Here is a 49,145-nt window from a genome sequence, read left to right on the forward strand (position 1 = left end):
GAGGGTTGGTGATTTGTCCGAGCGAACATCCGAAAGCAGAGCGGCGCCGTCGCCGGCTCCTGTTCCCGCGACGATCGAACTGGTCGACGCGCAGGCAATCGCGTCCACCCCGAGTTGGGCCATCATTGGAATCTTCTTCATCCTCCTGTTCGGCGGCTTGTATCTGACGGCAAGCTTCGTGCTGCCGGTCATCATTGCCCTGCTGTTCGCGTTGGTGATGAGCCCGGTGGTGCGATTCCTGCGTCGCCGGTTGAAAATCTGGGAGCCGATCTCTGCGTTCGTCCTCGTGATCGGCACGACGATGACGCTGATTTCAGGCTTCTACATGCTCAGCGATCCCATCGCGAAGATCGTCAACGACGCGCCTCGTTACGCCGCGGCCGTGGATGCGGAGATGCGGACTGTCAAGAACCGGCTCGAACGCCTCCGCTCGGCTCAGGAGAATGTGGAGAAAACCGCGAAAAGCGCCGCCGGAGGGGCGACGGACAATGAGGTTGTCGTCAAGAACCCCGGCCTCGTCGACAATGCCACGACCGCAGTGCCGCAGATGCTGGCTTCTGTCGGCTTCACTCTGGTGTTTTTGTTTTTCCTCCTCGCTTCGGGCGACCTGTTTTACCAGAAACTCATACGGTCGATGCCGACGCTGGCAGACAAGAAGCGCGCGCTTCACATCGCGCACGACATCGAGCGCGAACTCTCGCGTTATCTGTTCACCATCACGATGATCAACGCCGGTCTGGGCATCGCGGTCGGGACGCTGTTGTGGTGGGTCGACATGCCGACTCCCGTCGTCTTCGGCGCTCTGGCGATGCTGCTTAACTTCATTCCCTATATCGGTGCGTTGATTGGCATGGCGATTGTCGGGGTGATTGCGCTCGCCGATTTCGGCAACTTGGCCCAAGCTCTGGTTCCAGTGCTGCTGTACCTTGCCTGCACGACAATTGAAGGCCAACTCGTGACGCCAACGATCGTCGGCCGACGGTTGGAGATGAATGCTGCCGCCGTCTTTCTCTCGGTGGCGTTCTGGGGTTGGATCTGGGGCGTGGTCGGCATGTTCCTCGCAGTCCCGGTCATGGTCGCTATCAAGGTCTTCGCCAGCTATGTCGAACCGCTCGCGCCGCTCGGCGATTTTCTATCGGCCGAAACAAAACGAACGCCGGACGAAGACGACTGATAACGGCGCGCGGTGACAGAGACCTGTTCGAGGATGCCGAACGGGGGTGTCCGGCCAGGCGCGGCGCGCGGGGCTCGGTAGAACGCCCCCTAGCAGACCCGGTTCAAAGCCCCACCGCAGGTCAGGCGCTCGGCGCGCCTTGCGGCGTTGCGAATTCGCCCGATGCGCCGTATCGCGCCTCGCCGGGTATCGGCGTGAAGGTGCCGGGAGTGGCCGGTCGAGTTGTTACCTACCACCGCAGATAGGTATGATGCCGCGCTCGTTGCTGCCCTTCACAGATGCCCAATAAAAAACCGGCGGCCCAGAGGGCCGCCGGTCGGTGTGCCGGATATGAATCCGTCTGACTAGCGCTTGGCGGTCGTTGCGACCGGTTTCACCAGCGCGGTGATGCGCCGGAGCGTGACACGCCGGTTCTCAGCGTTCGCCGCTTGCGTCTTGACCTTCAGGTTCTGCTCGCCATAGCCCTGCGTGATCAGGTTTTCCGGCGGTACGTCGAAGTACTGCGACAGCGCCGAGGCGACAGCCTCCGCCCGGCGATCGGACAGCGCCAGATTGGCGATTTCGCTGCCCACCGCGTCGGTATGCCCCTCGACCAGGAAGGTCTCCGCCGGATTCTCCTTGATGACCCGGACGATCGCGTCGGCCAGCGCCTGCAAATTGTCGACTTCGCTTTGTTCGATCGCGGCGGAGTCGAACGCAAATTTGATCGTATTGAGATCGATACGGCGCACCTTGTCGCGAATGCGCTCGGAGCGTCTGACCTCATCGATCGAGTAAATCCGCTCGACGGTCTCGACCGGCGGTGCGACGATCGTGCGATAGTACAGTTCCTCGTCCGGTTCCGTCACGTCGACGATGTATTGGTCTTCTGGAATTGTCAGAACGACCGGAGCGAGATCCGCCGCCGGATCATAGTAATAGTCCGGGCGTTCGGCACCGTCCTGGTAAGGATCGTAGAACAGAACGACCTCGCGTCCGTCCGGCAGAATCCGGGAGCGCTGGATCACGTCGCCATACCGGTTGGTGATCGTCACGACCTGGATGCCGTTCGGTCGGACCACCGTCTGGCGGGTCCGCCCACTGGAAAGACGCTCATAGTAGCGCTCCTCGGCGTCGACCGCGATACGGTCGTCGTCATTGCCGCGGATGAAGTAGGCGGCGGCGCCACCGACCAGCGCGCCAGCGACGCCGGCGCCCACGATCGACAGGATGTCCCGATCGCCGACACGCTCGACGACTTCGGCGCCGGGCGGAAGTTCCGGCTGCCCAACCACAGTCGTGTTGTTGACAGTCGTATTGTTCACGGTCGCGTTGTTGGTCGTGCTGTTGTCGTTGATGGTGGTCTGCGACGAGCCGTCCGCCGGTGCCGAAATCCGCTCTCCCTGCTCCGCAGTGATCGAGGGCACTTCGACAGGCTGGCTCAATTGCTGCACTTGTGCGTCGCTTGCGCTGATCTGGCCGGCGGGGACAGGGGCTTCCTGTATCTCGGCCGACACGGGCTTGGGATCTTCGACCGGAGCTGCCGCGGGCGCTGCGGCTGGCTCTGTCGCGGCGGGTGCTGGTTCGGCCGGAGCCTCGGCAGCGGGTGCGGGTTCAACCGGCGCGGGTTCAGCAGGTGCTGCCTCCGCAGGAGCCGCTTCGGCGGGCATAGGCTCGGCGGGAGCCTCGGCAGCGGGTTCCTCGACCGGGGCTGGTTCAGCAGGGGCTGCCTCCGCAGGAGCCGCTTCGGCGGGCATAGGCTCGGCGGGAGCCTCGGCAGCGGGTTCCTCGACCGGGGCTGGTTCAGCAGGGGCTTCCTCCGCAGGAGCCGCTTCGGCGGGCGTAGGCTCGGCGGGAGCCTCGGCAGCGGGTTCCTCGACCGGGGCTGGTTCAGCAGGGGCTTCCTCGGCAGGAGCCGCTTCGGCGGGCGTAGGCTCGGCGGGAGCCTCGGCAGCGGGTTCCTCGACCGGGGCTGGTTCAGCAGGGGCTTCCTCGACAGGAGCCGGTTCGGCGGGGGCTGGTTCGGCCGGGGCCTCGGCCGCGGGTGCCTCGGCCGGGGCGGGTTCAGCAGGGACCACCTCGGCAGGGTCTGTCTCGCCGGCAGGCGCCGGTTCACAGGCCGCCGGATCGGGTGCCACGGCCGTCGGATCGCAGGCGGTCGGGTCGGCTTGGGCGACGCGGAACGCGGCCGCGTCCTGCGCGTAGGCCGCAATCGGTCCGCTGATTGCGGTCGAAGCGGCAAGCGCGGCCACGCCAAACAGCCTGCCGGTTCTCTTGAAATTCGGCATATCTTTTACCTTTGTTGAAATAAGTCCCTTGCAGACCCGGATGACGCCTCGGCACTCCCATGCACCTTTAATCGGCATCCCGACCAGTTGTCGGCGTCCACTCCGATCGCCGCTAGCTAGGAAAGCGTCGAAGTTTGTCCAGACGCACGCACAACGCCTGAGATCGCTCGGGGTTTCGTTAAATCGTCTCGCTGTCTTCAGAATCGGCCGGGGGGCTCCAATCATAGAGCCAAGAGAGGTCGTCCCGAAGACTGTCCGGCGATCGCAATGAGAGTGCGGCGTCGCGCGCCAGATTGAGCGGCCAGGGCAGATGATAGACGCGCTGGTGGAAGGCGACGCGACGGCGGACTTTGGCGATGCGGGGCCTCCGCTCGGCTTCGTAGTGGGCCAACGCGGCGCTCCGGCTGGGTGCCCGCGCCAGGGCGTCGGCGAGCACCGCTGCATCCTCGATGGCCATGCCGGCGCCCTGCGCAGCATACGGTAGCATGGCATGAGCCGCGTCACCGATCAGAATGAGCCGATCGTCGAGATGGCGCCAAGGCCGGTCCGGCGGCACCACGTTCAAAGGCCAGCCGGTCATGTCGCCGGCCGCCGCGATCATCGATGTAAGTTGCCGATCCCATGAGCGGAAGCGGTAGGCAAGCCCCGCCGGATCGGCGAGCGTCGTTCGCTTCATTGGCTCGATGAGGACGAGGTTCGTCTCGCGCCCGCCGGAAATCGGATAGGCGACGGCGTGACGCCGGGGGCCGAGCCACGCCGTGATGCCAGGCGGCGGGCCGCCGTCGTTGTCGCGGCTCACGTAGCCGCGCCAGGCGATCGCGCCGCTAGGTGTGGCCGCCGCAAGCCCCAGCCGGCGCGCGATGGACGAGCGCACGCCATCGGCGCCGACCACCAGGCTGGCCTGAAGTCTGTGCCGACCCTCGCCGCTGATGAACCAGAGATCGAGGCCGCCACGCGCCGGGGTCAGCGCCTGGAGCGTAGCCCCAAGGTGAAGCGTGATCGCGGGGGAACGGTCGACGGCGCGCAGGAGAACTGCCTGCAGGTCGGCGCGGTGGATCGATACATAGGGCATGCCGTCGCTGGCGACGACCGGGACCGAGGCGATCGGCCGACCGGTGAACGCCCGGCGCAAGATTACCTCACGAGCGCGCGTGCCATGGACCAGCAAGTCCTTCATGAGTCCGAGCCGGCCGAGAACTCTCAACGCGTTCGGGGAAAGCTGGAGACCGGCGCCGACTTCCTGCATCTGCGGCGCGCGTTCGAAGATTTCTACCGCGAAACCACGATCCGCCAGCGCCAGCGCTGCTGTCAGTCCGCCGATTCCCGCTCCGATGATCGTGATCGGTCGCGCCCGGTCGGCCGCGGACACGGACCTAAGCGGCCTTTTCTCCGAAGCCGCAACCGGCCGGGCTGGTTTCCGTGGCTTTCAACGCCGTGTTCAGCCGATAGAGGGTCGAGCAGTAGCCGCAGACGATTTCGCTCTCGTCGCCCATGTCGAGATAGACATGGGGGTGATCGTGCGGCGGATTGGCGCCGCAGCACATGAACTCCGTCACCCCGACCTCGATCGTGTCGTAGCCTGCGTCGTTCTGAAAATGGGGAATCACGTGTCCAGCCATCGCGGCTCACTCTCGGCTATGGTTCGCAACGTCGCGGACCATAGTGTCGGTGGAACGGAATGAACAGGGGTGGCGATGACGCCACTTGGTGCTTATCCAAACGTTTGCGGACTTCACGCCGCCAACGGGATACGAATGCGAGGCTGCGCCCATCATGGATCATTTCATCAGCGACGGGCTTGAACTCGCATTTCTCGATGCGGGCGAGCGCGATGCTCCAAGCGTCCTGCTCCTGCACGGCTTCGCGTCATCAACCCGGGTCAACTGGGTGGATACCGGCTGGGTCAGGACGCTGACCGACGCTGGCTACCGGGCCGTCGCCTTCGATCATCGCGGTCATGGCCAAAGCGCCAAGCCGACGGATGAGGCGGCTTACACGCCCCAGAAAATGGCCGACGACGCGGTGGCGCTGCTCGACCATCTGGAGATTCGGGAGACCACGGTTTTCGGCTATTCCATGGGCGCGCGGGTCGCGGCCTTTGGAGCGCTTGCCGCGTCCGATCGCTTTGCGCGCGTCGTCTTCGGCGGCCTCGGTTCTGGCCTCGTCGACGGCGTCGGCGATTGGGACCCGATCGCCGCGGCGCTACGCGCCCCTTCACTGGAGGACGTCAAAGATCCGCGCGGTCGCATGTTCAGGGCTTTTGCCGATCGGACGAACAGCGACAGGGAGGCGCTGGCCGCCTGCATCTCGACGTCCCGAAAGGAATTGACGGAGGCCGAGGTCGGCCAAATTACTCAGCCCGTGCTGATCGGCGTCGGCACGACGGACGACATCGCCGGCTCGCCGCACCGGTTGGCGGCGCTGATGCCGAATGCTCGCGTGCTCGCTATCGAGGGCCGCGACCATATGCAGTCCGTCGGCGATCGTCGGTTCAAGGCCGAGGTGCTGCGGTTTCTGAGCGACGACGCCTGACGCCCTATCCAGACCGCTTCAGCGGTGCCCGGCGTTGCGGCCGGGATGTGCCGCACCAAAGGTGTCACATACGCGCTGACGATCATCTCCATGGGGCCTACGAGCGTCTGCGGCTTTTCCTCGGGCGGCAACGCGCCTATCTGTACTCGGATGCGGGAACTATCGAGGTTTCCCCAAGCGCCGTTTCGGGAGAGCGCCATGAGCAAGAGCAGCCCGCAGGTCCAGGACAAGATCCAGGCCGTCGATCCGATCTGGGCAAAAGTGCGGACGGAAGCAATTGAGGTCGCGGAGCGCGAACCGGTTCTGTCCTGCTTCATCTACGCCACCATTCTCAACCAGCGCAGCCTTGAGGCGGCGCTGATCCACCGCGTGTCACAACGGCTGGATCATCCGGACGTGCCGGCGATCGTGATCGCGCAAGCCTACGCCGACATGCTGGAATCCGACGTGGAGTTCAGCGCGACGTTGCGAACCGACATCCAAGCGGTGTTCGACCGTGACCCGGCCTGCGAGCGCTACATCGAGCCGCTGCTCTACTTCAAAGGGTTCCATGCGATTCAGACGCATCGGCTCGCGCACTGGCTCTGGAACGAGGGCCGGCGCGATTTCGCCCTCTATCTTCAGGCGCGTTCATCCGCAGTGTTCCAGACGGACATTCATCCGGCGTCCCGGATGGGCAGAGGGATTTTTCTCGATCACGCCACCGGCCTCGTCATCGGCTTCACAGCGGTCGTCGGCGACAACGTCTCGATTCTCCAGAACGTCACCCTCGGCGGCACCGGCAAGGAGTTCGGCGATCGCCATCCGAAGATCGGCTACGGGGTCCTGATTGGCGCGGGGGCGAAGGTCCTCGGCAACATCACGATCGGCAAATGCTCGAAGATCGCGTCCGGCTCGGTCGTCCTCAAGCCTGTTCCACCGCACACGACCGTGGCCGGCGTTCCGGCGCGGGTGATCGGCACGACCGACGATTGCGACGAGCCGGGCCGGGCCATGGATCAGAGCTTCGATCGCACAGATTGATTGCGTCGGCGCATTGAATTTGCGAGCGGAGGCCTAGCTACAGCCGTTCGAAATTGGTCCAGGAGAACGATGTGAAGCCCGACGAAATACGCAAGCTCGAAGCTTATCTGAGACAAAGTTTCAAAGGAGCCGACCTCCAGGTTCGTGCGCTTGCGCGCAGTGCCGATTCGGCTGAGGTCTATCTCAACAGTGAATTCGTCGGGCTGCTCGCGAAGGATACTGAGGAGGGTGAACTGTCGTATCACTTCACCATGACGATCCTCGACATCGATCTGGAATAGGACGACGGCGCCCAGCTAGGCCGGTCGGCTCGTCCCTCACTGGCGGGGGGCGCGGCGTATTGGTGATCGGGGATAGAGGAGCCGGCCCGTCCCCCAAGGGCCGGCTCCGTGACCGTTCAGGCATGGACGGGGAAAGCCTGAGCAGCCTAGCTGAACCTCGCCTGGCGGCGGCGAGGTGGGGTGCGTGACGGGATTTCGGCGGGCAGGGCGCGCCGGGATTTGGATACCGACAAACCGGCCGGAGCACCTTCCCGCGCGAAGCCTCATGCTCCAGGACAGCGCGGACGCCGATTTCAGCGGACGCTGCCGACCAGAATGTTGCGATCGTCGGCGATGGCGAGCCATTTGCCGGCATCGCGTTCCGACTGACGCTTCAAATATTCGTAATCCGTATCGCTCCAAGCAAGAACGCGATCGTCGAGATTATCGAGAACGTAATCGCCTTGATCGGTGCGGACCGTCAAAACCGCATGGCCTTCGCCGTTTGACTGACGCAGGACGGTGATCAGCAGTGCTGAGGCGGGGACTCCCTCGCGCTGGAGCATGTATTGCTTCAGCAGCACGTAGTCCTCGCAGTCACCTTGAACCGTCGGATACGACCAGACTTCCGGGACGCCATACATGTCCTGGTCCGTGCGCGGGAAAATGGAAGAATTGACGGCGTTGTTGACCTCGACGAGCTTGGTCCACATCGCCCGGGTCAGGCTTACCACGCCGACCGAGGCGTTCGGCTGACAGGTGCCCGGATAGCGCTTGCAGAATTCATAATGCCCGATCGGCTGCGACGTGATCCCCGTGGTGATCATGGCCGAGGATTGGGCGGAGGCCGACGTAGCGGAAAATACCACCGTCAGAAATCCGAGACCGACCACCATCTTGCTGAAGAATTTTGACATTTTCTTTCTCCCCGTTCGTTCAGGGAGAATGTCACATCCGTTTTACTTCTACACAAAATGTAGTAGTGTAAATTATATCAAATTTTATCGGATTCCTATCGATTCTATACTTTAGGTAACATAAAACTTTTCAAGAGAATTTTCGTCCGACCAGTGGGATTTCGTCAACCATAAACGATGTGTCGGCCGACCGAGGCGCTGGCCAGATCCGCATAGATTGACGCAGGTCGGGAAGGAGGGGCAGGGCAGCCGCGCCATAGTCAGCCTGCGCCCGAGACGCCGGATCGACTGGCGCCGAGGGCCCAGCCAGGCCAGCTTGTGGCGGCGCGCGTCGGAGCGCGCCCTGGCACCTGCGGCATCAGTTCAATCTCGTGATTGCCGACGGCCCAGGGCTGGTCGAGCGACCTCAGGCGATATGGGCGCCTTGGGCGGCCGTGTAGATCGTGTAGATCGATTGGCTCGCCGTCATGAACAGCCGGTTGCGCTGTTCCCCGACAAAGGTGAGGTTGGCGCAGCCTTCCGGCGTTTTGATCTGGCCGATCTTGGTGCCATCGGGTGCATATACCTGCACGCCGTCCTGCCCTTCTCCGGCAAAGCCTGTCGCCGCCCAGACATTGCCATCGACATCTGCGCGCAGACCGTCGTGGAACCCGCTTTCCAGCGTCGCGAACTCGCGCCGGTTCGTCAGCTTGCGACCGTTCTCCTCGACGTCCCAGGCAATGATGCGGGCCGGCTCGGGATGGTGGGTGGCGGCCGAATCCGCGACGTAGAGGATGCGGTAGTCCGGCGAAAAGCAAAGTCCATTCGGCTTGAAAATCTCGTCCGTCAGCTTGGTCAGCACGCCGCTGGTCGCATCGATGTGATAGATGCTGGTCGGCAGTTCCAGCTCGCGGACATTGCCTTCGTAATACCAATGGCTGCCATAGCCCGGATCGGTGAAGATGACGCCGCCGTCATCCGGGTGGACCACCGCGTCGTTCGGGGCGTTCAGCGGTTTGCCCTCGAAGGTTTCGGCCAGCACGGTCGGCGAACCTTCCCGCCCATAGCGCACGACCCGGGCTGTCGAGTGCTCACAGCTAATCTGTCGTCCCTCGAAGTCGAAGGTGTTGCCGTTGGAAAAGTTCGAGACGTGGCGCAGCGGCGTCACCGTCTCGGTTACCGCGTCCCAGCGCATCTGGCGGTTGTTGGGAATGTCGCTGAACACGGCGTAGCGGCCGACGCCGTTCCAGGCGGGTCCCTCGGCCCAAAGAGCGCCGGTCCATTGCCTCTGCAACGGCGTGTTGCCAATCATGTACTGGGAAAAGCGCGGGTCGAGTACGACCCAGGCATCATCGGGATAACGAGACGGCTGCGGAGGCAGCGAGATCTCTTGCGTCTCCGCGAGTCCAGGCATCGCCAGCACGGCGCCCAGCGCGGCGCTGCCCGACAGAAATGCACGTCGGTCCATGTTCATGTCGTCCTCCCCACCGGCCGATCCTGAGAACGCGCCGGATTGCGTTGCTCATCATTCTCCAACTGGGCATGTGCGGCAGGAAGCTTAACGCTGTTGACGACGGTTTGCTATCTCGGCGCCTTTACGGCCGCCGGGCTTGCACCGAGCGGTGAATGCATCGGATCAGAAAGTGTATCCGGCATCGAGAATTCGGGTGCATAATGAAAGCGTTGGAATGCCGTAGGTGCATGTCGATGCATGGGGGGCATATGACCTTCGTTGCCACTGGGGCAAGAATGGTCCGCTCGCAAGAGGGGCGCAGCCCTATCGTGGTGGCGAGGAACTTACATTCGGGCAGTCGGACATGGCAATATCGCCTGGGCGACGCATTCTTCAGCACCAAGGGTTCCGGACAGATACCGTCAGGCTGTCAGAGCATGCTGCGTTCGATCGTTTCGCGCGACTGCATCGCGGCGAATTCGATCGCGAATCCCTCTTCGAGGTGGCGGACGACCCGTCCTTTCGTCGTGCCCAGCGTGATCCGCGAGCCAATGGCGGGCCGAACGCTGCTCGTCACGGCCGCGCCGGACAGTGACAAGTCGATGATCCGGGTCTGGTAGCGACGGCCGTCTTCGAGGACCACGTCCACGAACGGGTTTTGCGGCTCGACCCGCTCATGGCGGCGATCTTCCGGTAGATCGAGTTCATGACGGTTGGCGAACCAGGTCAACTGGGCGGCCAGCTTCTCGCGCTTGCGTTCGCTGCTGTTGAGCATGAGCACAAAGCCGCCGTCAAAAACGCGAACCACCGTGCCCTCCAATCGACCGATATGATCGATGTAGACGATGATCCGCTCGTCCTTGGACGGGTGCACGGCGGTGGTGATCGCGACGTCCCCAGGGGACATGTTCTCGGCGCGGCAAGGATATTCGGTTCGGTCTTCCCGCATGAAGCGGCCGAGGAGATTGACGTCGACACGATTGAAGCGACGCCGCTCATCCGTTCCCGTCTGCCGTGCTTGAGCCTGAGCCTGCATAATCTCTCAACCGTCGTTTCGCCACGGTCGCGCACAACCGCGCTTACCGGGACTTTTTACAGCCCGAAGCTTAACGATCGGTGCAGGAATCTTCATGCTGCGATGCAGTGATGCCGTGTTAACTCTCGATTGCAAATCTGTTTGTCGAATTGCGCTGGAAGGCTTACGAATGACGCAGGACGGATTTCGATCCGGTCTGGCAGCACCCACCTGCGCTTCCCTGGTTTTCCAGTTCAGATTCACGCAGACCTTTGGCCGCCCCATGTTATGGGGCGGTTTTTTCTATTGGTGTCAGTCTGCGTCCCGCGCCCCATGTTCGGCGGGCCGATGCGTCACCCTCGCGGTCGTCGGCTAGCAGTGGAAGAGGACCGAAACGACGATGGAGCACGAAGCGTGACCCCGCACCATTCCGGCCAATCGGGCGACGAGACCCTCGATCGAAGGCCGCATCCCCCGGCCTTCAACGTTCCGGCAATCATTCTGATCCTCATCGCGGTTCTTGCGACCGTCCATGCGATCAGGGTTTTCGTCCTGGGTCCCGTCGCCGCGTCCGATGTGCTGCTCGACTTCGCGTTCATTCCCGGATGCTACGGCGATCTTGACGAAATCTGCGGGTTGCGTTCCGCCGGCGCCGATATCTGGTCGCCACTCTCCTATGCTTTTTTGCATGGGGATTGGACGCATCTCGGGGTCAACGCGGTGTGGCTGCTGGCTTTCGGGACACCGGTCGCGCGGCGGCTCGGGACCGTTCGTTTCGTTGCCTTCTCGGGGGTTGGCGCGCTCGCGGGCGTGGCTGCTTTCGCGATCTTGAACCCGACCCTTGTCGCTCCAGTCATCGGCGCTTCGGGAATTGTATCGGCGTTGATGGGAGGAGCCTGCCGTTTTGCCTTCGGGGGGCGGGGGCGGACGCGGTTCAACCCGGCGCGGGCCGACATGCCGGTCGTGCCGATCACCGATGCGTTGGCCAACCGAACCGTCCTTGTTTTCATCGGGGTCTTTTTCGCGACCAACCTGCTGATCGGCAGTGGAGTGGGCGGTGCGCTCGGCGGTGGCGCGATCGCCTGGGAAGCCCATCTGGGCGGATTTGCGTTCGGGTTCCTGGCATTTCGCCTGTTCGATCCCCTTTCGCGCGTCCGCTTGCCCTGACACGCGCGCCTTGCCCCTTGCGGTTCGCGCGACTCTGGCTCACCTTTCCAAACGATCACGAAGGGGAGGCTGAAGACATGTCCGTGCGCCAGATACTGGAAGAGAAGGGGCGGGAGGTCGTGACACTCCGTCCAGAGGCGACACTGGAAGAGGCTGTCCAAGTACTCGCGGGCAAGAAGATTGGTGCCATCGTCCTCGTCGACGCTCAGGGAGCGGTTGCCGGCATCGTATCGGAGCGCGATATCGTTCGCCTTATCGGAACGTCTGGCGTCGCCAGCATTTCTCAGAGCGTGCGCGACGTCATGACGATGGCGGTGACCACATGTACGGAATCGACCTCGATCAACGAGGCGATGGAATTGATGACCCACGGCCGCTTCCGCCACTTGCCCGTCTGCGAGGAGGATAAGCTGGTCGGGATCATTTCGATCGGCGACGTCGTCAAACGCCGCATCGAGGAAGTGGAACGCGAGGCCAACGAGATGCGCGAATATATCGCCGCCGGCTGAACGAAAGCGAAAATGGGCGGTGGGGCAATGCGTCGGCCTCATGCCAGCCCGGACACAAATCGGTCGTCGCCTACCGTCCGCCCGCTTCGAGGGCGACGTCGGTCATTCGTTCGATCTCGCCGATCCGGCTCTTCGTCGCTTCGTATCCGAGCGCGATGGCCTCCTCGGCCCGGAAGAACTCCGAAAGGCCGATGTCGCGCACGCGCGGTTGTAGAGAAAGATCGGGAGGATCGCCGGCAAGACGAGCGCGGGAGATTCGGTCCTGGATGATGTTGAACGCATCGACCATGGAGCGCGCGATGCTGAGTTTCTCTCTCCGGGGAGAGGCGCCTTCCAACCTTGGCGTTACGATATCGGTCAGCCCCAGTCCCTGCGGCGATGCGCTTCCGTCATCCGCAACATCATCCGCGACGGCCCGCATGCGAACGATCGCCGCGCGTCCGAACAGGTCGTAGTGCAGGTTCACGGCGACGACGAATTTTTCCTCGTTGACGCGGCACACATTCACCGGAACCGGGTTGACGAGGGCGCCGTCGAGTAGTCGCCGGTTGCCGCAGGAGACGGGCTCGAAAACACCGGGAAGAGCATAGGACGCCCGCATCGCCAGGATCAGGGAGCCGGAATCGATCCACACCTCGTGACCATTTTGCGCCTCGGTGGCGACGCAGACGAGGCGACGGTCCAAATCCTCGATCTGGATCCCTTCCAGCGATTCCGACAGGCGACGGCTGAGCCGCATCCCGCCAATCAGTCCACCCGCGCCGAAGCGCAGATCGAGAAACCGCATCATTCCCCGTCGCGTCAGCGACAGGGCAAACGTTTCCAGATCGTCGAGTTTTCCAGCCAGGTAGCAGCCGCCCACGAGGGCACCGATCGACGTGCCGGCGATCATGGAGATGCGAATGCCGGATTCGTCGAGCGCTCTGAGGACGCCGATATGCGCCCATCCGCGGGCCGCTCCGCCGCCGAGGGCCAGCGCGATGCCTGGGGAGCGCCGCGTCGCGGTCTCTTGAGGTGCGTAGCTGGCTAGGGGAGGTTCCGCCCCCCAACCGAAGACCCTATCAAGCATCTTGCGTCGCCCCCGATTGTTCTCCGTTTATCTAATGTGAGGCTACGGCAAAGGTCTGATCATCCGATTAAGAGGCGACGGGACCATCTCCCGTCTCGCGAACCGCAAGGCTCTGCCCATCGTCCGCGACGACACGATAGAAACAGGTCGAGCGGCTGGTGTGGCAAGTGTCGTTCGGCTTGGCGACCGCGACTTTCAGCCAGACGGCGTCCTGGTCGCAGTCGACGCGGACTTCGCGAACGCTCTGTAGGGCGCCGGACGTTTCGCCCTTTTTCCAGAGCGCGTTGCGCGAACGCGACCAGTAATGTGCCAATCCTGTCGACAGGGTCGCTTCAAGCGCCCGTTCGTTCATATGGGCGACCATCAAGAGCTCGCCGGAGGCGTGATCGGTGACGACGGCGGTGACGAGGCCGGCCGCGTCGAATCGCGGCCGAAGCCGGGTTCCTTCCTCTTGTTCACTCGCGTCGGCTGATGGACGATCAAACACCGGCTTGTCCGACATCGCCATTCTCACACCCGGTGGCCGGTCAGCGAGAAGAACCGCCCCTTCAACTCGCCATCGTCGGCAAAGACGCCCTGGAACGACGTTGTCACGGTCAGCGAGCCCTTGGACCGGATACCGCGCATCGACATGCACATATGTTCGGCTTCGATCATCACCGCGATGCCCTTGGGCCGAAGCATACTGACGATAGCCGTGGCGATCTGCGCGGTCATCGATTCCTGCGTCTGCAGGCGGCGACCATAGATATCGACGACGCGCGCGATCTTCGACAGGCCGAGAACGCGACCGTCCGGGACATAGGCGACATGCGCCTTGCCGATGATCGGCACCATGTGGTGCTCACAGTGCGAATGAAAGTCCACGTCGCGAACCAGAACCATGTCGTCGTAGCCGGAAATTTCCTCGAAGGTGCGGCCGAGAACGTCGCCGGCTTCCTGTCGGTAGCCTCCGAACAGCTCCTCATAGGATTTCACGACGCGGGCCGGGGTTTCGCGCAGGCCCTCACGGGTCGGATCTTCGCCGACCCAGCGCAACAACGTCTCCACCGCCGCCTCCGCTTCCGCTCGGCTCGGCCGCTCGGTGTGCCTCTCGTCGGCAACGTCGGGAAATTTCTTGACGACAGCGTCCATCTTGCTTCGCTCCGTGCCAGTCGGAATTCGTGCGGCAATCCATAGGGAATGTTGGTCGGGAGCCTGCGCCGGAGCGTCATTACGGCTCGAAATCGATATCCTGTCCACACCTACCCCAATTCCGGCGCCATCGGGCCATGACAATGCGTCCGAGGACGGCGACTTTCGAACCGGCGCCCGAGCAACTATATAGTTTCGGAAAAAGCGAAATGACAGGGCAAACGGCCGAAGCCGACGGATGGTGTTGCAGTGATCGACGACGTGTACAATTCCCGCATTCTCGAGTTGGCCGGCAACATTCCCCGGATCGGGCGTCTCGACAGCGCGGATGCGAGCGCGACCGCGCACTCCAAGCTTTGCGGCTCGACGGTGACGGTCGATCTGAAGCTCGCCGACGGGGTCGTGTCGGATTTCGCCCATGAGGTGAAGGCCTGCGCGCTCGGACAGGCCTCGTCGTCGGTGATGGCCAGCCATATCGTCGGGGCTACACCTGACGAATTGCGTGCGGTCCGCGAGACGATGCGCCGGATGCTGAAGGAGAACGGAGCACCGCCGTCTGGCCGCTTCGAGGATCTGAAATATCTGGAGCCCGTCCGCGACTACAAAGCCCGGCATGCCTCCACCATGCTGACCTTCGACGCGGTGGTCGACGCGCTCGACCAGATCGCCCGCAAGGACGAGAGCGCGGCGGCATGAACGTCGAACCGGGCTTCTATCCCGTCGGTGCAACGCGTTGGTCTGGTGATGTGCAAACCTGAACCAAAAACCGATCACACGGCGCCCAAGGGTTTGCCCGACCGCGCTCGACCCTTGAGCCGTAATTACGATGGGCCTTGGCAGCGGACGCCGGGCCGCTTGGTCGGAATGGCGCTCGTCCGCTTCTACCAGATCGTCTTTTCGCCGTTCGTGGGTGGCCATTGCCGGCACATCCCGACCTGCTCGGAATACGCCTATGAGGCGGTGGCCCGGCACGGGCTTCTGCGGGGCGGGTTCCTGAGCGCGCGGCGGGTTGCCCGCTGCGGCCCGTTCGGAACCGCCGGCCTCGACCCGGTGCCGACGGAAAAAACGAAATAGGCCCCATCGTCGCTGGGAGCGCATCGGCATCGAACCCTACCGACGTAGAGGGCGGCGCGTTCCAACCGGTTCAGAAGTCCCGCGGGATTCTTAGCAACTGTCCCGGAAAGATCAGGTTCGGATCGGCGACAAACTGTTGATTGGCCGCTTGGATGACCGGGTATTTCGAGGCATCCTCGTAGTACCGGTTCGCCAGGGCCGAGAGCGTCTCGCCGCTGATCACCATGTGCTCCCAATACCCGACATATCCCGGAAGGATCTTCGGACCGTAGAGAACCGGCACGGTCACGGTCGGCGGGTTGGGGCCGCCAGCGCTGTCGTCGGTGACGGTGACGAAGAGCCGGCTCAGCGTGAAGGCGGCATCGGACGGGATGTCGACGGCCGCCTGGAACTGCCTGATGGATAGCGAACCCGCGGTGGCAGCGGCTGTCACCTCGTCATGTCCGTCGCTGACCCTGATCGTCAGATGGCTTTCAAACCCGACCGCGTTGCCCGCGATGAGGATGCGGCTTCCCACAAGATCGAAGGCCTTCGGCTGCAGAATTTCGATGTTCATGACTGCGGCTCCCTTGCATAGGCACGCGCCCGTCAAATATATCGGCCGCGACCATCGCGTGCAAATCACGATCAAGCACTGCGATTTCGCGCCGGATCACCGGCAAATCGAACCACCCGCGTTCGTTGGCGGGACTGGATGAGAGAGTACGCACCATGGCTGAGGCCGTTTCCCTGATCTTTCCCGATGGCTCCGCGCGCGAATTCGACGCCGCGACGCGCGGTATCGACGTTGCCGTCGGCATTTCCAAATCGCTTGCCAAGAAAGCCGTCGCCTATGCGCTCGACGGTGAAGTGCGCGATCTGGCCGATCCGCTCGGGCGCGGCGGTGCGCTCGAGATCGTCACCCGCGACGACCCGCGCGCGCTCGAACTCATTCGGCACGACGCCGCCCACGTCATGGCCGAAGCGGTTCAGGAGTTGTGGCCGGACACCCAGGTGACGATCGGCCCGGTGATCGAGAACGGCTTCTATTACGATTTCGCCCGCGATACGCCCTTCACCACCGACGACCTGACGACCATCGAGAAGAAGATGGCCGAGATTATTCGCCGCAACGCGCGCTTCACCAAGGAAGTCTGGCCGCGTGACAAGGCGCGTCAGGTGTTCGCCGACAAGGGGGAGGCCTACAAGGTCGAACTGCTGGACGCGATCCCCGAGGACCAGGACGTCAAGATATACAGCCAGGGCGACTGGTTCGATCTCTGCCGCGGGCCGCACATGGCTTCGACCGGCCAGGTCGGCGACGCCTTCAAGCTGATGAAGGTCGCGGGCGCCTATTGGCGCGGGGACTCGAACAATCCGATGCTGACCCGCATCTACGGCACGGCCTGGGCCAATCAGGAGCAGCTGAAAGCCTATCTCCACATGCTGGAGGAGGCGGAAAAGCGCGACCACCGCCGGCTCGGCCGGGAGATGGACCTGTTTCATTTCCAGGAGGAGGGACCGGGGGTCGTCTTCTGGCACGCGCATGGCTGGCGGATGTTCCAGAACCTCGTCCGCTACATGCGCCGCCGCCTCGAAGGCACCTATGACGAGGTCAACGCGCCGCAGATCCTCGACAAGGCGCTGTGGGAAACCTCAGGCCATTGGGGCTGGTACAAGGAGAATATGTTCGTCACGGAAACCGAGGACGAACGCGTCTTCGCGATCAAGCCGATGAATTGCCCCGGTCATGTGCAAATCTTCAAGCACGGTCTGAAAAGCTACCGCGATCTGCCCATTCGCTATGCGGAATTCGGTAACGTCCACCGCTATGAGCCGTCCGGGGCGCTGCATGGTCTCATGCGCGTGCGCGGTTTCACCCAGGACGACGCCCACGTCTTCTGCACCGAGGATCAGCTCGAGTCGGAATGCCTGCGGATCAACGATCTGATCCTGTCGACCTATGCCGATTTCGGCTTCGACGAGATCACGGTGAAACTGTCGACCCGGCCCGAAAAGCGCGTTGGATCGGACGCCAACTGGGACCACGCCGAAAAGATCATGGCCGATGTGCTCGAGCAGATCGCGGCGCAGTCGGGCGGCAAGATCAAGACCGCGATCAATCCGGGCGAGGGGGCGTTTTACGGGCCGAAATTTGAATATGTCCTGCGCGATGCCATCGGGCGCGACTGGCAATGCGGCACCACCCAGGTCGACTTCACCCTGCCGGAACGTTTCGGCGCGTTCTATATCGACAAGGATTCCAACAAGAAGACCCCGGTCATGATTCACCGGGCGATCTGCGGCTCGATGGAGCGCTTCCTCGGAATCCTGCTCGAGAACTATGCCGGGCATCTGCCGCTGTGGTTCGCGCCGCTGCAGGTGGTGGTGGCGACGATTACGTCGGACGCCGACGACTACGCTGAGGAAGTCGCGGCCGAATTGAAGCGAGCAGGCCTCAAGGTCGAAGCCGACCTCAGAAACGAGAAGATCAACTACAAGGTCCGCGAGCACTCGGTCGCCAAGGTCCCGGTGATTCTCGTCTGCGGCAAACGCGAGGCCGAGGAGCGGACGGTCAATCTGCGCCGGATCGGCTCACGCGATCAGACGTCGATGAGCCTCGCGGACGCGGTCGCATCGCTCAGCAAAGAAGCGGTTCCGCCGGACCTTCGCCGGAAGGCGGACGACGCGGCCTGATAACTGTGTTAGCCCGGAGTTCTTCTCGCTGTGGAGCTTCGGGCGTTACGGTTTGCCGATCCTCTGCCGGGGATTATCGGACCGCCGGCCGAAGGTTCGGGGCCGCATAATCCGCTCACGGACACGCAGTTTCGGCGCCATCGCGCGCCGAACTCCATTCGACATCATGGAAGTCGAAGTCGGGACGCAGCGGCGGCTTAACGATCTCGAAGAACGGCGAGAGATCGAAATCGCGCGGCACGAACAGCGAGTGGTGCCGGATGTGCATGATCTCGGCCTCGTTCCCCCAACGGCTCCGTCTGGGGTCATGGGTCTCGATGCGTGGCAGGATCGGGTAGCCGACATGCTGAAATGCCTGGGCGATCAGCGTCGAGCAGATCGCCCGCGTCGGGTCGCCCGAACCCAGCGATATCATCCGGCGGCGAAACCGGCGGGGGACGGGCAGGGGAACCAGATAGCGGATCAGATCGAAGATATTCTGGAGGTCGTAGCCGTTGCCCACGCGCTCTGCCGCGAATCGGATGATGCGCGCCTGGTCACGGGGGTTGAGGCCGCTCGGCCGGCATATCCGGATGTGAACATCCTTGTATTTCTCGATCGCCGCGATGATGACGCCTTGTTCGAGGTCGGCTTCGATGATTGCGTGTCGAAGATCGCGATGCTGTCCGACGTAGAGGGCGGAGTGCGACCAGGTCGACTGGGTCAGGTATTTGATGGGTGAGGAAATGCGCGTGTTGCCCTCGATCAGAATGACGTCGCAGGGGCGCAACGCATGGAGCAAGGCATCGAACGGGAACGGCGTGGCCCCGGCACAGTCTGTGACGGGCGCCTGAAGGAATGCCGCGATCAGACGTCCAATTCGGTCCAACATTCTTGCGCCCTTGTCGGACGACCGTCCGAACAGTTTCATTCTGACCACGCTAGCGCGAAATCAGGAAATGCCGGAATCGGTTTTCGGCTCGCGTTCCGTGCTCTGACTGGAATCGATCCGACGGCGCGTGTGTGCCGTCATGAAAGTCTTCGCCGAAATCGCGAGCATTGTTACTCCCCAAACAAGCGCACCGGCGCAGTCGGGCAGCCGACGACCGGTCCCGGACGAACAATCCGACGCCGCCAGCGGCGTCGCGATACGGCCGTGCATGCCAGGTCTCCGACCATAGGCATCGACGCGCTATTCCGTATTGGCGCTTCGGACGATAAGGAAAAGCCGGAAGCGGTGAGGAAGGGAGCGCCGGCAGGAGCGTTGCCTGATCCCGATTGCGATCGACCAGGCGCCGATGGTCTATCGCGGACGGATCGACCAAGTGCCAGCGAGGGAAAGCGCGGGGGCGGATGGCCCCGCATCGGTCTTCGCCGACCATGATTGTGCCGTTATGGGTGCGCGTTTCGTGCTCGAAGCCATCAGGAGAGACTCATGAGAATAATCCGCAAACTGGCAGTCGCCGCCGCACTGTTGACTGCCATCTCGGGGGGCGCGGTCGCCCAGGAGTCGATCAAGATCGGCGATATCAATCACTACAAGCGGATGGCGGCTTTCGCGGAGCCCTACAGGAAGGGCATCGAACTGGCGCTGAAGGAGATCAACCAGGCGGGGGGCGTTCTCGACAAGCCGCTGGAATTCATCTTCCGCGACGACCAGGGCAAGCCGGGCGAGGCCGTGAAGATCGCCGAGGAACTGATGACCCGCGAGGGCGCGGTGATGCTCACCGGGACGATCCTGTCGAATGTCGGCCTCGCCATCTCCTCGCTCGCGGCCGAGAGGGGCTATCTGTATCTGGCCGCCGAACCGCTGGCGGACGCCCTGGTCTGGAGCTCGGGCAATCCCTACACGTTCCGCCTGCGGACCTCGACCTTCGTTCAGGCCGCCATGCTGGCCGAACAGGCCGCGAAGACCGACGCGGTCCGCTATGCCACGATCGCGCCGAACTATGCCTACGGCACCGACGCGGTCGAGGCGTTCAAGACCAATCTCAAGCGGCTGAAGCCGGAGGTCGAATTCGTCACCGAACAGTGGCCGGCGCTGTTCAAGATCGACGCCGGCGCCGAGGTTCAGGCGCTGGAGGCCGCCAAGCCCGACGCGATCTACAATGTCACCTTCGGGTCCGATCTTGCCAAATTCGTCCGCGAGGGCGGCACGCGAGGTCTGTTCGAAGGCCGCAAGGTCTACGGGCTGCTGACCGGCGAGCCGGAATATCTGGAGCCGCTGGGCGATGAAGCGCCGGTCGGCTGGGTCGTGACCGGATATCCCTGGTACGCGCTCAACGAGGGACCGGGAAAGACATTCGTGGATGCCTATACGGCTGAAACCGGCGAGAGCCCGAAGAACGGCAGCCTCGTCGGCTACATGACCGCCCAGAGCATTGCGGCGCTGATCGAAAAGGCGGGCTCCACCGAGACCGATGCCCTGCTTGAAGCGTTCAAAGGGCTGACGGTCGAGACGCCCGACGGCGAAATCACCTATCGCGACATCGACAATCAGTCGACGATGGGCGCCTTTATCGGCACCACCGCGGTCGAGGACGGCAAAGGGGTGATGGTCGATTGGACCTATGTCGATCCGACGCCCTACATGCCGAGCGACCAAGAGATCAAAGCCATGCGCCCGGCTGACTGATATCCGGCCTTGTCGCCGGCGGAGGTTTCGGGCTCGTCCCGGGGCCCCGCCGGCATTTTGATCCGCCCGCATCACTTGCGACAGAACGGACGCCATGGGACTTTTTGTGGCACAGCTCCTCACCGGGCTTGCAAACGCGGCGGCGCTGTTCCTGGTCGCTTCCGGATTGTCGCTCATCTTCGGCGTGACGCGGATCGTCAATTTCGCCCACGGCTCGTTCTACATGCTGGGGGCCTATATCGGCCTTTCGCTTATGGATATCCTTCCGGGGCATTTCGGCTTCTGGGGGTCGATCGTCCTGGCGGGAATAGCTGTCGGCCTCGTCGGCGTGGTTGTCGAAATCCTGGTGCTTCGCCCGATTTACCGGGCGCCGGAGCTGTTTCAACTGGTCGCCACCTTCGGGGTGATCCTGGTCATTCAGGATCTGGTGCTGATCATCTGGGGGCCGGAAGACCGCCTGGGGCCGCGCGCGCCAGGACTGAAATCCGTGGTGCGCATCATGGGCGAGCCGGTGCCGCAATATGACCTGGCCCTGATTGCGATCACACCCTTCGTGCTGTTCGGCCTGTGGTGGCTGATCAACCGGACACGCGTCGGCATCCTCATGCGGGCGGCGACGCAGGATCGCGAGATGGTCGGCGCGCTCGGCGTCAACCAAGCCTGGCTGTTCACCGGCGTCTTCTTTCTCGGCTCGGCGCTCGCCGGGCTGGGTGGAGCGATCCAGCTGCCCAAGGGCGGCGCCGACCTTTTGATGGATTTCAATATCCTCGCCGCCATCTTCGTGGTGGTGGTGATCGGTGGCATGGGATCGCTGCCGGGGGCATTTCTCGCCGCCGTACTCATTTCGGTCCTGAACGTCTTCGGCGTCCTGTACCTGCCGCAAAGCACGCTGGTGCTGATGTTCGTCGTCATGGCGGTGGTGCTGATGGTGCGCCCCTATGGTCTCCTGGGACGCGAGGAGGTGGCTGGCGAGCAAGGGCAAGCGGGCGAACCGGAACAACCGATGCGCCCCGCCGGACCGCGGGGCCGGCTGTTCGTCGCGGTGCTTCTCGTGGCTCTCCTGCTCCTTCCCGTGTTTGGATCGAACTTCACCAAGGTGCTGGTGACCGATATCCTCATCGTCTGCCTGTTCGCCGCATCGCTGCAATTCATCCTCAGCTGGGGCGGGCTGGTCAGCTTCGGTCACGCGGTGTTCTTCGGCGGCGGCGCCTACGCGGCGGCGCTCGTGGTCGTCTACGCCGACGCGCCGATGGAAATCGCCTTTGTGATGGCGCCGCTGGGGGCCGGGCTGCTGGCGATCGTCATCGGGTGGTTCTGCATCCGCCTCAGCGGGGTCTATTTCGCCATGCTGACGCTGGCCTTCAGCCAGCTCGTGTGGTCGCTAGTCTTTCAGTGGGGCGCGGTCACCGGTGGTGACGACGGGCTGGTCAACATCTGGCCGGCCGCGTGGCTCTCCGACACCACGGCCTATTACTATTTCACGCTTCTGTTCGGCGTCGGCGGGATCATCTTCCTCCGTCATATGACCCATTCGCCCTTCGGCTACGCGTTGCGCGCCTGCCGCGACAGCGCGCGCCAGGCCGCGGCGACGGGTATCAACGTCAAGACGGTGCAGTGGGTCGCCTTCGCGATTGCCGGCGCACTGGCGGGCCTTGCCGGCGGCCTGTTCGTCTTCTCCAAGGGGTCGATCTTTCCGAACGAATTGGAGATCGCCAAGAGCTTCGACGCCTTGATCGTCGTCTTCCTCGGTGGGGTCAAAACCCTTTCCGGCGGCGTCGTCGGCGCCGCCTCGCTGGAAGCGGTGAAGGACTGGCTGACCCGGCTCGAATATTGGCGGCTGATCCTCGGCCTTTTGATCATCGCCGTGGTGATCGTGGCGCCCGACGGCATCGTCGGATCGCTGCGGAAGCTGGGCGAGCGCCTCGGTTTGACCCGTGACAGGCAGGGCGTTTCGTGAGCCCGGTCCTAAAAGTCGAGCATCTGGCCAAATCCTTTGACGGCGTCGACGCCGTCAAGGGTGTCAGCTTCAACGTGATGCCGGGTGAACTGAAGGCGCTGATCGGACCGAACGGCGCCGGTAAATCCACCTGCTTCAACATGCTGATGGGCCAGCTGAAGCCCAGCGGCGGCAAGGTGTTTCTGCACGGCAAGCCGATCACCGGCCTGCCGCCCCGGCGGATCTGGCGCATGGGGGTCGGGCGGACTTTCCAGATCACCGGCACATATCAGAGCATGACGGTTGCCGAGAACGTGCAGATGGCACTGATCAGCCATCATCGGCGGCTGTTCGCGGTGGTTCCCTACGCCTACCGCCTCTACCGCGACGAAGCGCTCGCGCTGCTTGAGCTTGTCGGGATGGCCGACCAGGCCGATCGTGCCTGCTCGATCCTCGCCTATGGCGACCTGAAGCGCTTGGAACTGGCCATCGCGCTCAGCCACCGGCCGGGCCTCCTGTTGATGGACGAGCCGACCGCTGGGATGGCTCCACGGGAGCGGGTGGCGCTGATGCAGCTGACCGCCGATATCGTTGAGAAGCGCGGCATCAGCGTGCTGTTCACCGAGCACGACATGGACGTCGTCTTCACCCATGCCCACCACATCATGGTGCTCAACAGAGGCGAACTGATCGCCGAGGGCACCGCGGCCGAAATCCGCGCCGACGAGCGGGTTCAGCAAGTCTATCTGGGGGGCGGAACACTGTTTTCGCGGGATGGTCGCGATGCTTGAGATTAGCGCGATCAACAGCTTCTACGGCAGGGCGCATATTCTGCACGATCTCAGTCTTTCGGTGAACGCCGGCGAGGTCGTGGCCTTGCTTGGCCGCAACGGGGCCGGCAAGACGACGACGATGAAATCCGTCATGCAGCTTGTCCGCGCCCGCTCCGGCCGGGTGCGGCTGGAGGGCGAGGACATCACCGGGTGGCCGGCGTACAAGGTCGCCCGCCACGGGGTCGGCTATGTGCCGGAGGAGCGGCGGATCTTCACCGATCTCACAATCCTGGAAAACCTCGAAGTCGGCCGGCAATCGGCTCGCTACGCGGCCCCGAAATGGACTGTCGAGATGCTGTTCCAGCTTTTTCCCAACCTTGGCGAGCGCCGCAACAACCGTGGCAAGACCCTGTCGGGCGGCGAACGACAAATGCTGAGCATCGCGCGCACTTTGATGGGAAATCCGCGCCTGCTGCTGCTCGACGAGCCATCCGAGGGCCTCGCGCCGCTGATCATGGAACAGATGGCCGAAACCATCCTACGCTTCAAGGCGGAGGGCCTGACGGTACTGCTCTCGGAGCAGAATCTGCATTTCGCCAGGATCGTCGCCGACCGCGCGCTCATCATCGAAAGCGGCGAGAAGAAATTCGACGGCTCGTTTGCCGAGCTGGAAGATCACCCCGAAATCCGCGATGCGCATCTTTCGGTGTAGAGAGCCGGCGCCGCCGTCGAATCGACTGGAGCGGCGCTGTCGGCGCGCCGAGCGGAACCGCTTTTCCGGGTCTGCTGCGGCGACCCGCCACAGACCCGCTGCTTAGCGGGTGACGAGTTCCGGTCCCATCAGGCTGTAGGGCAGCCAGGTCGACAAAATCGGCACATACGTCACCAGAATCAGGAACAGGAAGAGCACCCCGACGAAGGGTAGCGCCGCCTTGACCACCTGAACCAGGCTCATCCCGGTGATGCCCGAGGTGACGAACAGGTTGAGCCCGATCGGCGGCGTGATCATGCCAATCTCCATGTTGACCACCATGACGATGCCGAGATGGACCGGATCGACGCCGAGCTCCATCGCGATCGGGAACACCACTGGGGCGACGATCAGAAGTAGCCCGGACGGTTCCATGAACTGGCCGCCGAGGAGCAGCAGGATATTGACCGCGATCAGGAAGGTGAACCAGTTGAAGCCGGCGTCGAGCATCAGGCTGGTGATCGCCTGGGGAATGCGTTCCGCCGTCAGCACATGGGCAAAGAGCAGCGCGTTGACGATGATGAACATCAGCATGATCGTCGTGCGCGCCGCGTCGACGGTGACCTTGCGCGTGTCTTCGTTGAAGAACGCCCTGAAGAAGGAACGCCCCGTCATTCCCAGGTTGCGGCCCCAGATCGGCAGGCTGGCGGCCAGGTGCTTCGGCACGCCCGCCAGTCCCGCGCTTTCGCCGCGCCAGAGCGTGTAGGCGACGAGGATCGCCAAAGACAACACAAGACCGACGGTCGCCCGCTCGCCGAAGCCGAAGCTCGCGCCGCCGGGACCGGACGTCGCGAAGAAGGAGAGGATCATCCAGACAGAGAAGAAGGAGACGGCATAGACGAGGGCGGAGAAGCCGACGCGGGCGCGGGACAAGTCGGTCTCGCGCAGCCAGGGCTCGTCCTTGAGTGGTCCCATGTCGCGATAGATGAACAAGGCGACGAAGAACGCGTAGACCGCCGCCACCGCGGCCGCTTCCGTCGGCGTGAACACGCCGCCATAGATGCCGCCGAGGATGATGATGATCAGGAACAGGCCCCAGCCGGCGTCCTTGCCGTGGCGTGCGATCTCATGGAAGCCGCGCCAGGGCTCGGCCGGCAGGTTCTTGATCCGCGCCATGATATAGATCGCGATCATCAGCATCAGCCCGGCGACGATGCCAGGAACGACGCCGGCGAGGAACATGCGCCCGACGGACACGTCGGTGGCGGCCGAATAAACGACCATGACGATGGACGGTGGTATCAGGATGCCGAGGGTTCCGGCGTTGGCGATGATGCCAGCCGCGAACTCCTTGCTGTAGCCGACCTTGCGCATGCCGGCGNCCATGACGATGGACGGTGGTATCAGGATGCCGAGGGTTCCGGCGTTGGCGATGATGCCAGCCGCGAACTCCTTGCTGTAGCCGACCTTGCGCATGCCGGCGATGGCGATGGTGCCGATCGCGACCACGGTGGCCGGCGACGAGCCGGAGAGGGCGGCGAACAGCATGCAGGCCAGAACCGAGGCCATGGCGAGGCCGCCGCGAAAATGGCCGACTGTGGCGATGGCGAAGTTAATGAGCCGCTTGGCGACGCCTCCGGTCGACATGAAGGCGGAGGCGAGCACGAAGAACGGGATCGCCAGCAGCGTGTAGTTCTGCGAGGCGGTGAACAATTGCAGCGCCACCGACGACATGGAGTCGCTAGAGAAAAAGGCGATGGTGATGACCGAGGAGAGGCCGAGCGAAATGGCCACCGGCGCGCCGAGGAACAGCAGCCCCAGAACCAGAATGAAGAGGATGAGCGTTTCCATCGCGGTCAGTCTTTCAGGAGATCTTTGTTTTCCGCGACGAGGTCTTCCGCCTCGTGGCCGGCGATGACGAGTTCGCGCTGGCCGGTCCAGATCTGGACGATCGCCTGCAGCGAGCGGTAGGCCAGAAGGGCCAGGCCGATCGGCAGCATCAGATAGGCAATCCAGCGTTGGACGCGTTCCTGGACGCCGAAGGTTTCCTGCACCCATTCAGGATAGCGCACGTCGTCGAGCCCAAGCCCGAGATTGAAGAACTTGGTCCAATAGAAGATGGCGCCGCCGGAGGAGTTCGCGCCGAAGATCGACAGCCAATCGGCCGACAGCAGAATGATGGCGTAAAGGGCGGTGCAAAGCGCACCGAACAGGGCGGCGATCCGGAACACTGGCTTGGGGAACAGCCGGATCGCTGCGTCGACACCCAGATGCAGCCCCTGCTTCAGCCCGTAGCCCATGCCGAACAGGATCATCCAGGCAAACAGGATGCGGGTCAGTTCGAGCGCGCCGGACCAGCCGCTGTTGAAGCCGTAGCGCGCGATGACCTGCGAGAAGGAGACAAGCGTGATGGTCGCCAGAAGGATCGCGAGGATATTCTCCTCAAGCCGGGTCACTGCCTCGGCGTGCCGTCGTTCGACGAGATACAAGCCTACGATCAGGGCCAGTATTGCCAGGTAGGGCCACAGGCCGGCCATCGCACATTCCCCCCAGCACGACAGCGCCCGTTGCGAGCAGCCCGTGCACTAACGTTACTCGAGATAACGAAATAGGCCGGGCGCACCGCAGGCACGCCCGGCCGTTTGACGGTTAGTTCGTCGAGCCCGTGGCGACGGCGGCGTCGATGACGTCCTGACCGATGTCGTCGGTGAACTTGTCCCAGACCGGCTTCATCGTGGAGACCCACTCCTCGCGTTGCTCGGCGCTCAGCTCGCGCACTTCGCCGCCGGCGTCGATGATGTTCTGCCGGTTCTTGGCTTCGGTCTCGGCGACGTTCCCGTTCGCCTCGGCGGTGACTTCGTCGACGATCTTCATGAACTGGTCGCGGAACTCAGGCTCAAGACCGTCTAGCCATTCGGTCGAGGTGACCAACAGATAAGCGAGGACCTGATGGTTGGTCTCGGTGATACCGTCCTGCACCTCGAAGAACTTCTGCGTGTAGATGTTCGACCAGGTGTTTTCCTGGCCGTCCACGACCCCCGTCTGCAGCGCGCCATAGACCTCCTTGAAGGCGAGCTTCTGCGCCGAACCGCCCATCGCCTCGATCATCGCTTCGGCGACGTCCGAGGTCTGGATGCGGAACTTCAGTCCGGACGCGTCGCTCGGTACGAGCAGCGGCTTGTTGGCCGAAAACTGCTTCAGGCCGGACAGCCAATATCCGAGGCCCGTATATCCCTTGTCCTCCATGACGGTCAGCAGATTCTTGCCGGTCTCGCCGTCGTTGAAGGCCTCGACGGTCTTGAGGTTCGAAAACAGGAACGGCAGGTCGTAGAGGCGATATTTCAGCGTGTAGGCCTCGAACTTCGACAGCGACGGCGCGGCGAGCTGCACGTCGCCGAGCAGCAGCGCCTCGAGCACCTTGTCGTCGTCGAACAGTGTGGAGTTCGGGAACACCTCCATGCAGGCCTTGCCATCCATCTCCTGGTTCACGCGTTCGGCGAGAAGCGTCGCGGCGTCACCCTTGGGATGGCCCGTCGCGGCAACCACGTGGGCGAATTTGATGACCATTTCGCCATCGTCGCAGCCGGCGGCGGCCGAAGCGCTCGATGCGCCGGCGATGAGAGCGGCGGCGGAAATGGTGCCAAGAAGCAGATTTTTCATTGGTAGTCCTCCACTGCGGACGCAAACGGCGTCCGTTCAAAACGAGCGACGATGCCGACCATTCGGCACCGTCGATTTGGTCACGCGGGAACGATGCGGTGCCGAGGCTGGACCCATGCGGCAAGTGCGACCGAAACAGGCGCTCCTGAACTTTCCACCGTGGCTTCGGCTCGCCGACACGCTCCCGAGATTGCGCCGCGTCGACCTTAACAAGTACTGCGCATGCCTGTCGAACGGATAGGCGTGTGATTGCGTGCCCTTATACTAACGTAGGGTAGAGGATCAGAAGAACGCCTGGATTCCGGTCTGAGCCTTGCCCAGGATCAGCGCGTGAACGTCATGCGTGCCCTCGTAGGTGTTGACCGTCTCCAGATTCTGGGCGTGACGCATGACGTGGTACTCGCCCATGATGCCGTTGCCGCCATGCATGTCGCGGGCGACGCGGGCGATGTCGAGTGCCTTGCCGCAATTGTTGCGCTTGACCAGCGAGATCATCTCCGGGGCCATCTTGCCCTCGTCGAACAGGCGGCCGACGCGAAGCGAGGCCTGCAGCCCCAGCGCGATCTCGGTCTGCATGTCGGCGAGCTTCTTCTGGACGAGCTGGGTCGCGGCCAGAGGCCGGTCGAACTGGATGCGTTCCAGCGTGTAGGCGAGTGCCCGCTTCCAGCAATCCTCGGCGGCGCCCATCGCCCCCCAGGAAATGCCGTACCGCGCGCGGTTGAGGCAGCCGAACGGACCCTTGAGGCCGGAAACATTCGGCAGGAGATTTTCCTCTGGCACGACGACCCCGTCCATGACGATCTCGCCGGTGACCGAAGCCCGCAAGGACAGCTTGCCCTCGATCTTCGGTGCCGACAGGCCCTTCATTCCCTTTTCCAGGATGAAGCCCCGGATCTGGCCGTCATGGGCGGTCGATTTCGCCCAGACGACGAAGACATCCGCGATCGGGGAATTGGAAATCCACATCTTGGCGCCGGACAGACGGTAACCGTCGGAGACCTTCTCGGCTTTCGTCTTCATGCCGCTGGGGTCGGAGCCGGCGTCGGGCTCGGTGAGGCCGAAGCAGCCGACGTACTCGCCGCTTGCCAGCTTCGGCAGGTACTTCTTGCGCTGCGTCTCGTCGCCATAGGCGAAGATCGGATACATCACCAAGGAGGACTGGACACTCATCATCGAGCGGTAGCCGGAATCGACCGCCTCGACCGCCCGCGCGACAAGCCCGTAGGAGACATAGGACGCGCCCGCGCAGCCGTACTCTTCCGGGACGGTCAGACCGAGCAGGCCGAGTTCGCCCATCTCGTTGAAGATCGTCCGGTCGGTGGTCTCGTTCTGATAGGCTTCGACGATCCGGGGACGCAGCTTTTCCTCCGCGAAAGCGCTGGCCGTGTCGCGGATCAGGCGTTCGTCCTCGCTCAACTGATCCTCAATCCGAAACGGATCGGCCCAATCGAAGGCCGCCATAGTGGGAGCGTGCGAGGAGGTCGCGGCAGGGGCAGTGGACATGGATCCCTCTTTCTTGTGTCTGATGCGCTGGCGCGGCTGGCCACATTCGCCGATCTTCGCTGTGCCCATCGTCCTAAGAGCTTGCGGCGCGCTCGTCTACTGCATGGCGACCTCTCGTCCGGTTCAGGCGTTGGACAACAGATCGGCAAAACGGTCGCGCAGGACGTTCTTCTGGACCTTGCCCATGGTGTTGCGCGGCAATTCGTCGACGAAGACGATCCGCTTCGGTTGTTTGAACCGGGCGAGCCGCTCCTTCAGCGCCCCGGTCAATTCCTCTTCCTTCAGGCCCGACGCGCCGACGACGACGCCAACAACGCCCTCACCAAAATCTGGGTGCGGCACACCGATCACCGCGCTTTCGACGACGCCCGGCAGTTCGTCCAGCGCAAGCTCGACCTCCTTGGGATAGATGTTGAAGCCGCCCGAGATCACCAAATCCTTGCCGCGTCCGACGATGGTCACGTAGCCGTCGGCGTCGATCATGCCGAGGTCGCCGGTAATGAAGAACCCGTCGTCGCGAAATTCCGCCGCGGTCTTCTCCGGCATCTGCCAATAGCCGGAAAAGACGTTCGGCCCCTTGACCTCGATCACGCCGATCTCGCCGTTGGGGAGTGCCTCGCCGGTCTCGGCATCGACGATTCTCAAGGTGACGCCGGGCAGGGGGAAGCCAACGGTGCCGGCCCGGCGGTCGCCGTCATACGGGTTCGAGGTCGACATATTGGTCTCGGTCATGCCGTAGCGCTCGAGAATGCGCAGGCCGGTGCGCTCCTCAAAGGCCTTGTGGGTCTCGGCGAGTAGCGGCGCCGAGCCCGACGTGAACAGCCGCATATGGGCCGTGGCCTCGCGGGTCAGACGCTTATCGGCGAGAAGCCGCGTGTAGAAGGTGGGGACCCCCATCATCGCCGTCGCGTCCGGCAGGAAGCGAAACACCTCCTCGACGTCGAATTTGGGCAGGAAGATCATCGCCCCGCTGGCGATCATGGCGGTGTTCGACGCGACGAACAGCCCGTGGGTGTGGAAGATCGGCAGCGCGTGGAGGAGCACGTCCTTGTCGGTGAAGCGCCAATAGTCGCGCAGCACCTCGGCATTCGACAGGAGATTGTCCTGGGTGAGCATGGCGCCCTTGGAACGCCCGGTGGTCCCCGAGGTGTAAAGGATCGCCGCCAGATCACTGGCAGCCCGAGCGACCGTCTCGAATTTTGTCGGTGCCGCCAGCGCCTTGTCGCTGAGGCTGCCGGCGCTTTTGTCCGGCGCGGTCCAGACGCCGAGCGTTTCGATCGCCGCGCCGGCCTTTTCGGCGACGGGGACGAGCGTGTCACGTCTGGCCGGATCGCAAACGAAGACGCGGGGACCCGCGTCGGTGAGGAAATATTCCACCTCGGTCGGCGTGTAGGCGGTGTTGAGCGGCAGGAATACGCCGCCGACCCGCACAGTCGCGACATAGAGCATCAAGGCTTCTATGGATTTATCGACCTGAACCGCCACCCGGTCGCCGGGCTTGACGCCCAGATCGACGAGGGCATTGGCGAAGCGCGCCGAAACCGCCTCGACGTCCTGGTAGCTGTAGCTCCGCCCGTCCGGGAGTATGGCGAAACGGCGCGCCGGATCGCGCTGTCCGGCTGCGAGGAGTCCGTCGAAGAGCGGATTGGTCATGCTACGTCCTTCATCGAATGGCTGCCGGCCCGTCCCGGCAGGAGCGCGGTGACGGCCCGGCTGGCCGCGATCTCGCCGTCCGCCGCGTAGGCTTCGTGACGCTGCTCGATGCGCGGCAGATCATAGAGGTAGTTCACCATCAGCCCATGCGCCTGCGCCAAGCCACTCGTGGAGGTGTCGCCCAGGTGCATGATGCGGTTGAGAACGGCGCCGTTGCCGAGATGGAACCGCGCGACCGGATCGATCGGCCGGTCGTCGCCGCGCTTGGCGCGCAGGTAATAGCGGGCGGCGAGCGAGAGCAGGCCGGGTCGGGCCGCCTCGGCCTTGGTCGGATCCGCTGACCACCCGGCTTCGCCGATGATCGCCAGCGTGCGCTTCTCGTTGGCTTCCAGCCCTTCAGCCGCCTCCGCCGACAGCCCGGCGATCCAGGATGCGAAGCCCGGCGCAGGGGACAGCGTGACGAAGGCTTTCAGGCTCGGGACCGTCTCCTTGAGGTCCTCGGCCACCTGCTTGATCAGGAACGAGCCGAAGGACACGCCCGCCAGCCCCGTGTGACAGTTGGATATCGAGTAGAAGACGGCCGTCTGCGCCGCTTCCGGGGGCAGAACGGTCCGGTCCGGGTCGAGCACCGACGCGATACTGGCTGGAATATCGTCGGTCAGGGCGACCTCGACGAAAATCAGTGGGTCGTCCGGAATCGAGGGATGGAAAAAGCCGAAGCAGCGCCGGTCGACCGGTGCAAGGCGCTGGCGCAATTCATCCCAATTACCGATGGCGTGAACGGCTTCGTAGCGGATGATCTTTTCCAGCACGCTGGCCGGCGTGTCCCAGTCGATCGGCTTCAGCATCAGGAAACCGCGGTTGAACCATGACTGAAAGAGATGGCGAAGATCGGCGTCGACGGCCCCGAGCCGTTCCCGGTCACTCTTCAAAAATGGCAACAGCCGCTCGCGGAGCTTGACCAACTCGGCCGTTCCGCCTGGCGCGAGATTCAGCCGGCGAAACAATTCTTGACGGGGCGGTTCGGCGAGCCGTTGAAGGGCGATAAGCGTATCGGGACCTGGGATTTCGGCATAGGCGTTTGCCGCGGCGCGTAAGGCTTCGGCGTCGGGCATGAACTCTTCGGCGAGCATGTGGAAGAAGCGTTTGGCTGCCTTTTCATCGAGCGCACGGAAACCCTTGAGGATGTCGGCCGCGAGGCGCACGCCGGTCGCCTCGCCACGTGATGAGACGAGCTTATGGCAAAGCGCGGCGAGCTCCGGCAGGCTGATCGCCTTGCCGCCATCCTCGCCATGGAACCAGGAGCGCGCACCGATCGAACCGAGCAGATCGGACAGAAGGGAAACCCGGCTCACAATTCCGGTCCCATGATCAGGTCCGGCAAGAACAGGGCGATCTGCGGGAAGAACGACAGCGTGATGATGCCGAGGATCATGCAGATCACATAGGGCAGGGAGCCCCGCAGGATCTGTCCGAGCGTGATGTCGGGCGCGATGCCGTTGATGACGTAGAGATTCAGGCCGACCGGCGGTGTGATCAATCCGATCTCCATATTGATGGTCAGGATAACAGCGAACCAATAGGGGTCGAATCCCGCGCCGATGATGATCGGCAGGAGGATCGGTGCGGTCATCAAAATGACGCCGACCGGCGGCAGGAAAAAGCCGGCAAAAAGCAGAAAGACGTTGATCACGCCCATGAGCGCCCAGCGATTGATGTCCAGTTCCGCAATGTACTGGGCGATAGACTGGGTGATGAACAGCGACGAGAGTGCGAAGGCGAACAACTCGGACGCGCCGATGATCAGCATGATCATCACGCTCTCCTTCAGCGTGTCGCGGAAGATCACGCGCATCTGCGAGAACTTCCAGGTCTTCGAGAAGATGCCGTAGATCACAGCGACAAGGACGAGGCAGAACAGCGCGCCGACGCCGGCGGCCTCGGACGGGGTGGCGACACCGCCATAGAGCACGAACAGTACCGCGACGATGATCGCCAGGAACGGCAGTACCCGCGGTAGCGCCTCGAATCGCTCGCGCATCGAAAAGCTCTGGGTGAGTTCGGACAGGCCGAGCCCCTGGCGCTTGCAGGCGATGATCGTCCAGATCATGAAATAGACGGTCAGCATGAAACCCGGTAGCAGCCCGGCGAGGAACAGCCGCCCGATCGAGGTCTCGGTCGCGATGCCGTAGACGATCATCGTCACGGATGGCGGGATCAGGATGCCGAGCGTGCCGCCGGCAGCGATCGACCCGGCGGCGATCTCGGCCGGATAACCGCGTTGGCGCATCTCCGGAATGCCCATCTTGCCGATAGCGGCGCAGGTTGCGGGCGACGAGCCGGACAGCGCGGCGAAGATCGAGCAGGCGCCCAGATTCGACAGGACTAGCCCGCCGGGCACGCGATTGAGCCAGCGGTCGAGCGCCTCGTAGAGATCCTTGCCGGCCGGTGAGGAGGCAACGGCCGCGCCCATCAGGATGAACATCGGAATCGACACGAGGCTGAACGACGACAGCGCGCCGAAGAATTGTTCGCCGAGGGTCTCGAGGAAGAAGGCCCCGTAGACCGAAAAAAGGGCTCCCATCGAGACCAGCCCGAGCGCGAAGGCGATGGGCGTGCCGATCGCGAGCAATCCGAGCAGGGCGACAAGCATCGACAGGCCGGCGATCATGGGGCTCATGACCGGGCTCCCTTCGCGGTGTCGGAAAACAGCGTGTTGTCAGGTGTGCCAAGCTCGGCGTCGGGCTCTACGAATAACCGCATGATTTCAGCCACATATTGCAAGGCAAGCATGACCGTGCCGACTGGCATCGGCAGCAGCGGCATCCAGAGTGGAACGGCCCAGACCGTCTCACTGGTCCAGCTGTTCGACCAGGCTTCTTCATAGTGAACCCAGCCGGCGTAGGCGAGCAGCACCACGAAAATGAGCGAAAAGAGCGCCGCGAGAACCTGCATGCCGAGCCGGAGCCTCGGCCCGGCCGCGAGCTGCAGGATATCGACATTGACGTGACCGCGTTGGATCAGAACCCACGGGGCTCCGAGAAAGGTCGCGGCGACGATGGCGTAAGTCGTAAATTCAGTTTGCCAGACCGTCGAATGGCCGAGCACGTATCGCACAAACACCATCTCGCTGACGGATAGAACCGCCGCTAGCAGGCATAGCGCGGCAATGACGCCGAGAACGCGCGAGATCGCCGAAACGATCGCGATGATGAGTCGCATGCGCGCTCCCTCGCTGAAATTATTGAAGGTAAGAGGGCGGGCTCGGGTTCTCCGGCCCGCCCTGGATGGTGTCGGCCTTACTGGACCGCGAGCGCGTCGTCGATCAGCTTCTGGCCGTTCGGAACCTTCTCGGCGAAGTTTTTATACGAGGTCTCCTTGGCGATCTTGAGCCAGGCGTCGTAGTTCTCCTTCGACATTTCGGTGACCTCGACGCCGGCCTTTTTGTAGACCTCGATCAGTTCGCCATCGAGTTTCTTGGCTTCGCCCGCAAAATAGTCTTCTGCCTTCTGGCCAGCCGCGAGCAAGGCTTTCTGCTGCTCCTCATTGAGGCGGTCGAAGGAGCGCTTCGACATCAAAATCGGCTCATACATGAACCAGAGCGCGTTTTCGCCCGGCGCGGTCAGGCACTTGGCGACTTCATAGATGCGGTAGGAAACCAGCGAGCCAGACGAGGTGTTGGCTCCGTCAAGCACATTCTGCTGAATGCCGGTGTAGATTTCGGACGATGGCATCGAGGCGATAGAGGCACCCGCGCCCACCAGCATTTCCTCGAAGGCGGGACCGGCAGCTCGCAATGTCTGGCCCTTGGCGCTTTCCGGCGTGGTGATGCAGGTCTTGGAAGAGACGAAGCCGCCTGCCAGCCAGGCGTCGGACAGCACCATCGCGCCGGCTTCGTCGATCGACTTTTTGATCTCGTCCATGAAGGGCGAATCGTTCAGCCGCGTCGCCCGCTCGTGACTGCCGACGAGGCCGGGCATCAGAGTGGCGGAGAATTCCGGATGGCGTCCCGAAGCATAGTCGAGGGGAAAGGCGGTTATGTCCACCTGGCCCTTGGTCACCGCGCCCCACTGGTCCTTCGCCTTGAACAGCGATTCGCCAGGAAAAACCTGCATTGCGAGGCCGACATTGGCCGCCGTGATCTCCTTGCCGATCATTTGCACCATTTCGTCCCGCACGTCGCCCTTGCCGCCCGGCCACTGGTGCGAGGCTTTCAGCGTGACGTCCTGGGCTAGCGCGGTGCCGGTCAGGGCGAGGCCGCAGACGGCCGACATCAAGATCGATTTCATGGAATCCTCCCGTTGAGTGATCACGCCTCCCAGCGCATTCCTTTAAAACACATTCTATTGCATGCCATGTCAACCGTATTGTATACGATTTAGATGGACGCACAGAACCGCTTTGCCGCATCCGATGACATGGCCACCGTAGCGCGGCCCTCCAGCGAAGGTCGGGGCCCGCTGGTGCGTCCCAAGGCCGGCGAAATTCGCGATGTTCTGGAACAGGAGATCGTCACGGGAGCCTGGGGCGCCGGTGATCGTCTGGACGAATCGGCGTTGGCCGCGCGGTTCGGCGTCTCCCGTACTCCTATACGGGAGGCGATCAACCAACTCGCATCGGCAGCGCTGATCGAACAGATCCCGAATCGGGGCGCCTTCGTGCGCCAAGTCGGCCTCGCCCAGCTTGTCGAGATGTTCGAGGTGATGGCCGAACTGGAGGGAATGGCAGGACGTCTTGCGGCGCGCCGGGCGGATGCCAAGGCGTTGCAGAGCTTGAACCAGGCCCATGCAGCCTGCGCCGCGGCGGCGCGCTCGCGCGATTCCGATGCCTATTATTACGAGAACGAACGCTTTCACCACTTGATCTACGAAGCGTGCGGCAATGCGTTTCTCATTGCCGAGGCGAAACGCCTGCACCAGCGCTTGAAGGCGTATCGGCGCCTGCAGCTGCGTGTGGCCCAACGGACACCCCAGTCGCTCGCCGAGCATGAGCGGATCGTCGCGGCCATCGGCGCGGGTGATGGCGAGGCGGCTGAACGGGAGTTGCGAGCCCATGTCACGGTGCAGGGTGAGCGCTTCGCCGACCTGGTAGCGAGCCTGGATCGTTCGGGGCCGTAGCGGTCCCGAATCAGTCTCGGCGGAAACGCTCGTGGTCACTGTCGTCGACCGCCGATCTTCGAGTCTCTAACGGCACGAGTCCGGCACAAAAAAACCCGGCGTGGAAGCCGGGTTTTTCGTCACGTTCACCGGACCGGCGCTCCGCCGACGATGTTTGAATCAGGTGTTCGCCCGCTTCAGAGCGTTGATGTAGTTCTTGGGGAAGAGCAGCGGATTGACGGTCTCCAAGCCCAAATATTCGGCAATTTCATTGGTGTAGGCGCTGCAATTGTAGAGCACGGCATGCCAAACTGGACGGTTCGCCTTGAGATAACGGATCTTGGCTACGAGGCCGCGGTATTCGGCCTCTGTCAGATCGATTCGGTAATACGCCGTCATATAGGCGTTCTCGCTGTCGCCGTCGCTCGGTCCGGTTTCGGATGGAACGGGCAGGACATGGCCGATCGTATAGGGAATGTTGCTGGTCGAGGCCGGAGCCAAGCCGGTGATCTCGGTCATGCTCGGAATCAGCACGCCATTCGAATCGATCGGCACACGGCCATTCTGGTCGAGCTTGCCGAACACCGCGAAGGTGTGGCCGTAGCTCTGCGCCGAACGAGCGCGGAATTCAACGAAATAAGGCTTGGCTCGCCGGGCAACGTCGCTGTCCTCGACCGCAGGCGTATAAGCCGCGGGAGTGACGAGAGAGGATGCCGACGTCAGGGGTGCCCCGGACGTCATAGTGTTTGGTCCCGTCGAGGAACAGCCTGCGGCAGTTAGGCCAAGCAGGGCGATGACGGCGAATTTTAGAAAAGATGAAGCCATGGTCGGCCTTTCGAGATTGGAAACTCACGCGTCCGCAGGTCGACTATACGATCGCCGCCGTCCCCACGCGCGACACATCCTCGGCCCTGAAGGCGCTTGGGGAAAGCGCTATTCAACGCTTCCCCCAAGAGACAAGGATTAACCCTTGGTGACGTAGGTCTGCTCTTCGACGACGATCGGAGCCGCGATCGGCGCCTTGCCCTTACCCTTGCCGATGCCTTTGCCCATGCAACCGGCGAAGGTTGCGAGAGCGAAGACCGCGACCGATGCGATGACGATTTTCTTCATGATAACTACCTATCAGTCTCTGACGGTTTATGCCGCAGTTTAAGTTCCCGACGCTAGTGCGGCCGGTGCGTGGGCAACCTGTTGTTTTTAGGCGATAGGAGCAAGTGCGGAAAAGACACAGCTGCCCTTGAACCTTTAGTCCGCTGTGACCGTAAAGTTAACAGTCACTTGCGTGTTCGACGTCATTACTGACCATTTCCCCGAAATTCCTGACATTCCAGCGGAATTGGTTCTCTCAGGGAAGCGGTCTGGCCCCTATGGCTATATGGCCTCAACCTTCGTTAAATCCTGCAACGGAACGCGAGAATCGCGGGGGCCCGAGCCCGGGGAGGCCAAAGAAGGCCTCCACAGAGGGCGTGTCCAAGCCCGTCGACTTGCTTCATAGGGTGGCGTCGGCTGTTATGGGGCCGTTGATGACGGCCTTTGCCTCGCGAACCGCATGAATGTTCTGCTGGATGATTCGTGGTTGCTCTTCGGCCACAACACCGGCGCCGTCGGCACCTGTCGAGGCGGTGATCTCGTCCTGGAGGCGCTGCCGTGTCGTCTCGCAATTGGCGTAGGCGAGGTAGGCAGCGGCGGTTTCGTCCTGCGACTCCACCGATGCCTTGACGCTTTCGTCGTAGTTGCAGAACGCGTCGGCTCGCAGAGCCTGGTCGAGTGTTTCCGACACCGGTCCGTATGCCTGTTCGATGGTGGCCTTTCGGGTCCCGTAATCGGTCAAATAGGTCTTTCGGAGTGCCAGTCTGCATTGGGCATAGACCAATTCGCCCGGCTGAATCAGAAGGCTGCGGCAATGCGCATCGTCCTCGGGCGCGGTCAATCGCAGCACGTCGAGTTCGTCTCCTCCGCTCACGCACGCCGAAAGCGTGAAGAGTATCGCGACGGTTGCGGGAAGGCGCATGATCGGTAACTTTCGCTCAGTGGACCGCATCGCGGAACTCATCGTCGACTTTCGCGGTCTTGTAGCCAGCCATGGCACAGCCATTGGCCCTTGTCGAAACGGCCGCTGCCTGAGTTTTTCGGGGCTAGGAATCCCGCCAGAGCCCTGTGAGGAGCAGAATTCCGGCTAAGGTGTGGCGAGTTGGCGATTTTGTGTCGAGTCTGCCTGTCTCTTGCGATCTCTGGGGCTGAACGGTGGATGCTCTGAGCGTGTGAGCCCGAATAGGCCTTGAGCGCCAGACATCTTCCGCCCCTGCAGATTATCATGGCTGCCATGCCATTGTGCGCCGCAGCAATCAGACATAGCTTTCGATCCGGGAGGTCTGAAATTTCGAAGGACCAGGATTATGAAGACCATTTTAGTTGCCGCAGCCCTCACGGTGGCCGGCCTCGGCGCTGCGCACAGTGCTGAATTGAAGCCGCTGGCTGCCCAGAGCATCGCGCTCGGTGACGTCACCGGCGCCGCCTACTACACGGTAGAAGGCGATGATTTCCGGGTCGTCACGACGCTCCAGGCGGGCGAGACCGGAAGCGCCCTGCGTTTCGTCTCGATGCTCTCCGACGGAGAGAGCCTGACCATTCAGGTTCCCTCAAGCCTTGGAAACCCGAACACCGAGCTGCTCATCGAGCGGACGGGCGACGCGGTGCGTGTGGCGCCGGTGGCGGATCTGCGCGCCTCGCTCTCGCTACGCTGACAAAGACATGACAAGGCGCTGGGGTCCATCCAATGGCGGGCCTCGGCGCTGATCGTCGTGAGGCGCTTTGCGGCGTCGCGAAATGATGCCATCTTTTGCCGATGACAATGATCGAGATTGCTCCCGCCGACGCGTTGATCGTCGTCGACATTCAGAATGATTTTTGCGCCGGCGGAGCGCTTGCGGTGCCGGATGGAGACGCCGTGGTGCCGCTGGTCAATCGTTTGGCCCGGCAATTCGGTGTCGTGGTCCTGACCCAGGACTGGCATACGCCCGGACATGCGTCTTTCGCCTCCACCCATGGCTGCGCGCCGTTCCAGGCGATCAATCTCTCCTATGGTCCGCAGGTTCTGTGGCCCGACCATTGCGTCATGGGGACAAGCGGCGCAGCGTTTCATCCGGGCCTCGATGTTCCCAGCGCACAGATGATCGTACGGAAGGGCTTTCATCCGGCCGTCGATAGCTATTCCGCCTTTGTCGAAGCCGATCACGCCACGAAGACCGGCCTGGCCGGATATCTCGCCGAACGCGCCGTCGAGCGTCTGTTCGTCGTCGGCCTCGCCACCGACTTCTGCGTCAATTGGACCGCTCTCGACGGGCGCGTGGCCGGATTCGATGTCACCGTGATCGAGGACGCCTGTCGGGGGATCGATCTCGACGGCTCGCTCGAGCGCGCCTGGCGCGACATGGGAACCGCCGGCGTGCGACGCTGCGGCTCGCAAGAGCTTGCATTTGTCGTTTCCCTCCCAGATTGATCCGCATTCGGTGATACGGTTCGGCGCCACCGCGCGCATTGACGCCGCTTCGGCCGGTGCTATCCCACATTCGCAATCGATTCATGGAGAGGCAGACACTTGAGCGACTCATCGACCATTGCGGCATTTCGGTCGGTTACGACCGCGACCATCACCACCATTCTTCTCAAACGTGGGCTGCGCAATGTCTGGATGCGCGGGCCCGTGCCGCTGGCGCCCGGACAAGACAGGCTCGTCGGCCGTGCCTTCACCCTGCGCTTCGTGCCGGCGCGGGAAGACCTCGCGACACCGGAATCCTGGTCTTCCCCGACTTCGACCCGTGCCGCCATCGAAGCCATGCCCGACGGCTGTATCGCGGTCGTCGATGCGATGGGAGTGACCGATGCGGGAATCTTCGGCGACATCCTGTGCGCCCGCATGGCCAAGCGCGGCGTTACGGCCCTCGTCACCGACGGGGTGGTGCGTGACGTCGCCGGTGTGATGGGGACGGGGTTGCCGGTCTGGTGCGCCGGCGTGGCGGCGCCGCCTTCCGTTGCCGGGCTCACCTTCGTCGGCTGGCAGGAACCGGTCGGCTGCGGGGGGGTCGCAATCTTTCCGGACGATCTGATCGTCATCGATGACGACGGGGCAGTCGTCATTCCGGCCGCGATCGTCGAGGAGGTGAAGGATGCCTGCCTCGAACAGGAGCGGCTGGAAGCCTGGCTCATGTCCGAAGTGGACAAGGGTGTTCCGCTGCCGGGCCTTTATCCGCCCAATGCCGAAACGCGCGGGCGCTACGAGAAAAGCCGGGGCCGCTGACCCTCGATCCTGGTTGGGCCGAATCGCCGCGCCCGACGCGCGGTCGTGCTCGTCGGCGCGGTTTCTGATTACCGAACCCAATCGATGGCTCGTTGCCGAAAGGAGCTGAAAATGGATGCCAAGACCTATCCCGTGACACGAACCGATGCCGAGTGGCGTGAAATGCTGACCTCGGAGCAATACGCGGTGATGCGCGAGCACGGCACCGAGAGGCCGGGAAGTTGCGCGCTGCTCGACGAGAAGCGGGCAGGGACCTTTACCTGCGCCGGATGCGGGCAGCCGCTGTTCGTCGCCGGTCAGAAATTTGAGAGCGGTACCGGCTGGCCGAGTTTCGATACCCCGGTGGACGGCGCCGTGGACACCACTGAAGACCGCAGCCACGGCATGGTGCGGATCGAATGTCATTGCAGCCGCTGCGGCAGCCATCTTGGCCATGTGTTTCCCGATGGCCCGCCGCCGAGCGGTTTGCGCTACTGCATAAACGGCGTCGCAATGGATTTCGAGCAGGCGGGGGAGTAGGCGCGCTATCTCGGCACCGTCCATGTCTATGACTGTATAAATATTCACGGAGCGGAGGAGAACGGACTGCAAAGCCGGTCCCTCCATGACCGGGGCGCGGAGAGTTACAAAAGCTGACCTAACAGTGGCTTGGTGCCAAGAATGAATAATCGGCATCACATTACGACATGCCGTATTCCGCAGTACGTATCTCCGCTTGACGAAGAGAATGCTGTGTCCGGGGTTTACTAAGCCGCCTGACAGATGGATATTTTCCGGTGCGGTGAAAACTTTGGGGAAAGTCGATGGCAAAAAGCGCAAAACTCTCGAAAGTCAAAGGGACCAATTTGGATGATGTGTTCCAGATTGGGGACCCGGATTTCAGCTACGACGGTAAGAAGGGCATCGACATCGCGATCTTCGAAAGTTCGTTCGAGGATTTCGATTTCGCGCGCAAGGGGACCGGCAACGACAAGGTCACCGTGACCGATTCCACCGGCGGGATTTACGAGTTCAAGAAGGTCGAAACGATCCTCTTTAACAACGGCACCGCCGATCTTGACGATGACGTTTATTATAATACCGCCACGGGTGCGACCACGCGCGTCGACACGCAGATCGACGCATCGGCACAGGACGGTGGCAAGATGTTCGTCGGTAGTGGCAACTCGGTCAACGATTTCGTTGTGACGCAAAGCGAAAGCGCCGGAGTCGAACTGGCGCTTGCCGTCAAGTATCGACAGGGACCGAGCCAAGATCCGGTATCGGTAGATGCCGATGGAACGGTCCATTTCCAGGTGGAAGATGGAGCGCAGTCCACCACGAACGGCTCGTCGTCAAACAACGCGAACCGGGCGGCGTGGAGCTTCGACTACTCGATCGCCACCGGGCTCGATGGGGCGACGACAGATCTGTCCGACTTCACCTTCAAGCTACTGATCGATGTCGATCCGACAGCCGGCACCGAGTTTCGTGAGCTGACGATGGTTGACCCGGGAGTGGCGGTCCCCAACGACACCGGCTTTATCTGGGTCGATCAGGACGGAATCCCGCGTATCGGCGACGACGGCGGCAACGCCAATGTGGCGCAGAACTCGGAAAATTACGCATTCGGGTTTATCGAGGATTTCATCGACGCGGATCCGAACACGCCAGGTCAGCAACCCTACGCTCCGGGTTTCGGCCCAGCCGAGTTCGACATCCGGCTTGAAGCCTATGACGGCGGGCACAATTTGATTGCCGCGAACCAGATTGCGGTCGAGGTGATCGATTTCGTCTGACGCCGCTGCGCCAGTAAACCATAGCGCCGTGCCCTGACGATGATCGCGTCGGGGCACGGTTGGTGTTTGCGCCGCCGTCTCGCCGTCTGCGCCGATTCACCACGTCGTCCTGGCGATCCGCGCTGTATTTCAGCGAGGCCGTGGAAGCGTGCGCCCGGTCGCGACCTTCCCGACGCCAGAGCGAACATTTTCCATGCTATGTGTTCGGTTTACGCCCGATCGCAGACCGGGCGCCTTGAATTCGTCCATGATCTGCGATCAAGAACCCTGTGAAGGGGTGGCATCGTGAGGGGTCGCAGCATTGTTCGTTGACGCACGCCTTTTGGCGATCATCGGTGCCATGCTGCTGGCGGGCGCCCCGGTGGCGGCGCAGGACATTCCGATACCTTCGCTGCTCGACCGGAGCGTCCGCGGACTCTTCAACGGGGACGAATCGCGCGAGCCCGGCGGGTACGTCTCGCCCTCTGCGACGGAACTGCTCCCGGACTCGCGCGATGTCGGCGCCGCGCCGCAAGGATCGCTGCGCCGCTTCGAGCCGATCGCCCTGCCATCGTCCTTGGGGCGGCCGAGCGCGCCCGCGATTGCGCTTCCCGGACTGCCGGCCTATGCGCCGCAGAACATGCCGAGCAAGGACGTGATCACCCCCCGCGCGCCGCTGATTCTCGAGGCGCGGCTGACCGAGGACAGCGAGGCAATACCGAACGGCCTCGTCTGGCGGCTGTTTTCGGCGATCCCGGCGATCGACGGTAGACCGACGCTCATCGCCTCCTCGCAGAGCAACGTCGCGAATTTCGAAGTGCCGGCCGGCTCCTACATCCTGCATGTCGGCTTCGGCCGGGCCGGCGTCGTCAAGCGGATCGAGTTTTCGGGCGTCAGGACGCGGGAAACGGTGGTGCTCGGGGCGGGTGGGCTCAAGCTTGAGGCGATTGCCACCGATGGATCGGCGATCGATCCGACGAAGCTGAAATTCGACGTGTACACCGATGCCGAGGACGATTCCGATCGCGACCTCGTCGCCAGCGACGTTCCGCCCGACAAGGTGCTGCGGCTGAACGCCGATACCTACCATGTCGTCTCCAGCTACGGCTCAGTGAACGCATCGGTTCGTGCCGACATCAGGGTGGAACCCGGCAAACTCACCGAGGCCAGGCTGCAGCACCGGGCGGCGCTGCTGACGATGAAGCTGGTGCGCGAACCGGGCGGTGAGGCGATCGCCGACACCGCCTGGTCGATCACAACCGCCTCTGGCGACGTCGTGCGCGAGAGCGTCGGCGCCTTCCCGTCGATGGTGCTTGCAGCGGGCGATTACGTGATCGTGGCCAAGAACCGCGACAAGGTCTATCAGCGGCAGTTCGAAGTCCGGGCCGGCGAGAACACCGACGTGGAGGTTCTGACCTCGGACGTGGCGGCCGTCGTCTCCGATGGCGTCGGTTCGGGCGACTGACGTGCGCCATAATCCGCGGTCCACGAATCGTCCCGATTCCCGCGACTCTCTCGCCTGACCTTTACCGAAAGATACCCTCTTGACCGATCCGTTCACGCTCTTGTCTACCCGCCGTTCCGTGCCGATCCCGATGCTGGCCGCCCCCGCGCCGGAGGGGGCGGAGCTTGACGCGATACTCTCGGCCGCGATGCGTGTGCCCGACCATGGCAAGCTCGCGCCCTGGCGCTTCATCCTTTATCGCGGGGAACCGGCCGAGTGGATCGGCGCTTCGCTCGCCGCGCTGGCCGAGCGCCGTGAGGAGGGGCCGTTGTCCGATACGCGGCGGCGGGTCGAAGCCACCCGCTTCAGCCGCAGTCCGTTGGTGATCGCCGTCGTTTCGACCGCGAAAGAGCATGTGAAGATCCCGGTCTGGGAGCAGGTTCTGTCCGGCGGCGCGGCGGCGATGAATCTCGCCAACGCTGTTCACGCCAAGGGTTATGCGGCCAATTGGGTCACGGAATGGGTTGCCTATGACGACGAGGCGAAGGCCATCCTCGGCATTCAGGCGGAGGAGAAGGTCGTCGGGTTCATTCATGTGGGGACGCCGCAGGAACCGCCTAAGGAGCGTCCGCGCCCGGCATTGGCCGATGTCGTCAGCGAAGCGCGCGCGCCGGGTCAGGGGTGATGCTGTTCTACACGACCGACCGGAACGATCATGGCCTGCCTCACGACCCGTTCAAGGCGATCGTCGCGCCGCGGCCGATCGGCTGGATCTCGACGCGGGCAAAGGATGGCTCGGTCAATCTCGCGCCCTACAGCTTCTTCAACGCGATCAGCGATCGGCCGAAGCTCGTCATGTTTTCCTCGGTCGGCATGAAGGATTCCGCCAGTTTCGCGATCGAAACCGGCGAGTTCGTCGCCAATCTCGCGACGCGCCAGCTCGCCGCGCAGATGAACCGGACGTCCGCGGTTGCCGAGCGCGGAACCAGCGAGTTTGGTTTTTCGGGCTTGACCGAGGCCCCGTCCAGGCTGGTTTCCGCACCCCGTGTCGCCGAGAGTCCGGCGGCGCTGGAGTGCCGGGTGACCCATTCGTTTCGACCGACCGGACTGAACGGCGAAGCGTCGGAGAACGTCGTCGTGATCGGTCAGGTGGTCGGGATTCATATCGACGAGGCGATTCTTAGGGACGGCATGATCGACATGGCCCTTGCGGCGCCGCTCTCCCGGCTCGGCTATCTTGACTATGCGGTGACCGACCAGGTTTTCCAGATGGCGCGGCCCCGAACCCCCGATGGCGCCGACGTTTAGAGGGCCCTGCGGACAGCCTGTACCGGGACGAATCGTTATGGTGAACGAAACCTAAACCTTTGCTGGCCAGTATCGACCGTGAAGTCGGTAGCGGTAGAGGTCGCGTTTCCCATGATCGTCCAGCGGTTCGTCAAATGGTGCGAGACGGCCAATAGCGCCCAGCGCGCGGAGGGCGCGACAATTCTCGCGCGCGCCTTCGTCGAGGGCCGCATCACGGCCGAAGAGCAGTCCGGGGCCCAGGCGGCCTTGACCCTGATGCTCGATGATCCGTCGCCGAAAGTTCGTCTGGCGCTCGCCGAGGGGCTTGCCGATGACAGCCGGGTTCCCCGGACGGTGCTCCTCAGCCTCTGCGAGGACAATCCGGCGATCGCCTGCGTCGTCGCCAGCCGTTCCCCGGCGCTGCGTGACGACGAGCTGATCGACATGGCGGCAAGCGGGTCCGCCGAATTGCGCACTGCGATCGCCACCCGGCGCGTGGTATCGACGCGCGTCGCGGCCGCGATCGCCGAGGTCGCGGAACCGGGCTGCTGCATATCGTTGCTCGAAAACCGAGGCGCTGCGATCGCTGGCGTAAGTTTCCGGCGAATTGCCGAACGGCATGGGGCCAACGCGTCGGTGCGCGGAGCGCTGCTCGATCGTCGTGAACTGCCTGCGACTGTGCGCCAGACGATGATCCTGCGCACGGGCCAAGCGCTCGCCGCGCTGCCGATGTTATGCAATCTGGTCGGCGCGGATCGGGCCGAGCGACTGGCTTCCGACGCCTGTGAACGGGCGACGGCGATGCTCGCCGAAACCGTTCCGGAGGTCGAAATTCCCGCCTTGGTCGAACATTTGCGGGCCAGCGGCCAGCTCAATGTCGCCTTCCTCCTGCGCACGGTCTGCGCCGGCAATATTGACCTGTTCGCCGCCGCGCTGGTGCGGTTGTCGTCGATGTCGGAACGGCGGGTCCGCTCGATCCTCGCCGAGGGGCGCGACGGCGCATTTCGCACCATGGTCATTACATGCGGGCTTCCGTCCGTCGCCGCGCCGCTGTTCCTGATCGCCGTGGGGGTCTGGCGCGAGATCGCATCCGGCAAACGGATCGCCGCCGCAGAGGACGTGCCGCAGCTGATCATGCAGCGGCTCGTTGCCACCTCGGGTGACCGATCGCGGACCGCTGGCTTTGAGGCCATGATGCGGTTTTTGCATCGGCTGGCCGGCGAGACCGAACGGGACGCGGCACGGCAGCAGGCCCGAAAGCTGGCCGCCTGAACCGGTTCGACATAAATATGCCAGTCGAATCGAAGCGGAATCGGACTCGATCATTCAACCGAAAACGTCGATTCCCGACATCGGGTCACGGGTCCCGTCCAAAGACCCTTAGGGCCGGGTCTCTGCGATTCTGGAGCCTGTCCCGAGCAATCCCGGCCGCACCCTCATCTGCCGGCGGCTGCCGGACTGGGGAGAAGCCTTTCGGGCCGCGCTCCCTAATAGCGAAACTGTTCGGCGAGAATCCGTTCGTCCCACGAATGATCGTGATCGAACAGAATGAGACCGGTATCGTTGAGCGATTCGCAAATCGTGATCCGGTGGACCGACTTTACTTCGGTGGCGTCGGCGACGGCATTCACGGGACGTTTTTCGGGCTCAAGGACGACGATCTCGACCGTCTGGTGATTGGGCAACAGCGCTCCGCGCCAACGACGTGGGCGGAACGGGCTCACCGGCGTCAAGGCCAGCAACGGCGCGTCGACCGGGATGATCGGGCCTTGCGCCGACAGATTATAAGCCGTCGATCCGATCGGGGTCGCCACCATCACGCCATCGCAGACGAGTTCGTCCAGCCGGACCTTGCCGTCGATCGAAATTTGCAGCCGGGCAGCTTGGTAGGACTGTCGGAAAATAGCCACCTCGTTGATCGCCAACGCCTTGTGGACGGTGCCGGCGGCGTCGACGGCGGTCATGGCGAGCGGATGGATGGCATTTTCGATCGCCGCCGCCAGACGTTCTCTCAGGCCGTCCTCCCGATAATCGTTCATCAGGAAGCCGATCGTGCCCTTGTTCATGCCGTAGATCGGTATGCCGCTGCCCATGAAGCGGTGCAGCGTTTGAAGCATGAAGCCGTCGCCCCCGAGCGCGACCACCACCTCGGCATTTTCCTCGCGATCATTGCCGTAGAGCGCGGAAAGCCGGTGGGCGGCCTCCTGGGCGGCCGGGCTTTCGCTGGCAACGAAGGTGATGGATTGGACTGGGCGTGACATCGGTCGGCGCGAGGCTCGGCTTTTCAAGGATGCGGATCGGCGCCGCAGTGTCGAGGTTTGAGACCTAGCGCGGCGGGCGGCTGAGGCCAAGCGCCGCCGTGGCTTTCCGCGGGTCAAAAACCCGCTGCATAGGGCTGACAAATATGCTATGGGCCGCGCCGGGCCGGATTAGCTCAGCGGTAGAGCAGCGGTTTTGTAAACCGAAGGTCGGGGGTTCAATCCCCTCATCCGGCACCATTCTTCCGATCGTCAGACCCTGCCCGACCCACAAAAATGGGCAACGAGCATCACTGCGACATCGGAGACAACCGCGTTCCCATCCGGCGCGAATTCCCGCGCCCGAAAAACCGTCAGCCGAGGTGACGCCGCGTCGCGTAGAGCGCGATGGCGGCGGCATTGGAAACATTGAGCGAGCGAATCGCGCCGCTCATTTCCAGCCGTGCCAACACATCGACCGTCGCCCTGGTCTTCTGACGCAGTCCCTTGCCCTCGGCACCGAGGACGATGGCGATCTTGTCACCCGACAGCGCCGCCTCGAAGCTCTCCGGCCCCTCCGAATCGAGGCCGACGGTGCGAAAGCCGCGTTTCGACAGATCCATCAGCGCTTCGGCAAGATTGACGACTTCGATCTGCGGAACGTGCTCCAACGCCCCCGAGGCAGCCTTGGCGAGAACGCCGCCTTCCTGGGGCGAGTGGCGGGCGGTCGTGACCAGCGCATCGGCGCTGAAGGCCGTCGCCGAGCGCAGAATCGCGCCGACATTGTGCGGGTCGGTCACCTGGTCCAGCACGAGGACGAGGCGGGCCTCGCCGAGATCGGCCAGCCGACGGGTCGGCAACGGGTCGGCCTCCAGCATCACGCCCTGATGAACGGCGTCGCTTCCGAGCTCGGAATCAAGCTGCCTTGGCTCGACGAGCTCGACCGGGCAGGGGAGCTGATCCTCGGCCATGTCGAGCCGAGCCAACGCATTGCGCGTTGCCAGCAAGCGATGGAGCTTGCGCCGCGGGTTGCGGAGGGCCGCGGCGACCGTGTGCAGTCCGTAGAGCCGGACGCGACCCGCCGGGTCCGGGCGACCGGGTTGGACCCGCTTGTCCGGGCGAGCCGGCAACTCGCCGTCGCCGCGCTTGCGGTCGCGATGGGCGCGCCGCAGATTGGCGTAATGAGAATCCTTGGGTGTGTGGGTCGTGGGCTCGTCGCTCATCGCTGCTGCTTATCTTAGCTGGCGTCAGGGCTCAATGCGCGCGGATCGCCGCAAGAGCGGATACGGCGAAACACGATGCGTACGCCGAACCCCGCCGATCGTCGATGCAGCGGCCACGCGCCGTTGACAGATCGCTCCGCGCCTTTCATAAGGCCGCTCGGAACCGCGGGGGTTGGCGAATGCGCCGCCGCGATCCATGTACGGCCAAGCGCTTGCGCGTGTCGGCGGCAGTTCGGAGGGGTGTCCGAGTGGTTAAAGGAGACGGACTGTAAATCCGTTCGCTATGCGTACGCTGGTTCGAATCCAGCCCCCTCCACCACTGCCGACCGTTTGCTAGAATGCGGGTATAGCTCAATGGTAGAGCAGCAGCCTTCCAAGCTGAATATGCGGGTTCGATTCCCGCTACCCGCTCCAAAATCCCCGCCTCCCTCTTCAAAATCATAGTCCGGCCCGCGGGTCCGACGTTTCCCGCATGTCCCTGAAATCGATCGTGTGTCGCCAGGCGTTGCGTCGGCTGGTTTGGCCCGCCGCGGCTCAGACGCTTGTCATTGCCGGCTGCACTCGCTATGTGGCGCCGGAAAATAACCGCCTGCGAAGTTGGGAGTCGGCGATGGCCAAGAGCAAATTCGAGCGCAACAAGCCGCATGTGAACATCGGGACGATTGGTCACGTTGATCACGGCAAGACGTCGTTGACGGCGGCGATCACGAAGTATTTCGGCG

The 49,145-nt window shown here is 63.1% G+C and carries 48 protein-coding genes, 3 tRNA genes and 1 pseudogene; 27 read left to right on the forward strand and 25 right to left on the reverse strand.

The window, feature by feature from the left end:
* Positions 1 to 13 precede the first annotated feature (13 nt).
* Positions 14 to 1,174 carry an AI-2E family transporter gene (locus VQ045_RS05945; RefSeq protein WP_331829460.1) on the forward strand — a complete coding sequence of 387 codons (1,161 nt, stop codon included), beginning with the start codon at positions 14 to 16 and terminating at the stop codon, positions 1,172 to 1,174.
* A 344-nt stretch (positions 1,175 to 1,518) separates the two neighbouring features.
* On the opposite strand, the gene VQ045_RS05950 is transcribed toward VQ045_RS05945, so the two are convergent.
* The 3 genes from VQ045_RS05950 to VQ045_RS05960 form a co-directional block, all read right to left on the reverse strand.
* Positions 1,519 to 3,441, reverse strand: coding sequence for an OmpA family protein (locus tag VQ045_RS05950; RefSeq protein ID WP_331829461.1), 1,923 nt, complete (start codon positions 3,439 to 3,441; stop codon positions 1,519 to 1,521).
* A gap of 178 nt (positions 3,442 to 3,619) precedes the next feature.
* On the reverse strand, positions 3,620 to 4,810 hold the full coding sequence (locus VQ045_RS05955; RefSeq protein ID WP_331829462.1) for an FAD-dependent monooxygenase: 1,191 nt from the start codon (positions 4,808 to 4,810) through the stop codon (positions 3,620 to 3,622).
* A 4-nt stretch (positions 4,811 to 4,814) separates the two neighbouring features.
* Entirely contained in the window at positions 4,815 to 5,060 is a 246-nt protein-coding gene (locus VQ045_RS05960; RefSeq protein ID WP_327647382.1) for a zinc-finger domain-containing protein, read from the reverse strand.
* Positions 5,061 to 5,214: 154 nt separating this feature from the next.
* On the opposite strand from VQ045_RS05960, the gene VQ045_RS05965 reads away from it, so the two are divergent.
* The 3 genes from VQ045_RS05965 to VQ045_RS05975 all read left to right on the forward strand — a co-directional run bounded on the left by VQ045_RS05965 (position 5,215) and on the right by VQ045_RS05975 (position 7,277).
* Positions 5,215 to 5,973 (forward strand): alpha/beta fold hydrolase, encoded by a 759-nt coding sequence (locus VQ045_RS05965; protein WP_327624898.1) that lies wholly within the window; start codon positions 5,215 to 5,217, stop codon positions 5,971 to 5,973.
* Positions 5,974 to 6,171: 198 nt separating this feature from the next.
* The gene (cysE, locus tag VQ045_RS05970) at positions 6,172 to 6,996 is read left to right on the forward strand and encodes a serine O-acetyltransferase (RefSeq protein WP_331829463.1); all 825 of its coding nucleotides are present in this window, start codon (positions 6,172 to 6,174) and stop codon (positions 6,994 to 6,996) included.
* Positions 6,997 to 7,067: 71 nt separating this feature from the next.
* Positions 7,068 to 7,277 (forward strand): DUF3126 family protein, encoded by a 210-nt coding sequence (locus VQ045_RS05975; protein ID WP_327624896.1) that lies wholly within the window; start codon positions 7,068 to 7,070, stop codon positions 7,275 to 7,277.
* Between the two features lie 293 nt (positions 7,278 to 7,570).
* Here the strand turns inward: VQ045_RS05975 and VQ045_RS05980 are convergent, their stop codons facing one another.
* From VQ045_RS05980 to VQ045_RS05990, 3 genes are all read right to left on the reverse strand, one after another.
* Positions 7,571 to 8,173, reverse strand: a complete 603-nt coding sequence (locus tag VQ045_RS05980; protein ID WP_327647387.1) for a transglutaminase-like cysteine peptidase — start codon at positions 8,171 to 8,173, stop codon at positions 7,571 to 7,573.
* A 406-nt stretch (positions 8,174 to 8,579) separates the two neighbouring features.
* Positions 8,580 to 9,620: an SMP-30/gluconolactonase/LRE family protein gene (locus VQ045_RS05985; RefSeq protein WP_331829464.1), complete on the reverse strand. Its 1,041-nt coding sequence runs from the start codon at positions 9,618 to 9,620 to the stop codon at positions 8,580 to 8,582.
* Positions 9,621 to 10,035: 415 nt separating this feature from the next.
* Positions 10,036 to 10,641, reverse strand: a complete 606-nt coding sequence (locus tag VQ045_RS05990; protein ID WP_331829465.1) for a PilZ domain-containing protein — start codon at positions 10,639 to 10,641, stop codon at positions 10,036 to 10,038.
* Positions 10,642 to 11,034: 393 nt separating this feature from the next.
* Between VQ045_RS05990 and VQ045_RS05995 the strand changes: the two genes are divergently transcribed.
* Complete coding sequence (locus VQ045_RS05995) at positions 11,035 to 11,787, forward strand: rhomboid family intramembrane serine protease (protein ID WP_327624892.1); 753 nt, start codon at positions 11,035 to 11,037, stop codon at positions 11,785 to 11,787.
* 77 nt (positions 11,788 to 11,864) lie between these two features.
* On the forward strand, positions 11,865 to 12,296 hold the full coding sequence (locus VQ045_RS06000) for a CBS domain-containing protein (protein WP_327624891.1): 432 nt from the start codon (positions 11,865 to 11,867) through the stop codon (positions 12,294 to 12,296).
* Positions 12,297 to 12,366: 70 nt separating this feature from the next.
* Here VQ045_RS06000 and VQ045_RS06005 read toward each other — a convergent pair whose 3' ends face one another.
* From VQ045_RS06005 to folE, 3 genes are all read right to left on the reverse strand, one after another.
* Complete coding sequence (locus VQ045_RS06005; RefSeq protein WP_327624890.1) at positions 12,367 to 13,365, reverse strand: patatin-like phospholipase family protein; 999 nt, start codon at positions 13,363 to 13,365, stop codon at positions 12,367 to 12,369.
* A gap of 67 nt (positions 13,366 to 13,432) precedes the next feature.
* Positions 13,433 to 13,867 (reverse strand): phosphoribosyl-AMP cyclohydrolase, encoded by a 435-nt coding sequence (gene hisI / locus VQ045_RS06010; protein ID WP_331829466.1) that lies wholly within the window; start codon positions 13,865 to 13,867, stop codon positions 13,433 to 13,435.
* A gap of 8 nt (positions 13,868 to 13,875) precedes the next feature.
* A complete protein-coding gene (folE, locus tag VQ045_RS06015; RefSeq protein ID WP_327624888.1) occupies positions 13,876 to 14,499 on the reverse strand; it encodes a GTP cyclohydrolase I FolE in 624 nt (207 codons plus the stop codon).
* 249 nt (positions 14,500 to 14,748) lie between these two features.
* On the opposite strand from folE, the gene VQ045_RS06020 reads away from it, so the two are divergent.
* Positions 14,749 to 15,195 carry an iron-sulfur cluster assembly scaffold protein gene (locus VQ045_RS06020; protein ID WP_327624887.1) on the forward strand — a complete coding sequence of 149 codons (447 nt, stop codon included), beginning with the start codon at positions 14,749 to 14,751 and terminating at the stop codon, positions 15,193 to 15,195.
* 48 nt (positions 15,196 to 15,243) lie between these two features.
* Positions 15,244 to 15,561: pseudogene (gene yidD, locus VQ045_RS06025) on the forward strand (membrane protein insertion efficiency factor YidD); the annotation flags it as partial.
* A gap of 82 nt (positions 15,562 to 15,643) precedes the next feature.
* On the opposite strand, the gene VQ045_RS06030 reads toward yidD, so the two are convergent.
* Positions 15,644 to 16,129, reverse strand: coding sequence for a LysM peptidoglycan-binding domain-containing protein (locus VQ045_RS06030; protein WP_327647396.1), 486 nt, complete (start codon positions 16,127 to 16,129; stop codon positions 15,644 to 15,646).
* A 155-nt stretch (positions 16,130 to 16,284) separates the two neighbouring features.
* Here VQ045_RS06030 and thrS point away from each other — a divergent pair, with 155 nt between their 5' ends.
* Entirely contained in the window at positions 16,285 to 18,249 is a 1,965-nt protein-coding gene (gene thrS, locus VQ045_RS06035) for a threonine--tRNA ligase (protein ID WP_331829467.1), read from the forward strand.
* 115 nt (positions 18,250 to 18,364) lie between these two features.
* Here the strand turns inward: thrS and VQ045_RS06040 are convergent, their stop codons facing one another.
* Positions 18,365 to 19,120: a YiiX/YebB-like N1pC/P60 family cysteine hydrolase gene (locus VQ045_RS06040; RefSeq protein ID WP_331829468.1), complete on the reverse strand. Its 756-nt coding sequence runs from the start codon at positions 19,118 to 19,120 to the stop codon at positions 18,365 to 18,367.
* Between the two features lie 543 nt (positions 19,121 to 19,663).
* Between VQ045_RS06040 and VQ045_RS06045 the strand changes: the two genes are divergently transcribed.
* From VQ045_RS06045 to VQ045_RS06060, 4 genes are all read left to right on the forward strand, one after another.
* Positions 19,664 to 20,863, forward strand: coding sequence for an ABC transporter substrate-binding protein (locus tag VQ045_RS06045; protein ID WP_331829469.1), 1,200 nt, complete (start codon positions 19,664 to 19,666; stop codon positions 20,861 to 20,863).
* A 94-nt stretch (positions 20,864 to 20,957) separates the two neighbouring features.
* Positions 20,958 to 22,820 (forward strand): ABC transporter permease, encoded by a 1,863-nt coding sequence (locus tag VQ045_RS06050; RefSeq protein ID WP_331829470.1) that lies wholly within the window; start codon positions 20,958 to 20,960, stop codon positions 22,818 to 22,820.
* Positions 22,817 to 23,590 (forward strand): ABC transporter ATP-binding protein, encoded by a 774-nt coding sequence (locus VQ045_RS06055; protein ID WP_331829471.1) that lies wholly within the window; start codon positions 22,817 to 22,819, stop codon positions 23,588 to 23,590. The genes VQ045_RS06050 and VQ045_RS06055 overlap by 4 nt, the downstream gene beginning before the upstream one ends.
* Complete coding sequence (locus VQ045_RS06060; protein ID WP_331829472.1) at positions 23,583 to 24,284, forward strand: ABC transporter ATP-binding protein; 702 nt, start codon at positions 23,583 to 23,585, stop codon at positions 24,282 to 24,284. The genes VQ045_RS06055 and VQ045_RS06060 overlap by 8 nt, the downstream gene beginning before the upstream one ends.
* Positions 24,285 to 24,386: 102 nt before the next feature.
* On the opposite strand, the gene VQ045_RS06065 is transcribed toward VQ045_RS06060, so the two are convergent.
* The 9 genes from VQ045_RS06065 to VQ045_RS06105 form a co-directional block, all read right to left on the reverse strand.
* The gene (locus tag VQ045_RS06065; protein ID WP_331829473.1) at positions 24,387 to 26,114 is read right to left on the reverse strand and encodes a TRAP transporter large permease; all 1,728 of its coding nucleotides are present in this window, start codon (positions 26,112 to 26,114) and stop codon (positions 24,387 to 24,389) included.
* 5 nt (positions 26,115 to 26,119) lie between these two features.
* A complete protein-coding gene (locus tag VQ045_RS06070) occupies positions 26,120 to 26,800 on the reverse strand; it encodes a TRAP transporter small permease (protein ID WP_327647409.1) in 681 nt (226 codons plus the stop codon).
* A 112-nt stretch (positions 26,801 to 26,912) separates the two neighbouring features.
* Positions 26,913 to 27,923: a DctP family TRAP transporter solute-binding subunit gene (locus VQ045_RS06075; RefSeq protein ID WP_327647411.1), complete on the reverse strand. Its 1,011-nt coding sequence runs from the start codon at positions 27,921 to 27,923 to the stop codon at positions 26,913 to 26,915.
* A 282-nt stretch (positions 27,924 to 28,205) separates the two neighbouring features.
* A complete protein-coding gene (locus VQ045_RS06080; RefSeq protein WP_331829474.1) occupies positions 28,206 to 29,426 on the reverse strand; it encodes an acyl-CoA dehydrogenase in 1,221 nt (406 codons plus the stop codon).
* 123 nt (positions 29,427 to 29,549) lie between these two features.
* Positions 29,550 to 31,079, reverse strand: a complete 1,530-nt coding sequence (locus VQ045_RS06085) for a malonate--CoA ligase (RefSeq protein ID WP_331829475.1) — start codon at positions 31,077 to 31,079, stop codon at positions 29,550 to 29,552.
* The gene (locus VQ045_RS06090) at positions 31,076 to 32,434 is read right to left on the reverse strand and encodes a malonyl-CoA decarboxylase (protein WP_331829476.1); all 1,359 of its coding nucleotides are present in this window, start codon (positions 32,432 to 32,434) and stop codon (positions 31,076 to 31,078) included. Before VQ045_RS06090 ends, VQ045_RS06085 begins: the two co-directional genes overlap by 4 nt.
* Positions 32,431 to 33,759 (reverse strand): TRAP transporter large permease, encoded by a 1,329-nt coding sequence (locus VQ045_RS06095; protein WP_327624874.1) that lies wholly within the window; start codon positions 33,757 to 33,759, stop codon positions 32,431 to 32,433. Before VQ045_RS06095 ends, VQ045_RS06090 begins: the two co-directional genes overlap by 4 nt.
* Complete coding sequence (locus VQ045_RS06100; protein WP_327624873.1) at positions 33,756 to 34,301, reverse strand: TRAP transporter small permease subunit; 546 nt, start codon at positions 34,299 to 34,301, stop codon at positions 33,756 to 33,758. Before VQ045_RS06100 ends, VQ045_RS06095 begins: the two co-directional genes overlap by 4 nt.
* A gap of 77 nt (positions 34,302 to 34,378) precedes the next feature.
* Complete coding sequence (locus VQ045_RS06105; RefSeq protein WP_327647416.1) at positions 34,379 to 35,368, reverse strand: TRAP transporter substrate-binding protein; 990 nt, start codon at positions 35,366 to 35,368, stop codon at positions 34,379 to 34,381.
* 93 nt (positions 35,369 to 35,461) lie between these two features.
* Between VQ045_RS06105 and VQ045_RS06110 the strand changes: the two genes are divergently transcribed.
* Positions 35,462 to 36,196 carry a GntR family transcriptional regulator gene (locus VQ045_RS06110; protein WP_331829477.1) on the forward strand — a complete coding sequence of 245 codons (735 nt, stop codon included), beginning with the start codon at positions 35,462 to 35,464 and terminating at the stop codon, positions 36,194 to 36,196.
* A gap of 159 nt (positions 36,197 to 36,355) precedes the next feature.
* On the opposite strand, the gene VQ045_RS06115 is transcribed toward VQ045_RS06110, so the two are convergent.
* The 3 genes from VQ045_RS06115 to VQ045_RS06125 form a co-directional block, all read right to left on the reverse strand.
* Complete coding sequence (locus VQ045_RS06115) at positions 36,356 to 36,916, reverse strand: hypothetical protein (protein WP_327624870.1); 561 nt, start codon at positions 36,914 to 36,916, stop codon at positions 36,356 to 36,358.
* Positions 36,917 to 37,138: 222 nt separating this feature from the next.
* Positions 37,139 to 37,288, reverse strand: a complete 150-nt coding sequence (locus VQ045_RS06120; RefSeq protein WP_327624869.1) for an ABC transporter — start codon at positions 37,286 to 37,288, stop codon at positions 37,139 to 37,141.
* A 379-nt stretch (positions 37,289 to 37,667) separates the two neighbouring features.
* The gene (locus VQ045_RS06125) at positions 37,668 to 38,189 is read right to left on the reverse strand and encodes a hypothetical protein (protein ID WP_331829478.1); all 522 of its coding nucleotides are present in this window, start codon (positions 38,187 to 38,189) and stop codon (positions 37,668 to 37,670) included.
* Positions 38,190 to 38,574: 385 nt separating this feature from the next.
* Between VQ045_RS06125 and VQ045_RS06130 the strand changes: the two genes are divergently transcribed.
* From VQ045_RS06130 to VQ045_RS06170, 9 genes are all read left to right on the forward strand, one after another.
* A complete protein-coding gene (locus tag VQ045_RS06130; RefSeq protein ID WP_331829479.1) occupies positions 38,575 to 38,922 on the forward strand; it encodes a hypothetical protein in 348 nt (115 codons plus the stop codon).
* A 101-nt stretch (positions 38,923 to 39,023) separates the two neighbouring features.
* The gene (gene pncA, locus VQ045_RS06135; protein ID WP_331829480.1) at positions 39,024 to 39,677 is read left to right on the forward strand and encodes a bifunctional nicotinamidase/pyrazinamidase; all 654 of its coding nucleotides are present in this window, start codon (positions 39,024 to 39,026) and stop codon (positions 39,675 to 39,677) included.
* 99 nt (positions 39,678 to 39,776) lie between these two features.
* Positions 39,777 to 40,475, forward strand: coding sequence for a ribonuclease activity regulator RraA (locus VQ045_RS06140; RefSeq protein ID WP_331829481.1), 699 nt, complete (start codon positions 39,777 to 39,779; stop codon positions 40,473 to 40,475).
* Between the two features lie 111 nt (positions 40,476 to 40,586).
* Entirely contained in the window at positions 40,587 to 40,994 is a 408-nt protein-coding gene (gene msrB / locus VQ045_RS06145) for a peptide-methionine (R)-S-oxide reductase MsrB (protein ID WP_331829482.1), read from the forward strand.
* Between the two features lie 335 nt (positions 40,995 to 41,329).
* Positions 41,330 to 42,253 carry a hypothetical protein gene (locus VQ045_RS06150; RefSeq protein WP_331829483.1) on the forward strand — a complete coding sequence of 308 codons (924 nt, stop codon included), beginning with the start codon at positions 41,330 to 41,332 and terminating at the stop codon, positions 42,251 to 42,253.
* 301 nt (positions 42,254 to 42,554) lie between these two features.
* The gene (locus VQ045_RS06155) at positions 42,555 to 43,697 is read left to right on the forward strand and encodes a hypothetical protein (RefSeq protein ID WP_331829484.1); all 1,143 of its coding nucleotides are present in this window, start codon (positions 42,555 to 42,557) and stop codon (positions 43,695 to 43,697) included.
* A 79-nt stretch (positions 43,698 to 43,776) separates the two neighbouring features.
* Positions 43,777 to 44,361, forward strand: coding sequence for a nitroreductase family protein (locus tag VQ045_RS06160; protein WP_331829485.1), 585 nt, complete (start codon positions 43,777 to 43,779; stop codon positions 44,359 to 44,361).
* A 2-nt stretch (positions 44,362 to 44,363) separates the two neighbouring features.
* Positions 44,364 to 44,984 carry a flavin reductase family protein gene (locus VQ045_RS06165; RefSeq protein WP_327624917.1) on the forward strand — a complete coding sequence of 207 codons (621 nt, stop codon included), beginning with the start codon at positions 44,364 to 44,366 and terminating at the stop codon, positions 44,982 to 44,984.
* Positions 44,985 to 45,095: 111 nt separating this feature from the next.
* Positions 45,096 to 46,235 carry a DUF2336 domain-containing protein gene (locus VQ045_RS06170; RefSeq protein WP_331829486.1) on the forward strand — a complete coding sequence of 380 codons (1,140 nt, stop codon included), beginning with the start codon at positions 45,096 to 45,098 and terminating at the stop codon, positions 46,233 to 46,235.
* Between the two features lie 215 nt (positions 46,236 to 46,450).
* Here the strand turns inward: VQ045_RS06170 and VQ045_RS06175 are convergent, their stop codons facing one another.
* Complete coding sequence (locus tag VQ045_RS06175; RefSeq protein ID WP_327624858.1) at positions 46,451 to 47,224, reverse strand: NAD kinase; 774 nt, start codon at positions 47,222 to 47,224, stop codon at positions 46,451 to 46,453.
* Between the two features lie 162 nt (positions 47,225 to 47,386).
* On the opposite strand from VQ045_RS06175, the gene VQ045_RS06180 reads away from it, so the two are divergent.
* Positions 47,387 to 47,461 (forward strand) — tRNA-Thr (locus VQ045_RS06180).
* 113 nt (positions 47,462 to 47,574) lie between these two features.
* Here the strand turns inward: VQ045_RS06180 and rlmB are convergent.
* Entirely contained in the window at positions 47,575 to 48,423 is an 849-nt protein-coding gene (gene rlmB, locus VQ045_RS06185) for a 23S rRNA (guanosine(2251)-2'-O)-methyltransferase RlmB (protein WP_331829487.1), read from the reverse strand.
* A gap of 234 nt (positions 48,424 to 48,657) precedes the next feature.
* Between rlmB and VQ045_RS06190 the strand changes: the two genes are divergently transcribed.
* From VQ045_RS06190 to VQ045_RS06200, 3 genes are all read left to right on the forward strand, one after another.
* Positions 48,658 to 48,742: transfer RNA gene (locus VQ045_RS06190), tRNA-Tyr, on the forward strand.
* A 21-nt stretch (positions 48,743 to 48,763) separates the two neighbouring features.
* Positions 48,764 to 48,837 (forward strand) — tRNA-Gly (locus tag VQ045_RS06195).
* 196 nt (positions 48,838 to 49,033) lie between these two features.
* Positions 49,034 to 49,145 (forward strand): GTP-binding protein (locus tag VQ045_RS06200; protein ID WP_134887344.1); only part of this gene is annotated, 112 nt, incomplete at its 3' end.

The sequence above is a fragment of the Aurantimonas sp. E1-2-R+4 genome, assembly GCF_036549515.1.
GTDB classification, from domain to species: domain Bacteria; phylum Pseudomonadota; class Alphaproteobacteria; order Rhizobiales; family Rhizobiaceae; genus Aurantimonas; species Aurantimonas coralicida_A.

Bases quoted from the DNA above. Each gene is read 5' to 3' on its own strand.
- VQ045_RS05950 (WP_331829461.1), bottom strand. From the start codon at position 3,441: ATGCCGAATTTCAAGAGAACCGGCAGGCTGTTTGGCGTGGCCGCGCTT.
- VQ045_RS05960 (WP_327647382.1), bottom strand. From the start codon at position 5,060: ATGGCTGGACACGTGATTCCCCATTTTCAGAACGACGCAGGCTACGAC.
- VQ045_RS05965 (WP_327624898.1), top strand. From the start codon at position 5,215: ATGGATCATTTCATCAGCGACGGGCTTGAACTCGCATTTCTCGATGCG.
- cysE (WP_331829463.1), top strand. From the start codon at position 6,172: ATGAGCAAGAGCAGCCCGCAGGTCCAGGACAAGATCCAGGCCGTCGAT.
- VQ045_RS05980 (WP_327647387.1), bottom strand. From the start codon at position 8,173: ATGTCAAAATTCTTCAGCAAGATGGTGGTCGGTCTCGGATTTCTGACG.
- VQ045_RS05985 (WP_331829464.1), bottom strand. From the start codon at position 9,620: ATGGACCGACGTGCATTTCTGTCGGGCAGCGCCGCGCTGGGCGCCGTG.
- VQ045_RS05990 (WP_331829465.1), bottom strand. From the start codon at position 10,641: ATGCAGGCTCAGGCTCAAGCACGGCAGACGGGAACGGATGAGCGGCGT.
- VQ045_RS06000 (WP_327624891.1), top strand. From the start codon at position 11,865: ATGTCCGTGCGCCAGATACTGGAAGAGAAGGGGCGGGAGGTCGTGACA.
- VQ045_RS06005 (WP_327624890.1), bottom strand. From the start codon at position 13,365: ATGCTTGATAGGGTCTTCGGTTGGGGGGCGGAACCTCCCCTAGCCAGC.
- hisI (WP_331829466.1), bottom strand. From the start codon at position 13,867: ATGTCGGACAAGCCGGTGTTTGATCGTCCATCAGCCGACGCGAGTGAA.
- folE (WP_327624888.1), bottom strand. From the start codon at position 14,499: ATGGACGCTGTCGTCAAGAAATTTCCCGACGTTGCCGACGAGAGGCAC.
- VQ045_RS06030 (WP_327647396.1), bottom strand. From the start codon at position 16,129: ATGAACATCGAAATTCTGCAGCCGAAGGCCTTCGATCTTGTGGGAAGC.
- thrS (WP_331829467.1), top strand. From the start codon at position 16,285: ATGGCTGAGGCCGTTTCCCTGATCTTTCCCGATGGCTCCGCGCGCGAA.
- VQ045_RS06040 (WP_331829468.1), bottom strand. From the start codon at position 19,120: ATGTTGGACCGAATTGGACGTCTGATCGCGGCATTCCTTCAGGCGCCC.
- VQ045_RS06045 (WP_331829469.1), top strand. From the start codon at position 19,664: ATGAGAATAATCCGCAAACTGGCAGTCGCCGCCGCACTGTTGACTGCC.
- VQ045_RS06050 (WP_331829470.1), top strand. From the start codon at position 20,958: ATGGGACTTTTTGTGGCACAGCTCCTCACCGGGCTTGCAAACGCGGCG.
- VQ045_RS06060 (WP_331829472.1), top strand. From the start codon at position 23,583: ATGCTTGAGATTAGCGCGATCAACAGCTTCTACGGCAGGGCGCATATT.
- VQ045_RS06070 (WP_327647409.1), bottom strand. From the start codon at position 26,800: ATGGCCGGCCTGTGGCCCTACCTGGCAATACTGGCCCTGATCGTAGGC.
- VQ045_RS06075 (WP_327647411.1), bottom strand. From the start codon at position 27,923: ATGAAAAATCTGCTTCTTGGCACCATTTCCGCCGCCGCTCTCATCGCC.
- VQ045_RS06080 (WP_331829474.1), bottom strand. From the start codon at position 29,426: ATGTCCACTGCCCCTGCCGCGACCTCCTCGCACGCTCCCACTATGGCG.
- VQ045_RS06085 (WP_331829475.1), bottom strand. From the start codon at position 31,079: ATGACCAATCCGCTCTTCGACGGACTCCTCGCAGCCGGACAGCGCGAT.
- VQ045_RS06095 (WP_327624874.1), bottom strand. From the start codon at position 33,759: ATGAGCCCCATGATCGCCGGCCTGTCGATGCTTGTCGCCCTGCTCGGA.
- VQ045_RS06100 (WP_327624873.1), bottom strand. From the start codon at position 34,301: ATGCGACTCATCATCGCGATCGTTTCGGCGATCTCGCGCGTTCTCGGC.
- VQ045_RS06105 (WP_327647416.1), bottom strand. From the start codon at position 35,368: ATGAAATCGATCTTGATGTCGGCCGTCTGCGGCCTCGCCCTGACCGGC.
- VQ045_RS06110 (WP_331829477.1), top strand. From the start codon at position 35,462: ATGGACGCACAGAACCGCTTTGCCGCATCCGATGACATGGCCACCGTA.
- VQ045_RS06115 (WP_327624870.1), bottom strand. From the start codon at position 36,916: ATGACGTCCGGGGCACCCCTGACGTCGGCATCCTCTCTCGTCACTCCC.
- VQ045_RS06120 (WP_327624869.1), bottom strand. From the start codon at position 37,288: ATGAAGAAAATCGTCATCGCATCGGTCGCGGTCTTCGCTCTCGCAACC.
- VQ045_RS06125 (WP_331829478.1), bottom strand. From the start codon at position 38,189: ATGCGCCTTCCCGCAACCGTCGCGATACTCTTCACGCTTTCGGCGTGC.
- VQ045_RS06130 (WP_331829479.1), top strand. From the start codon at position 38,575: ATGAAGACCATTTTAGTTGCCGCAGCCCTCACGGTGGCCGGCCTCGGC.
- pncA (WP_331829480.1), top strand. From the start codon at position 39,024: ATGACAATGATCGAGATTGCTCCCGCCGACGCGTTGATCGTCGTCGAC.
- msrB (WP_331829482.1), top strand. From the start codon at position 40,587: ATGGATGCCAAGACCTATCCCGTGACACGAACCGATGCCGAGTGGCGT.
- VQ045_RS06170 (WP_331829486.1), top strand. From the start codon at position 45,096: ATGATCGTCCAGCGGTTCGTCAAATGGTGCGAGACGGCCAATAGCGCC.
- VQ045_RS06175 (WP_327624858.1), bottom strand. From the start codon at position 47,224: ATGTCACGCCCAGTCCAATCCATCACCTTCGTTGCCAGCGAAAGCCCG.
- rlmB (WP_331829487.1), bottom strand. From the start codon at position 48,423: ATGAGCGACGAGCCCACGACCCACACACCCAAGGATTCTCATTACGCC.